This is a genomic window from Nocardioides sp. Soil777 (genome assembly GCF_001428425.1).
GTDB lineage: Bacteria > Actinomycetota > Actinomycetes > Propionibacteriales > Nocardioidaceae > Nocardioides > Nocardioides terrigena.
Genome location: NZ_LMSN01000001.1, coordinates 112,391 through 168,672 on the forward strand (window position 1 = coordinate 112,391; position 56,282 = coordinate 168,672).

Annotated in this window: 57 protein-coding genes and 1 riboswitch (2 of these 58 running past the window's edge); of the genes, 31 read left to right on the plus strand and 26 right to left on the minus strand. The window is 69.6% G+C overall.

Annotated features, from left to right (window positions below):
- The 3 genes in view from ASG88_RS00555 to ASG88_RS00565 are tightly spaced (at most 48 nt apart) and all read left to right on the plus strand, a layout consistent with a single transcriptional unit that may run on beyond the window.
- Positions 1-379 carry the end of a deoxyribonuclease IV gene (locus ASG88_RS00555; protein ID WP_200956303.1) on the plus strand. Its footprint begins 509 nt before the window's first position, so only the last 379 of its 888 coding nucleotides appear in the window; the start codon falls outside the window, past its left edge; its stop codon occupies positions 377-379.
- On the plus strand, positions 376-1,266 hold the full coding sequence (locus ASG88_RS00560; RefSeq protein ID WP_082599753.1) for a DMT family transporter: 891 nt from the start codon (positions 376-378) through the stop codon (positions 1,264-1,266). Before ASG88_RS00555 ends, ASG88_RS00560 begins: the two co-directional genes overlap by 4 nt.
- A 48-nt stretch (positions 1,267-1,314) precedes the next feature.
- Entirely contained in the window at positions 1,315-2,124 is an 810-nt protein-coding gene (locus ASG88_RS00565; protein WP_157559493.1) for an NADase-type glycan-binding domain-containing protein, read from the plus strand.
- Between the two features lie 65 nt (positions 2,125-2,189).
- Here ASG88_RS00565 and ASG88_RS00570 read toward each other — a convergent pair whose 3' ends face one another.
- On the minus strand, positions 2,190-3,008 hold the full coding sequence (locus tag ASG88_RS00570; RefSeq protein WP_056885468.1) for an ABC transporter permease subunit: 819 nt from the start codon (positions 3,006-3,008) through the stop codon (positions 2,190-2,192).
- Positions 3,005-3,901: an ABC transporter ATP-binding protein gene (locus ASG88_RS00575; protein ID WP_056885469.1), complete on the minus strand. Its 897-nt coding sequence runs from the start codon at positions 3,899-3,901 to the stop codon at positions 3,005-3,007. Before ASG88_RS00575 ends, ASG88_RS00570 begins: the two co-directional genes overlap by 4 nt.
- 118 nt (positions 3,902-4,019) lie before the next feature.
- On the opposite strand from ASG88_RS00575, the gene ASG88_RS00580 reads away from it, so the two are divergent.
- Entirely contained in the window at positions 4,020-4,502 is a 483-nt protein-coding gene (locus tag ASG88_RS00580; protein ID WP_056885470.1) for a GNAT family N-acetyltransferase, read from the plus strand.
- On the opposite strand, the gene ASG88_RS00585 is transcribed toward ASG88_RS00580, so the two are convergent.
- The 5 genes from ASG88_RS00585 to ASG88_RS00605 form a co-directional block, all read right to left on the minus strand.
- The gene (locus tag ASG88_RS00585) at positions 4,471-5,481 is read right to left on the minus strand and encodes a threonine aldolase family protein (RefSeq protein WP_082599754.1); all 1,011 of its coding nucleotides are present in this window, start codon (positions 5,479-5,481) and stop codon (positions 4,471-4,473) included. The genes ASG88_RS00580 and ASG88_RS00585 overlap by 32 nt on opposite strands.
- A gap of 102 nt (positions 5,482-5,583) precedes the next feature.
- The gene (locus tag ASG88_RS00590) at positions 5,584-6,927 is read right to left on the minus strand and encodes a class II 3-deoxy-7-phosphoheptulonate synthase (protein WP_056885471.1); all 1,344 of its coding nucleotides are present in this window, start codon (positions 6,925-6,927) and stop codon (positions 5,584-5,586) included.
- A 75-nt stretch (positions 6,928-7,002) separates the two neighbouring features.
- Entirely contained in the window at positions 7,003-8,463 is a 1,461-nt protein-coding gene (locus tag ASG88_RS00595; RefSeq protein ID WP_056885472.1) for an APC family permease, read from the minus strand.
- Positions 8,464-8,546: 83 nt separating this feature from the next.
- Positions 8,547-9,575, minus strand: a complete 1,029-nt coding sequence (locus ASG88_RS00600; protein ID WP_056885473.1) for a 6-phosphofructokinase — start codon at positions 9,573-9,575, stop codon at positions 8,547-8,549.
- Between the two features lie 94 nt (positions 9,576-9,669).
- Entirely contained in the window at positions 9,670-10,494 is an 825-nt protein-coding gene (locus ASG88_RS00605; protein ID WP_056885991.1) for an HAD-IIA family hydrolase, read from the minus strand.
- 42 nt (positions 10,495-10,536) lie between these two features.
- On the opposite strand from ASG88_RS00605, the gene ASG88_RS00610 reads away from it, so the two are divergent.
- Positions 10,537-11,352 (plus strand): DUF1028 domain-containing protein, encoded by an 816-nt coding sequence (locus ASG88_RS00610; RefSeq protein ID WP_056885474.1) that lies wholly within the window; start codon positions 10,537-10,539, stop codon positions 11,350-11,352.
- Positions 11,349-12,821, plus strand: coding sequence for a glycerol kinase GlpK (glpK, locus tag ASG88_RS00615; protein WP_056885475.1), 1,473 nt, complete (start codon positions 11,349-11,351; stop codon positions 12,819-12,821). Before ASG88_RS00610 ends, glpK begins: the two co-directional genes overlap by 4 nt.
- Here glpK and ASG88_RS00620 read toward each other — a convergent pair.
- Genes ASG88_RS00620 through ASG88_RS00630 form a run of 3 tightly spaced genes read right to left on the minus strand, consistent with a single transcriptional unit; the run spans position 12,811 to position 14,835 of the window.
- A complete protein-coding gene (locus ASG88_RS00620) occupies positions 12,811-13,701 on the minus strand; it encodes a hypothetical protein (protein WP_157559495.1) in 891 nt (296 codons plus the stop codon). The genes glpK and ASG88_RS00620 overlap by 11 nt on opposite strands.
- Positions 13,698-14,165 carry a GNAT family N-acetyltransferase gene (locus tag ASG88_RS00625; protein WP_056885476.1) on the minus strand — a complete coding sequence of 156 codons (468 nt, stop codon included), beginning with the start codon at positions 14,163-14,165 and terminating at the stop codon, positions 13,698-13,700. The genes ASG88_RS00620 and ASG88_RS00625 overlap by 4 nt, the downstream gene beginning before the upstream one ends.
- Positions 14,158-14,835, minus strand: a complete 678-nt coding sequence (locus ASG88_RS00630; RefSeq protein WP_056885477.1) for a response regulator — start codon at positions 14,833-14,835, stop codon at positions 14,158-14,160. Before ASG88_RS00630 ends, ASG88_RS00625 begins: the two co-directional genes overlap by 8 nt.
- A 154-nt stretch (positions 14,836-14,989) precedes the next feature.
- Here ASG88_RS00630 and ASG88_RS00635 point away from each other — a divergent pair, with 154 nt between their 5' ends.
- Genes ASG88_RS00635 through ASG88_RS00645 form a run of 3 tightly spaced genes read left to right on the plus strand, consistent with a single transcriptional unit; the run spans position 14,990 to position 17,111 of the window.
- Complete coding sequence (locus ASG88_RS00635) at positions 14,990-15,730, plus strand: DUF4397 domain-containing protein (RefSeq protein WP_056885478.1); 741 nt, start codon at positions 14,990-14,992, stop codon at positions 15,728-15,730.
- Entirely contained in the window at positions 15,727-16,419 is a 693-nt protein-coding gene (locus ASG88_RS00640; RefSeq protein ID WP_056885479.1) for a class F sortase, read from the plus strand. The genes ASG88_RS00635 and ASG88_RS00640 overlap by 4 nt, the downstream gene beginning before the upstream one ends.
- Positions 16,416-17,111: a hypothetical protein gene (locus ASG88_RS00645; protein WP_056885480.1), complete on the plus strand. Its 696-nt coding sequence runs from the start codon at positions 16,416-16,418 to the stop codon at positions 17,109-17,111. The genes ASG88_RS00640 and ASG88_RS00645 overlap by 4 nt, the downstream gene beginning before the upstream one ends.
- Positions 17,112-17,115: 4 nt before the next feature.
- On the opposite strand, the gene ASG88_RS00650 is transcribed toward ASG88_RS00645, so the two are convergent.
- From ASG88_RS00650 to ASG88_RS00660, 3 genes are read right to left on the minus strand one after another with little or no spacing between them, the layout of a single operon-like run.
- Entirely contained in the window at positions 17,116-17,637 is a 522-nt protein-coding gene (locus ASG88_RS00650; protein WP_056885481.1) for a flavin reductase family protein, read from the minus strand.
- Positions 17,634-18,797 (minus strand): MacS family sensor histidine kinase, encoded by a 1,164-nt coding sequence (macS, locus tag ASG88_RS00655; protein ID WP_056885993.1) that lies wholly within the window; start codon positions 18,795-18,797, stop codon positions 17,634-17,636. Before macS ends, ASG88_RS00650 begins: the two co-directional genes overlap by 4 nt.
- A complete protein-coding gene (locus tag ASG88_RS00660) occupies positions 18,794-19,534 on the minus strand; it encodes a lysophospholipid acyltransferase family protein (RefSeq protein WP_056885482.1) in 741 nt (246 codons plus the stop codon). The genes macS and ASG88_RS00660 overlap by 4 nt, the downstream gene beginning before the upstream one ends.
- Positions 19,535-19,595: 61 nt before the next feature.
- On the opposite strand from ASG88_RS00660, the gene ASG88_RS00665 reads away from it, so the two are divergent.
- From ASG88_RS00665 to ASG88_RS00675, 3 genes are read left to right on the plus strand one after another with little or no spacing between them, the layout of a single operon-like run.
- Entirely contained in the window at positions 19,596-20,423 is an 828-nt protein-coding gene (locus ASG88_RS00665) for an alpha/beta hydrolase (protein ID WP_235534664.1), read from the plus strand.
- 56 nt (positions 20,424-20,479) lie between these two features.
- Positions 20,480-20,899 (plus strand): hypothetical protein, encoded by a 420-nt coding sequence (locus tag ASG88_RS00670; protein ID WP_056885483.1) that lies wholly within the window; start codon positions 20,480-20,482, stop codon positions 20,897-20,899.
- 28 nt (positions 20,900-20,927) lie between these two features.
- On the plus strand, positions 20,928-22,154 hold the full coding sequence (locus ASG88_RS00675) for a TIGR00300 family protein (RefSeq protein WP_082599756.1): 1,227 nt from the start codon (positions 20,928-20,930) through the stop codon (positions 22,152-22,154).
- On the opposite strand, the gene ASG88_RS00680 is transcribed toward ASG88_RS00675, so the two are convergent.
- Positions 22,139-23,110, minus strand: a complete 972-nt coding sequence (locus ASG88_RS00680) for an ROK family protein (protein ID WP_268790142.1) — start codon at positions 23,108-23,110, stop codon at positions 22,139-22,141. The genes ASG88_RS00675 and ASG88_RS00680 overlap by 16 nt on opposite strands.
- A gap of 223 nt (positions 23,111-23,333) precedes the next feature.
- Between ASG88_RS00680 and ASG88_RS00685 the strand changes: the two genes are divergently transcribed.
- On the plus strand, positions 23,334-23,717 hold the full coding sequence (locus ASG88_RS00685) for a TadE/TadG family type IV pilus assembly protein (RefSeq protein WP_162259795.1): 384 nt from the start codon (positions 23,334-23,336) through the stop codon (positions 23,715-23,717).
- Positions 23,718-23,749: 32 nt separating this feature from the next.
- On the plus strand, positions 23,750-24,886 hold the full coding sequence (locus ASG88_RS00690; RefSeq protein ID WP_056885486.1) for a pilus assembly protein TadG-related protein: 1,137 nt from the start codon (positions 23,750-23,752) through the stop codon (positions 24,884-24,886).
- Positions 24,887-24,900: 14 nt separating this feature from the next.
- Here the strand turns inward: ASG88_RS00690 and ASG88_RS00695 are convergent, their stop codons facing one another.
- Genes ASG88_RS00695 through ASG88_RS00710 form a run of 4 tightly spaced genes read right to left on the minus strand, consistent with a single transcriptional unit; the run spans position 24,901 to position 27,951 of the window.
- The gene (locus tag ASG88_RS00695; RefSeq protein WP_235534665.1) at positions 24,901-25,851 is read right to left on the minus strand and encodes an ROK family glucokinase; all 951 of its coding nucleotides are present in this window, start codon (positions 25,849-25,851) and stop codon (positions 24,901-24,903) included.
- On the minus strand, positions 25,848-26,318 hold the full coding sequence (locus ASG88_RS00700) for a hypothetical protein (protein ID WP_056885488.1): 471 nt from the start codon (positions 26,316-26,318) through the stop codon (positions 25,848-25,850). The genes ASG88_RS00695 and ASG88_RS00700 overlap by 4 nt, the downstream gene beginning before the upstream one ends.
- Positions 26,315-27,484 carry an ArsA family ATPase gene (locus ASG88_RS00705; RefSeq protein WP_056885489.1) on the minus strand — a complete coding sequence of 390 codons (1,170 nt, stop codon included), beginning with the start codon at positions 27,482-27,484 and terminating at the stop codon, positions 26,315-26,317. The genes ASG88_RS00700 and ASG88_RS00705 overlap by 4 nt, the downstream gene beginning before the upstream one ends.
- A 23-nt stretch (positions 27,485-27,507) precedes the next feature.
- Positions 27,508-27,951 (minus strand): SRPBCC family protein, encoded by a 444-nt coding sequence (locus tag ASG88_RS00710; protein WP_056885490.1) that lies wholly within the window; start codon positions 27,949-27,951, stop codon positions 27,508-27,510.
- Positions 27,952-28,052: 101 nt separating this feature from the next.
- Here ASG88_RS00710 and ASG88_RS00715 point away from each other — a divergent pair, with 101 nt between their 5' ends.
- From ASG88_RS00715 to ASG88_RS24160, 11 genes are all read left to right on the plus strand, one after another.
- The gene (locus ASG88_RS00715) at positions 28,053-28,715 is read left to right on the plus strand and encodes a methyltransferase family protein (protein WP_056885491.1); all 663 of its coding nucleotides are present in this window, start codon (positions 28,053-28,055) and stop codon (positions 28,713-28,715) included.
- A 10-nt stretch (positions 28,716-28,725) separates the two neighbouring features.
- The gene (locus tag ASG88_RS00720) at positions 28,726-30,522 is read left to right on the plus strand and encodes an AMP-dependent synthetase/ligase (RefSeq protein ID WP_056885492.1); all 1,797 of its coding nucleotides are present in this window, start codon (positions 28,726-28,728) and stop codon (positions 30,520-30,522) included.
- A gap of 249 nt (positions 30,523-30,771) precedes the next feature.
- Complete coding sequence (gene cpaB, locus ASG88_RS00725; RefSeq protein ID WP_056885493.1) at positions 30,772-31,545, plus strand: Flp pilus assembly protein CpaB; 774 nt, start codon at positions 30,772-30,774, stop codon at positions 31,543-31,545.
- Positions 31,542-32,762, plus strand: coding sequence for an AAA family ATPase (locus ASG88_RS00730; RefSeq protein ID WP_056885494.1), 1,221 nt, complete (start codon positions 31,542-31,544; stop codon positions 32,760-32,762). The genes cpaB and ASG88_RS00730 overlap by 4 nt, the downstream gene beginning before the upstream one ends.
- 1 nt (position 32,763) lies before the next feature.
- On the plus strand, positions 32,764-34,224 hold the full coding sequence (locus ASG88_RS00735) for a CpaF family protein (protein WP_056885495.1): 1,461 nt from the start codon (positions 32,764-32,766) through the stop codon (positions 34,222-34,224).
- Between the two features lie 2 nt (positions 34,225-34,226).
- Entirely contained in the window at positions 34,227-36,122 is a 1,896-nt protein-coding gene (locus ASG88_RS00740; RefSeq protein ID WP_162259796.1) for a type II secretion system F family protein, read from the plus strand.
- Between the two features lie 3 nt (positions 36,123-36,125).
- Complete coding sequence (locus ASG88_RS00745) at positions 36,126-37,070, plus strand: type II secretion system F family protein (protein ID WP_056885497.1); 945 nt, start codon at positions 36,126-36,128, stop codon at positions 37,068-37,070.
- Complete coding sequence (locus tag ASG88_RS00750; protein ID WP_082599760.1) at positions 37,070-38,644, plus strand: sensor histidine kinase; 1,575 nt, start codon at positions 37,070-37,072, stop codon at positions 38,642-38,644. The genes ASG88_RS00745 and ASG88_RS00750 overlap by 1 nt, the downstream gene beginning before the upstream one ends.
- On the plus strand, positions 38,616-39,263 hold the full coding sequence (locus ASG88_RS00755; protein WP_056885499.1) for a response regulator transcription factor: 648 nt from the start codon (positions 38,616-38,618) through the stop codon (positions 39,261-39,263). Before ASG88_RS00750 ends, ASG88_RS00755 begins: the two co-directional genes overlap by 29 nt.
- A 276-nt stretch (positions 39,264-39,539) precedes the next feature.
- On the plus strand, positions 39,540-39,713 hold the full coding sequence (locus ASG88_RS00760) for a Flp family type IVb pilin (protein WP_056885500.1): 174 nt from the start codon (positions 39,540-39,542) through the stop codon (positions 39,711-39,713).
- Between the two features lie 73 nt (positions 39,714-39,786).
- Positions 39,787-39,945 carry a Flp family type IVb pilin gene (locus tag ASG88_RS24160; RefSeq protein WP_082599762.1) on the plus strand — a complete coding sequence of 53 codons (159 nt, stop codon included), beginning with the start codon at positions 39,787-39,789 and terminating at the stop codon, positions 39,943-39,945.
- A gap of 278 nt (positions 39,946-40,223) precedes the next feature.
- On the opposite strand, the gene ASG88_RS00765 is transcribed toward ASG88_RS24160, so the two are convergent.
- From ASG88_RS00765 to ASG88_RS00780, 4 genes are all read right to left on the minus strand, one after another.
- Positions 40,224-41,393: a hypothetical protein gene (locus tag ASG88_RS00765; protein ID WP_056885501.1), complete on the minus strand. Its 1,170-nt coding sequence runs from the start codon at positions 41,391-41,393 to the stop codon at positions 40,224-40,226.
- 94 nt (positions 41,394-41,487) lie between these two features.
- Complete coding sequence (locus ASG88_RS00770) at positions 41,488-42,498, minus strand: C40 family peptidase (RefSeq protein ID WP_056885502.1); 1,011 nt, start codon at positions 42,496-42,498, stop codon at positions 41,488-41,490.
- A gap of 11 nt (positions 42,499-42,509) precedes the next feature.
- A riboswitch (cyclic di-AMP (ydaO/yuaA leader) is annotated at positions 42,510-42,688 on the minus strand.
- Positions 42,689-42,810: 122 nt separating this feature from the next.
- The gene (locus tag ASG88_RS00775; RefSeq protein WP_056885503.1) at positions 42,811-43,014 is read right to left on the minus strand and encodes a hypothetical protein; all 204 of its coding nucleotides are present in this window, start codon (positions 43,012-43,014) and stop codon (positions 42,811-42,813) included.
- 71 nt (positions 43,015-43,085) lie between these two features.
- Entirely contained in the window at positions 43,086-43,343 is a 258-nt protein-coding gene (locus tag ASG88_RS00780) for a hypothetical protein (RefSeq protein WP_056885504.1), read from the minus strand.
- Positions 43,344-43,456: 113 nt separating this feature from the next.
- On the opposite strand from ASG88_RS00780, the gene ASG88_RS00785 reads away from it, so the two are divergent.
- Positions 43,457-45,235, plus strand: coding sequence for a DEDD exonuclease domain-containing protein (locus ASG88_RS00785; RefSeq protein WP_056885505.1), 1,779 nt, complete (start codon positions 43,457-43,459; stop codon positions 45,233-45,235).
- A 57-nt stretch (positions 45,236-45,292) separates the two neighbouring features.
- On the opposite strand, the gene ASG88_RS00790 is transcribed toward ASG88_RS00785, so the two are convergent.
- Entirely contained in the window at positions 45,293-45,571 is a 279-nt protein-coding gene (locus ASG88_RS00790; RefSeq protein WP_056885996.1) for an Lrp/AsnC family transcriptional regulator, read from the minus strand.
- A gap of 233 nt (positions 45,572-45,804) precedes the next feature.
- Here ASG88_RS00790 and ASG88_RS00795 point away from each other — a divergent pair, with 233 nt between their 5' ends.
- Complete coding sequence (locus tag ASG88_RS00795) at positions 45,805-50,430, plus strand: Ig-like domain repeat protein (RefSeq protein WP_162259797.1); 4,626 nt, start codon at positions 45,805-45,807, stop codon at positions 50,428-50,430.
- Between the two features lie 104 nt (positions 50,431-50,534).
- Positions 50,535-51,161 carry a YgjV family protein gene (locus ASG88_RS00800; protein WP_056885507.1) on the plus strand — a complete coding sequence of 209 codons (627 nt, stop codon included), beginning with the start codon at positions 50,535-50,537 and terminating at the stop codon, positions 51,159-51,161.
- A gap of 179 nt (positions 51,162-51,340) precedes the next feature.
- On the opposite strand, the gene trpD is transcribed toward ASG88_RS00800, so the two are convergent.
- From trpD to ASG88_RS00815, 3 genes are read right to left on the minus strand one after another with little or no spacing between them, the layout of a single operon-like run.
- Complete coding sequence (gene trpD / locus ASG88_RS00805) at positions 51,341-52,393, minus strand: anthranilate phosphoribosyltransferase (protein ID WP_200956304.1); 1,053 nt, start codon at positions 52,391-52,393, stop codon at positions 51,341-51,343.
- A gap of 19 nt (positions 52,394-52,412) precedes the next feature.
- A complete protein-coding gene (locus tag ASG88_RS00810) occupies positions 52,413-52,823 on the minus strand; it encodes a response regulator transcription factor (RefSeq protein ID WP_056885509.1) in 411 nt (136 codons plus the stop codon).
- Complete coding sequence (locus ASG88_RS00815; RefSeq protein ID WP_056885510.1) at positions 52,820-53,755, minus strand: cytochrome c oxidase assembly protein; 936 nt, start codon at positions 53,753-53,755, stop codon at positions 52,820-52,822. Before ASG88_RS00815 ends, ASG88_RS00810 begins: the two co-directional genes overlap by 4 nt.
- A 68-nt stretch (positions 53,756-53,823) precedes the next feature.
- Here ASG88_RS00815 and ASG88_RS00820 point away from each other — a divergent pair, with 68 nt between their 5' ends.
- The 3 genes in view from ASG88_RS00820 to ASG88_RS00830 are tightly spaced (at most 30 nt apart) and all read left to right on the plus strand, a layout consistent with a single transcriptional unit that may run on beyond the window.
- Entirely contained in the window at positions 53,824-54,471 is a 648-nt protein-coding gene (locus ASG88_RS00820) for a heme-copper oxidase subunit III (RefSeq protein ID WP_056885511.1), read from the plus strand.
- Positions 54,472-54,501: 30 nt separating this feature from the next.
- Positions 54,502-55,377, plus strand: a complete 876-nt coding sequence (locus ASG88_RS00825) for a c-type cytochrome (protein ID WP_082599763.1) — start codon at positions 54,502-54,504, stop codon at positions 55,375-55,377.
- Positions 55,374-56,282, plus strand: the 5' portion of a protein-coding gene (locus ASG88_RS00830) for a ubiquinol-cytochrome c reductase iron-sulfur subunit (RefSeq protein ID WP_056885513.1). Its footprint extends 165 nt past the window's final position; only the first 909 of its 1,074 coding nucleotides appear in the window; it begins with the start codon at positions 55,374-55,376; the stop codon falls past the right edge of the window. The genes ASG88_RS00825 and ASG88_RS00830 overlap by 4 nt, the downstream gene beginning before the upstream one ends.

The following is a 56,282-nucleotide window of genomic DNA, read 5'->3' on the forward strand; positions in this document are numbered from 1 at the left end:
CCTCGAGCCCTACCTCGACGCCCTCGACCACCACCCGCGCGCGGGGATCTGCCTCGACACCTGCCACGTCTTCGCGGCCGGGGCGCCCCTCGACGAGCCCGGCGGGGCGACCGCCACCGTGGACCGGATCGTGGAGATCGCAGGGCCCGACCGGCTCCGGCTGATCCACGCGAACGACTCGATGGACGTCCGCGGCGCCTTCAAGGACCGGCACCAGCGCATCGGCGAGGGCCACATCGGCACCGATGCCTTCCGCGAGCTCTTCGCCCACCCGGCGACGGCGGGTGTCCCCTTCGTCCTGGAGACGCCCGGCTCGCGCGAGGTGGGCAATCCCGACCTCGAGGTGCTGCGGCAGCTGCGGGCGGAGGCGACGGCGTGAGCGAGCGGCGTACGTCCCTGCTGGCCACCCTGGCCCTCCTCGCGATGACCGCGGCCTGGGGATCCACCTTCTTCCTCATCAAGGACCTGCTCGACCGGGTGCCCACGCTGGACTTCCTCGCGGTGCGGTTCGCGATCGCCAGCGTGGCGATGCTCCTCGTCGCCCCGCGCGCCGTGGCGCGCCTCTCACCGGTGGCGCGCCGGCACGCCATCGTCCTGGGCATGCTGTACGGCGTCGCCCAGATCCTCCAGACCGCCGGGCTCGCGCACACCGCGGCCAGCGTCAGCGGCTTCATCACCGGCATGTACGTCGTGCTGACGCCGGTCTTCGCGGCGCTGATCCTGCACACCCGGATCACCGCCGTCACGTGGGCCGCGGTCGCACTGGCGACCGTGGGACTTGGCGTGCTGACGCTGAGCGGCTTCAGCCTCGGGTACGGCGAGGCGATCACCCTGGTGTCGGCGGTGCTCTACGCGCTGCACATCGTCGGGCTCGGCGCGTGGTCGACCCCGCGCGACGCGGTCGGCATGTCGATCCTGCAGATCGTGGTGATCACCGTGGTGTGCTTCGTGGCCACCGTGCCCGACGGGATCGTGCTGCCGTCCACCGGCCGGGACTGGCTCTCGGTCGTCTACATGGCGCTCATCGCCGGCGCGCTCGCCATGCTCGGGCAGACCTGGGCGCAGGCGCACCTGCCGCCGACGCGGACCGCGATCATCATGAGCATGGAGCCGGTCTTCGCCGCATCCTTCGCCGTGTGGCTCGGCGGGGAGGGCGTCACCTCCCGGCTGGTCGTCGGCGGCCTGATGGTGCTGACCGCCATGCTCGTCGTGGAGCTCGTGCCGAGGCGCAAGGTCGAGGCCGAGGTCTCCCACATCGCCGTCTGACCGGCAAAGCCCGGGCGCCGTGACGGCCCACCCCCTAGGATTTCGTCCATGAGCACCTGTGCACGGTGCGGCCATGAGCTCGGGGTGGGCCGCTTCTGCACCAACTGCGGGCACCCGATCGGCCAGCCCGTCCCCGAGTCCGAGGTGCTCCCCCGCCTCGACGACGCGTCGTACGCCGCCTCCTCCGCCGACCCGGCGCGTGCCGGACTCCCCTCGTGGCTGATCGCGGTGGTCGGCGCGGTCCTGGCACTGGTCCTCGTCGTGGTGCTCGTCATCTGGCTCGGCGGCGACGACGACGAACCCTCCGGTGCCTCCTCCGGGCCCGCCACCAGCGCCCCCTCCGAGCCCGGCGGCACGGGTCCGGCCCCACGACCGGCCAACGTCGCCGCGACGACCCGCATCGAGGCCCCCGAGCCCGCGCCCGCCACCACCGACCTCGACGGCAGCCTGGTCGGCTACGCCGCCGAGCAGATGGTCGACGGGGTCCCGCAGACCACGTGGCGCACCGGCGGCGACGCCTCGGGCTCCACGATCCTGTTCACCCTGCGCCGCCCGACGTCTCTGACCCGTGTCGGCCTGGTCAACGGCTACGCCAAGCAGGTGCCCAACGGCGCCACCCTCGTCGACTGGTATCCCCTCAACCGACGGATCACCTCCGTCGAGTGGGTCTTCGACGACGGCACCACGGTGGGCCAGGACCTGCGCGAGGTGCGCCGCATGCAGGGGGTCCGGATCGACGCGGTGACCACCCGCACGGTCCAGCTGCGGATCCTCGGCGTCACCGACCCCGGGGCGGGTCCGCTGGGCCGCGACTACACGGCGATCAGCGAGGTCATGCTCTCGGGCACCCGCGCCTGAGGCCCGGTGACGGCGCGACGGCCGGACCCCGGTCGGGGCCCGGCCGTCGCGTCGTACGGCTGGGGTCACTTCACCTCGGACCGCATCACCAGGGCCAGGCCCACGGCGAGCGGGGCGACGAGCCAGATGAGGCCGCTGGTGCCGAGCTGCGCCCAGTACTCCCCCGTCATCGTCTGGTCGAAGAGCCGGGTGGATGCCATGTTGAAGTCGACCCAGGGCTGGATGTCGGCGAACCACGACTGGACGCCGGCGAGCAGCATCAGCAGGCCGGGCAGGACCAGCGAGTAGACGAAGTACGTCACGATCGCGGCGGCCGAGCTGCGCAGCAGCACGCCGAGCATGAAGCCGATGGTCATGCCGAGCACCTGCGCCAGCACGATCTGGGAGAACTCGGTCACCGAGATGTTCCAGTCCGTAGGGACGCCGACGATGGCGGAGCCGAGCAGGTTGCCGAGGGCACCGATCCCCAGCGCCACGAACATCGAGACCACGCCCACCAGGACCGCGGCGATCCCCTTGCCGGCGATGGTGCGACCGCGGCGCGGGATCATCGTGTACGTCGTGAGGCCGGTGCGCTGGGTGTACTCACCGGTCACGGACAGGATCGCGATCATCGGCAGGATCACCGACATCGGGACCCCGATGGCGCTGGCGAAGAGCTCGAAGTCGATGTCGGCGTCCGGGGCGAAGAGGATCGCCGCGCCCGTCGCGAGGACCGACAGGATGGCGATGCTCATCAGCATCCAGAAGCCGGCGCGGGTGTCGAACATCTTGCGCAGCTCGACCCCCACGATCCGGCCCATGCCGATCGGCGGGACGACCTTGCGCTCACGCGCGGTCGCCGTGGTGGGGAGGGTCGTGGGCTGGACGGTCGTGGCGGTCATGCCGCTGCTCCTTCTCGCTGGGTGTCGGAGGTGAGCTCGAGGAACATGTCCTCGAGGCCGGCGCCGTCGCCGGACCTCAGCTCGGTGAGGGGGACGCCCGCGCCGAGGGCGACGCGACCGACCAGGTCGGGGGTGGCGTCGGTGCGCAGGCCGCCGTCGACGGCACTGCACGAGACGCCCGCGGCGGTCAGGGCCCGGCCGAGCACCTCGGCGTCAGGGGTGCGGACGAGGGTGCCGGCCCCGGCGAGCAGCTCGGCCTTGGTGCCCTGGGCGACGATCCGCCCGTGGCCGATCACCACGATGTCGTCGGCGATCACCTCGATCTCGTGGAGGAGGTGCGACGACAGCAGCACGGTGCCGCCCCGCTGCGCGAAGTCGCGCAGCAGGTCGCGCATCCAGCGGATGCCCGCCGGGTCGAGGCCGTTGGCCGGCTCGTCCAGGATCAGCACCCGCGGGTCGCCGATGAGGGCGGCTGCGATGCCGAGCCGCTGCCGCATGCCGAGGGAGTAGTTGCGGACCCGGCGGCCCGCCTCCTGCGGCGTGAGGCTGACCAGGTCGAGCATCTCGTCGACGCGGCCCTTCGGCAGCCCCATGGTGCGCTGGGCGATGGTCAGGATCTCGCGGCCGGTGCGTCCGGCGTGCTGGGCGGAGGCGTCGAGGAGGACGCCCACCTCGTGGCCGGGGTTGGTCAGGTCGACGAAGCGGGCGCCGTCGATGAGGGCGGAGCCGGAGGTGGCCGGGGTGAGGCCGACCATGATCCGCATGGTGGTGGACTTGCCGGCGCCGTTGGGGCCGAGGAAGCCGGTGACCCGGCCGGGCCGGGCGGTGAAGGTGACGTCGTCGACGGCCGTGAAGCCGCCGTACTTCCGGGTGAGTGACTCGACTGTGATCATGGGCCCCACGCTCTCCCGGGGCGGGCACCGCGCACATCGGGGACAACGCTGGGAACGACCACGGCCGCACCCTGAGGTCGTCTCGGGGTCGCCCCCGACCCGCACCTAGGCTGGTGGCGTGCCGCGCACCGTCATCACCGCCATCACCGAGCCCGCCCAGGTCGCAGCGGCCGTGCAGGTCTGGGCCGCGGCCCGCGAGGCCGTGGGAGGCAGGCCGACCGCGGCCCGCCGTGAGCGGGTGGAGGCCAGGGTCCGCGACAGCGGCCTCGCCATGCTGGCGACGTACGGCGACAAGCCGGCCGGGATGGTCGTGGCCGAGCCGTACGCCGAGGGCGGGGTCGTCGACCCCACGTGCGGGCACGTGGCGATGGTGTTCGTGGAACCCGGCTACTGGGGCAGCGGGATCGGGGGCGCCCTGCTGCGTGCCCTCCAGTCACCGCCCGACGGCACCGCCTGGACGCGGCTGAGCGTCTGGACCCGGGCCACCAACCGGCGTGCGCTGCGCCTCTACGGCTCGAGCGGGTTCGTCGACACCGGCGACCGCTCCAGCCTGCACGAGGGCGAGGAGATCATCCGCCTGGAGTGGCGGCGACCCGGCTGAGCACGGCTGCGGCGCGACGCGCGTCGTCGGCGCTGATGTCGAGGTGCGTCACGAGGCGTACGGCGCGTGGTCCGACCGGCGCGACCCGCACGCCCTGCTCCGCCGCGTCGGCCACGAACCGGGCGGCGTCGTCCCGCTCGACGACCACGATGTTGGTGTCCACGGTGTCGGGGTCGACCCCGCACGCCTCGGCGAGCAGCCGGGCGTGCGCGTGGTCGTCGGCCAGCCGCTCGACGTGGTGGTCGAGGGCGTGCAGGCCGGCCGCGGCGAGTATGCCGACCTGGCGCATGCCGCCGCCGAGGCGCTTGCGCCACACCCGGGCCTCACCGATCGCGTCGCGGTCGCCGATCATCAGGGAGCCGATGGGCGCGCCCAGTCCCTTGGACAGGCAGACGGCCATCACGTCGGCGACCGCGCCGTAGTCGGCGAAGGGCGTGCCGCTCGCGACGTGCGCGTTCCAGATCCGCGCGCCGTCCATGTGGATGCGGGTGTCGACGCCGTCGGCCCAGGCGCGCAGGGCGCGGAGGTCCTCGATGGGCAGCACGGCACCGCCGGCGAAGTTGTGCGTGCACTCCACGGAGACCGCGGCGGTGGCCACGAAGAACGGGCCCATGTCCGGTGCGTGGAGGTGCTCGATCGCGGCCAGGTCGACCTGCCCGCGCGGGTGGGTCCAGGTGCGCATGGTCAACCCGGTGATCGCGCCGTGGGCCCCGAGCTCGGCGCGGGCGATGTGCGCGCTGGACTCGCACAGCACCTCCTGGCCGACGCCCACGACGCTGCGCACGGCCAGGACGTTGGCCAGTGAGCCGGTCGGGGTGAAGAGCGCCGCCTCGTGGCCGAACATCTCCGCCACCCGGTCCTCGAGCGCGTTGACCGTGGGGTCCTCGGCGTAGACGTCGTCACCGACCTCGGCGCTCGCCATCGCGGCGCGCATCGCCTCGGTCGGACGGGTCAGGGTGTCGGAGCGGAGGTCGATCACGGGCTCATCCCATCACGAGCCCCCCGGCTGCTCGCGGGAGCGGTGAGCAGGCGACATCTCGCGGCGTACGACGGTGGCTCACCCACCGCCGCCAGCGTCAGGTCACGCCGTCCTTGCTCGCAACATCTCGGCGACGAGGAAGGCGAGCTCGAGGGACTGGACGCGGTTGAGGCGCGGGTCGACGACGGACTCGTAGCGGTGCGCCAGCCCGTGCTCGTCGATCTCCTCGCCGCCGCCCACGATCTCGGTGACGTCGTCGCCGGTCATCTCGACCATCATCCCGCCGGGGACGGTGCCGAGGGCGCGGTGCACGTCGAAGAAGCCCTGGATCTCGTCGAGCACGTCGTCGAAGCGGCGGGTCTTGTAGCCCGTGGACGCCTCGAAGGTGTTGCCGTGCATCGGGTCGCTGACCCAGGCCACCTGGACGCCCTCCGCGGTGACCTTCTCGACCAGCGGCGGAAGACCGTCGCGGACCTTGCCGGCGCCGAAGCGGGTGATGAAGGTGAGCCGACCGGGCTCGTTGTCCGGGTTGAGGCGGGCGGCCAGCGCGAGGGCCTCGTCGGGGGTCGCGGTCGGGCCGAGCTTGCAGCCGATCGGGTTGCGGATGTGGCGGAAGTACTCCACGTGCGCGCCGTCGAGCTGGCGGGTGCGCTCGCCGATCCAGACCATGTGCCCCGACACGTTGTAGGGCAGCTGGGTGCGGGAGTCGATGCGCGTCATCGCGTGCTCGTACTCCAGCAGCAGCGCCTCGTGGCTGGAGTGGAAGTCGACGCGGTGGAACTCGTCCGGGTCGGCGCCGATGGCCTTCATGAAGGTCAGGGCACGCTCGATCTCGCCGGCCATCAGCTCGTAGCGCTGGGCGTAGGGCGACTCGCGGACGAAGTCGTTGTTCCAGGTGTGCACCTGGCGCAGGTCGGCGTAGCCGCCGGTCACGAAGGCACGGACCAGGTTGAGCGTGGCCGCGGACGAGTTGTAGACGTCCACGAGCCGCTGGGGGTCGGGGATGCGCGACTCGGGCGTGAAGTCGAAGCCGTTGACGGCGTCGCCGCGGTAGGCCGGGAGGGTGACCCCGTCGCGGGTCTCCATGTCGCTCGAGCGGGGCTTGGCGTACTGGCCGGCGAGGCGGCCGAGCTTCACGACCGGGACCGAGGCGGCGTACGTCAGGACGACGGCCATCTGGAGGAGGACCCGCAGCTTGTTGCGGACGTTGTCGGCGGTGACGCCGTCGAAGGTCTCCGCGCAGTCACCACCGGCGAGCAGGAACGCCTCGCCGCGACTGACGGCGGCAATCTTGTCCTTGAGCTCGTCGCACTCCCCCGCAAACACGAGCGGCGGCACGGTCCGCAGCCGCTCGACGGCCTTGGTCACGGCTGCCTGGTCGGGGTAGGTCGGCTGCTGGGCAGCGCCGATGGCGTGCAACTGCTCGAGGGTGGGGATGCTCACCACCCAAGGGTACGGCGGCGGGGCGCCGCCGCCCGACTCGTGACCGGTGGGCGGGCCCCCGCCCACCGGCCGCCGGAGTCAGTGGACCTCGTCCTCCATGTGCTCGATGTCGCGGAAGCCGGTCTTCTTCGCGCGGACACCGCGGTTGGTGATCCACGTGAGGGCCCACAGGACCACGCCGATGCCGACCAGGCCGAGCGCGATCTGGTACTCCAGGACGTCCCGGTCGGAGATCTGCGGGACGATCAGGAAGATGCACAGCGCGCCGGCGATCGCGGGCGTCGGTCCGGGCGAGCGGAAGAAGCCCTCGGCCGGGTCGCGCCGCAGGATCAGGCAGGCCACGTTGACCACGGCGAAGACCGCGAGCAGGAGCAGCGAGGTCGTGCCGGACAGGGCTCCGACGATCGAGGAGTCCGACTGCGTGGCGACGAACCAGATGAGGCCGAGCGCGAGCAGCGTCGAGAACACGATGCCGACGTACGGCGCGCGGCTGTTGGGCGACACCTTGCCCAGCGACCGCGGCAGGACGTCCTGTCGGGCCAGGCCGTAGAGCAGCCGGCTGGCCATCAGCATGTTGATGAGGGCGGTGTTGGCGACCGCGAAGACGGCGAGGAACGGGAAGATGCGGTCCATCGGAAGGTCCGGCGCCCCCTTCGCGACGACCTCGAGGAGCGCGCGGCCCTCGGACTCGTTGATCTCGGCCAGCTCGCTGGGCGTCAGGACGGTCACCACCGCGACGGCGACCAGCATGTAGATGATGACCGCGACGCCCAGGCCCGTGAGCATCGTGCGCGGGAAGATCTTCTGCGGCTCCTGGACCTCCTCGACCATGTTGACCGAGTCCTCGAAGCCGACCATCGCGAAGAACGCGACCGAGGTCGCCGCCGTGACGGCCAGGAAGAGGCCCTTGTCGTCGGCGCCCTCGAAGGTCGTGATCCGGCTGATGTCGCCCTCGCCCTGCGTCATCGCGTAGAAGCCGATGAGGATGACGATCGACAGCGCCGTCATCTCCACGAGGGTGAGGACCACGTTGAACTTCACCGACTCACCCACGCCGCGCAGGTTGATCAGGGCCAGCAGCACCATGAACGCCATCGCGATCGCGGTGACGACGCCCGTGCTCGGCAGCTCGTCCATCCAGCCGTTGGCGACCAGGCCGCCGGTGAGGTTCTGGGCGAGCACGTTGGCGGACGTGGAGGCGCTCGTGATGCCCGAGCAGATCACCGCGAACGCCACGAGGAACGTCACGAAGTGGATGCCGAACGCCTTGTGCGTGTAGAGCGCGGCGCCCGCGGCCTGCGGATACTTGGTGACCAGCTCGAGGTAGGACAGCGCGGTCAGCGTCGCCACGATGAACGCGACGAGGAACGGGAGCCAGACGATGCCGCCGACGATGCCGGCCATCTGTCCGGTGACGGCGTAGACGCCGGCGCCGAGGATGTCACCGATGATGAACAGCAGGAGGAGCTTGGGGCCCATCACCCGCTTGAGATCGGGCTCTGGCCCGTTGACGTCGGGCTCGGCAGTGCGGCTGCTCATGGCAACTCCCCCTCGGAGTCGTGAGAATTTCCCTCACTCTGGACTCGCGAGGGGGTGAAGGCAAGCACCCCCGCGGGCGTCGGTCAGCCGAAGAAGACCTGCGCCTCGGCGTACTCCTCGTCGCTGACGAGCTTGAGCTCGCCGGTGCCCTCGATGAGCGGCAGGCGCTCGATCTTCGTCCCGCGCAGCGCCATCATGGTGCCGAAGTCGCCGTCGGCGACCGCGTCGATGGCCTGCAGGCCGAAGCGGGTCGCGAGCCACCGGTCGAACGCCGTGGGCGTGCCACCGCGCTGGATGTGGCCGAGCACGACGGCCCGGGCCTCCTTGCCGGTGCGCTGCTCGATCTCGCCGGCGAGCCGGTCGCCGATGCCGCCGAGGCGGACGTGGCCGAAGGCGTCCTTCTCGCCGCTGACCAGCGTCATGTCGCCGCCGTCGCGCGGGATCGCGCCCTCGGAGACCACGATGATCGGGGCGTACTTGCTCTCGAAGCGGGTCTCGACCCGGGCGCACACGTCCTCGATGTCGAAGGGCTGCTCGGGGATGAGCACCATGCTGGCCCCGCCGGCGAGGCCGGAGTGCAGGGCGATCCAACCGGCGTGGCGGCCCATCACCTCGACGACGAGCACGCGGTGGTGCGACTCGGCGGTGGTGTGCAGCCGGTCGATGGCCTCGGTGGCAATGTTGACCGCGGTGTCGAAGCCGAACGTGAAGTCGGTGCCGGACAGGTCGTTGTCGATGGTCTTGGGCACGCCCACGACGTTGACGCCGAGGTCGGCGAGCTTGGTGGCCACCCCGAGGGTGTCCTCGCCACCGATGGCGACCAGCGCGTCGACGCCGTCGCGGTCGAGGTTGGCCTTGATCCGCTCGACGCCGCCCTCGACCTTGAAGGGGTTGGTGCGGCTGGAGCCCAGGATGGTGCCGCCGCGCGGCAGGATGCCGCGGCACTGCTGCACGCCGAGCTCCATCGTGAGTCCCTCGAGGGGGCCCTTCCAGCCGTCGCGGTAGCCCACGAACTCGAACCCGTGGCCCTTCACGCCCTTGCGGACGACCGCCCGGATGACGGCGTTGAGGCCGGGGCAGTCCCCACCTCCGGTGAGCACTCCGACGCGCATCTCTACTCCCTCATCGTTGAATTTTGATCGATCAAACCCTAGCGACGCCGCTCCCCCGTGTGAAGGGGTCACGACCCGACCGGGGCACCCGGCATCAGACGTACTCGGTCGGCACGTCGACCCCGGCCGGAGCGAGGTCGGCGACCATCTCCACGAGGTCGGCCACCGAGTCGACCACCCGGCTGGGCCGGTAGGGGAACGTCTCCACGTCCTCGAGGCGGGTGGACCCCGTCGTCACCAGGATGGTGCGCAGCCCGGCCTCGAGGCCGGACACGATGTCGGTGTCCATCCGGTCGCCGACCATCACCGTCGTCTCGGAGTGGGCGTCGATCCGGTTGAGCGCGCTGCGCATCATCAGCGGGTTGGGCTTGCCGACGTAGTACGGCGCCCGTCCGGTCGCCGCGGTGATCAGCGCCGCCACCGAGCCGGTGGCCGGCAGCGTGCCCTGCTGGCTGGGACCGCTGACGTCGGGGTTGGTGGCGATGAAGCGGGCCCCTGCCTCGATCAGCCGGATGGCCCGGGTGATCGCCTCGAAGGAGTAGGTGCGGGTCTCCCCCAGCACGACGTACTCGGGATCGCGGTCGGTCATGACGTAGCCGATGTCGTGCAGCGCGGTGGTCAGGCCCGCCTCCCCGACGACGTACGCCGTGCCGTCGGGACGCTGGTCGGCGAGGAACTGCGCCGTGGCCAGGGCCGAGGTCCAGATGGCGTCCTCCGGCACGTCGATGCCGCTCGCGAACAGGCGCGCCCGCAGGTCGCGCGGCGTGAAGATCGAGTTGTTGGTGAGCACCAGGAAGTGGCGCCCCGAGGCCTTGAGCGCCTCGACGAACTCCGCCGCTCCGGGGATGGCGTGCTCCTCGTGCACGAGCACGCCGTCCATGTCGGTCAGCCATGTCTCGATCGGCGCGTGAGTGGTCATGAGCGCCATTGTGTCGCGTTCCGGACCACTAGGGTCGGTGACATGACCTTCTCCATCGTGGCCCGCTCCGACGACGGCGAGTCGTGGGGCGTGGCCGTCGCCTCCAAGTTCCTCGCGGTCGGGTCGGCCGTCCCCGCAGCGGTGGCCCGCGTGGGCGCCGTCGCGACGCAGGCCGAGGCCAACGTCGCGTGGAAGTTCCTGGCCCTGGCCCACCTCGACGACGGCGCCACCGCCGAGGTCGCGCTGACCCGCCTCGTCGAGGAGGACGACAAGCGCGACCACCGCCAGGCCGGCATCGTCGACTCGGAGGGCAACGCCGCGACCCACACCGGCTCGGAGTGCTTCGACTGGGCGGGCGGGGTGACCGGACCCGGCTACGCCATCCAGGGCAACATCCTCGTCGGCCCCGAGGTCGTCGAGGCGATGGAGCTGTCGTGGCAGGGCTCGGCGGGCCGGCCGATCGAGCGCCGGCTCCTCGAGGCGCTGCGCGCCGGGGACGAGGCCGGTGGAGACAAGCGAGGACGCCAGTCCGCCGCGCTGCTCGTGGTGCGCGAGGACGCGGGGTACGGCGCGGGCGACGACGTCGCGGTCGACCTGCGGGTCGACGACCACGCGGCGCCGGTCGGCGAGCTCGCGCGGCTGCTCGACCTCAACGACCTCTACCTGACCGCCTCCACCGAGGACGAGAAGGTGGCGGTCACCCCCGAGCTGGACTCGGAGATCTCCCGGCTCGTGCAGGCCCAGGGCCATCCCGACCTGCGCTCGTGGGTCGGCAGCGAGAACTACGAGATGCGGGTGGCCGAGGACGGGTCCTGGATCGACGAGCGGGTGCTCACCATCCTGCGAGGTGCGAAGTGAGCATCCTCGCCATCGATGCTGGTACGACGGGAGTCACCGCCGTCGTCGTCAGTCCGGCCGGCCGGATCGTCGCCACCGCCAGCCAGGAGTTCGCCCAGCACTTCCCCAAGCCGGGGTGGGTGGAGCACGCGCCGGAGGAGATCTGGCAGGCCACCCTCGAGGCCACCCGGGAGGTCCTGCGCACGGTCGACGCGTCCGAGCTGACCGCCATCGGCATCACCAACCAGCGCGAGACCGTGGTGCTGTGGGACCGCGAGACCCTCGGGTCGCCACGCCGGGCGATCGTGTGGCAGGACCGGCGGACGGCCGAGATCTGCGAGCGGCTGCGCGCCGACGGCCACGAGGACCGGGTCGCCGAGCTGACCGGGCTCCGGCTCGACCCCTACTTCTCCGGCACCAAGCTGATGTGGCTGGCCGAGCACGAGCCGCACACCTGGGCCCTCGTCCAGTCGGGCCGCTATGCCGTCGGGACCGTCGACTCCTACCTGATCGCGCGGATGACCCGGGGCACCTGGCACGTCACCGACGTGTCCAACGCGAGCCGCACCCTGCTCTTCGACCTCGGCTCCGGCGACTGGTCCGACGAGCTGTGCAGCCTCTTCGGGGTGCCCCGCGACGCGCTGCCCGACCTGGTGCCCAACTGGGGCGAGGTCGCACCGTCGGACCCGACGTCCTTCCTCGGCCTCGAGCTGCCGATCGCGGGCATCGCCGGCGACCAGCAGTCGGCCCTCTTCGGGCAGACGTGCTTCGAGGTCGGGGACTCCAAGTGCACCTACGGCACCGGGTCCTTCATCCTGGCCAACACCGGGACCACCCTGGAGCGCTCGGACGCCGGCCTGCTGTCGACGGCGGCATGGCGCTCCCCCGACGGTGAGCTGACCTACGCGCTGGAGGGGTCGATCTTCGTGACCGGCGCGGCCGTCCAGTGGCTGCGCGACGGACTGCAGATCGTCGGGTCCGCGGCGGAGACGGAGGCCGTGGCGGCGACCGTGGACGACACCGACGGCGTCGTCTTCGTGCCGGCGCTCACCGGTCTCGGCGCCCCGCACTGGGATCCGCACGCCCGCGGCCTCGTCATCGGCATCACCCGCGGCACCACCCGCGCGCACATCGTGCGCGCGACGCTCGAGGCGATCGCCTTCGAGGTGCGCGACGTCCTGGAGACCATGCCGGACATCGCCTGCCTGCGGGTGGACGGTGGCGCCGCCGCCAACGACATGCTGTGCCAGCTGCAGGCCGACCAGCTGGGCCTGCCCGTCGAGCGTCCGGAGATCGTGGAGACCACGGCGCTGGGAGCGGCGTTCCTCGCCGGGCTCGGCACCGGCGTGTGGGAGTCCACCGACGACCTGCACGAGACGTGGGCGCTGGAGCGCCGCTTCGAGCCGGCCGCCGACCGCGCCAAGGCCGACGCGGCGCACGCCCGCTGGCGCGACGCCGTCGAGCGGTCCAAGGGCTGGGCTACCGACTGAGCCGGGCCAGCTCAGCCTCCGCGGCGGCGACCGCCTGCGCGGTCTCGGCTGCGCTCTCGTCCGCCTCGGCCCGCACGTCCTCGGCGTCGGAGAGCTCGTCGTCGTTCTCCTCGAGGTCGGCCTCGAGCTGGGCGATCCGGCCCCGCAGCTCGTCCACCTCGGCCTGGAGCTGGAGCGATCGCGCCTGCAGCTGCTCGACGTCCGTCGCCGCCGCCGCGGCGGCCTCGCTCGCCGCCTCGTGCTCGGAGGTGGCGGCCTCGAGGCGCTCCTGCGCCGCGCGCCGCGCCTTGGCGTCGGCCTCCGGGTCGGGTACGACGTGCAGCTCGGGCCGGCCCACCGGCTCCGGCTCGCGCGCGGCCGCCGTGAAGCCGAGCGCCTCCGGGGCGGCCAGCGCCGGGGCCACGTCGACCTCGCCCACCCCGGTCGCCGCGAGCGCCGCGACGAGCAGTCCGCTGCGCACCGCCCGGGCGGCCCCCTCGTCGACCATCGCGGCCGTCAGCGTGGCCTCGACCTGATCGGCGACGGCCGGGGTGACCTTGACGCCCTCCTCGCGGGCCAGCCCGCGGGCACGCGTGGTGACTGCCGCGGTGAGCTGGCGGCGCTGCCGGGTCAGGGCCCGCAGCTCGTCACCGTCGAGGTTGGTCTGGGCCTCGCGCAGCGCGGCACCCACCTCCAGCACCTGCTCCACCTGCCCCGCGTCGCGGCGCACGAGCAGGTTGACGACCCAGGCGGCGAGCGACGGCTTCTTCAGCGCCTTGAGCCGCGCGGCCAGCTCCTTGTCTGCCTTGTGCTCCTTGACCAGGGCGTCGCGCGCCGGGGTGAAGTCGCCCAGCGGCAGCGCGTAGAGCCCGTCGGCGAGATCGAGGAGCGGGTCGGTCACGCCCGCGATCCTACGAACGCGTACTCGAGCTCGGTCGGGTGCGGCACCCACGGGCACTCCTGCTCCACGCCGGTCGCGCTCCAGCCGAGCCGCTCGTAGAGGCGGCGCGCGCGGTGGTTGGCGTCGAGCACCCAGAGCCGTCGCGCCCCGTGGGCCACGGCCCGGGCGACGCCCGCGCGGGCGAGGCCGGTCCCCCACGCGTGCGGGTGGACGGCGAGGTGGCGCAGGTTGTCGTCGTCGTACGCCGCGAACGCCAGGAGGCCGTCGTCCCCGTCGACGACCTCGACCACGACCTCGGGGTCATCGAGGACGAGCGCCCAGCGCGCGAGCACGTCGTCGTCGGGGAAGGGGAACCGGTCGGCCGGGAACACGTGTGCGAGGCCGACGAGGTTGGCGGCCCGCTCGAGGTCGCGCAGCGCGGCCACGTCGCCGGGGCCGGCCGTGCGCCAGGACGCCTCAGTCATCGTCCAGGCCGTGCTCGATCGCCCAGCGGGTGAGCTGCACCCGGTTGTTCATCTGGAGCTTGCGCAGCGTGTTCTGCACGTGGTTCTGCACGGTGCGGTGGGAGATCACGAGGCGCTCGGCGATCTGCTTGTAGGACATGCCCTTGGCGACCATCTTGAGGATCTCGGTCTCGCGGTCGGTGAGCTCGTCGCGCGGGTCGTCGGCCGGTCCCTCGGCCATCCGGCGGAACTCGCCCAGCACCAGGCCCGCGAGGCCGGGCGTGAAGACGGTGTCGCCGGCGGCGACGCGGCGTACGGCGTCGAGCAGCTCCTCGCGCGACGCGCTCTTGACGAGGTAGCCGGTGGCGCCCGCCTTGACCGCCTCGAGCACGTCGGACTGCTCGCCGGACGCGGAGAGGATGAGGACCCGCGCGGACGGGTCGTGCTGGAGCACCTGGGCGGTGACCTCGACCCCGTTGGGGCCGGGGATCTGGAGGTCGAGCACCACCACGTCGGGCCGGGAGGCGGGGAAGCGCGCCAGCGCCTGGTGCCCGTCCGCGGCGACCGCGACCACCTCGAAACCGGCGGCCGCCAGGTCACGCTCCACCGCGTCGCGCCACATCGGGTGGTCGTCGACGACCATCACCCTGGTCGCTCCGCCGGTCGTCCCCTGCTCCTGGCCGCTGGTCATGCCCGCGAACCTACAGCGGGTCGACTGCAGGCTTTACCCCAATCGTGGGGTTGTCCGCCCCCGGGCCCGATGGTGTCGTGGGGGCCGTGGCTCGGGATGTGGGCCGTCATCTGCCCGGGGGAAGTGTCGGATGCATCGAGCACTGTCAATCGTCATGGCCGCGTCGTCGGCCCTCCTGCTGCCGCTCCTGGCCACCGGGACGCCCGGCCAGGCCGCCGGCCCCGTCAAGGCGCTGGCCAACGTCACCGTCATCCAGGCCGTGCCCGGGGCCACCGTCGACGTCTCCGTCGACGGCCGGTCGGTCGCGACCGGGGCCGAGGTCGGCGACGTGCTGGGACCCTTCGACCTGTCCCCCGGTGGCCACGAGGTGACGTTCACCGGCCCGGGGGTCGACGTCGCCTCCTCGCTCGACGTCGCCACCGGGGCGAGCACCGACGTGGTGCTGCACCTCCCCGCCGAGGTCGGTGGGGACCCCGTGGTCCACTCGTACGACGCCCCGACGGGCGCGATCGGTCCCGACAAGGCCCGGGTCGTGCTGGCCCACACCGCGACCGTGGCTCCGGCGGACGTGCGGGTCAACGGCGAGACCGTCTTCACCAACATCGCCAACGGCGAGTTCGCGGAGGCGGAGGTGCCGGCGGGCACCCACGTCGTGGCGCTGCTCCCGTCGGGCAGCACGGCCGACCCGATCCTGGGCCCGCTCGACGTGGCGCTCGAGGCGCGCACCCTGTCGATGATCTACGCCTACGGCAACCCGCGGGACGGCTCGATGAACGTCATCGCCCACACCTCCACCCTGACCGCGGACGGGGCGGTGCGTCCCACCACCATCGACACCGGTTCGGCGGGCCTGGCGCGCGGCATCCCCGTCACTCCCTTCCTGCTGGGCGGATGAGCACGTCGGGCGGCGGTGTCACCCCGCTCCGCGGGGTCGTCCCGGCGCTCGCCCTGCTCGTCCCGCTCCTCCTGGCCGCCTGCAGCGGCCCGACCGCCACCGACGCACGCGACGCCCGGGACGCGACGCGCGGCCCGGCGTCGTCCCCGGTGTCGCCTTCCGCGTCGTCGTCGGCGGTGCCCGTCACCCCCGCGCAACGTGCCTCGTCGGTGGTCCGACCCCAGCGACCGGTCGCCGTGGTGCTGCCCGGTGGCGTCGTCGTACCCGTCCGTACGGCGTCCACGACGGCCGACGGCCTGCTCGACGTCCCGGCGGACACCGGCGTGGCCGGGTGGTGGGACGGCGGGGCACGGATCGGGGACCCGTTCGGGTCGACGCTGGTCGCCGCCCACGTCGACTCCCGCACCCAGGGCCTCGGTCCGTTCGCTGCTCTGCTGCGCCTCGAGGGGGGCGAGCGCGTGCGCCTCCGGTCCGCGGGGCTGGTCCAGGACTTCGAGGTGCGCTCCCTGCGCCTGGTGCCGCAGGGTCCGCTGACCGAGCGCACGGGTCTCTTCGCCCCGAGCGGTCCGCGCCGGCTGACGATGGTGACGTGCGCCCCGCCGTACGTCGCGAGCCGTGGTGGTTACCAGAACCTCGCCGTCGTCACCGCCGTGCCGGTCGGTCCTCCGTCCCGGGGGTCGCGGCCGTGAAGCGCCCCGATGTCAGCCGCGCCTCCCGCCTGCTCCTACTGGGCCTCGTCTTCGTCGTCCTGCCGGCGTTGACCATCGCCCTGGTCGCCAGTCGCATGGACGGCGAGGGATCCTCGGCGGCGACGCTCAGCAGCGAGGGACGCGGAGCCTCGCCTCCCCAGCCGTTGGAGGCCGACGAGTCGTACGTCCGCACGGTGGTGCTCCCCTCCGGAGACCTGCGGGTGACGCACTGGATCGAGAGCAGCGCCACACTCGTCGACATCGGCCTCTCGCTGCCCGCCGTCACCGGGGCCGAGGGTGTCGAGGCCCGCAACGTGCGGGTCCTGGCCGACGGCCGCCGGGTGTCGGGCTCCGCGCGGATCACCACGGTGCCCGCGAGCTATCCCCTCCTGGGCGCCCGCTCGGTGCAGGTCCGCTACCGGTTGAAGGGCGCCGTCGAGCGGAGCGGCGCGTCGGCGCCCGGGCGGGCCCTCGCCCTCGTGACGGCCCTCGACGTGACGCACGAGCCGCCACCGCAGCGGGTGATCCATGCCCTCCTCGCCCCCGAGGTGCTGTCCCTGGCCTGCGCGCCGGCCGTCGGTGACGGTGCTCCCGAGCCGTGCGGCGCCCTCGGTCCCGACGGCGGCTGGATCGTCGAGCGGGCCGGCCCCCGGGTGGACGACCGCGTGCTCGCGCAGGTGTCCCTGCGATGAGCGCTCAGGCGCGTGCGTCGGGCCGGACGTAGCGACCGCGGCGGTGCAGCAGGGGCTCCTCGTCCGGGCCGAGCTCCGCCTCGTCGAGCGAGCAGACCACCTCGAGCGACCAGCCGAGGAGCCGGGTGTCGGTGACGGTGCAGGTCGCCCAGGTCGACGCCGAGGCGAGCCGCGGCCCCGCCGGCGTCTGCTCCCAGGCGGTGCCGGCGAACGGCCCGCCCGGTGCCGGCATCAGGCCGGCGAACTGCTCCGCCAGGTCGCGGTGCTCCCACTCCAGCAGGTGTACGACGACCCGGTCGCCGACGTCGAGGCTCTCGCCGAGCGACGAGTCGGGGTCGAGCAGCCCGACCACGAGGGGCGGCTCGCCGCCGACGACGAGCATCGACGAGACCGTCAGCCCGACGCGCTCCCGGTCTGCGCCGGTCGTCCAGAGGCCCACGCGGGCCGAGAGCCTGCCGCGCAGCCGACGGGCGGCGTCGCGCGCGCCCTCGGGGTCGGCGAAGGGGTGCTCGGAGTGGATGGTCACGGTTGCTCCTCGATCGGCACGGTCAGCTCCCACTCGGTCCCCCAGGTGCCGGTGTCCAGCCGGGCGGTGCCACCGAGGTCGGCGAGCCGACCCCGGATCGACTCTCCGACCCCGAGACGGCCGGACGCGGCCGCGGCCTCGAGGCGGCCGTCGGGGATGCCCGGCCCGTCGTCGCGGACGGAGACGGTGACCTCGCCGGGGACCGCGTCGAGCAGGACCCAGGCCGGGGCGGTGTCGCCGACGTGGGCGCGGACGTTGTCGAGGCAGGCGGACACCGCGGCCACCAGCTCCTGCGCCACGTGGGTGGGCACGGGCACGGGGGTGCCCGGGGTGGCGACGTCCACGCGACCCGCGTGTGCGGAGCCGAGACGCTCGAGGGCCCCGGCCAGGTCGACGGTCGAGCCGGTCGGGGCGGTGACCGTGTCCTGCTGGCGGATGAGCGACCGCAGGCTGCGCTCCTGCTCGCCAGCGAGCTGCCCGAGCTCGGCCAGGTCACCCCCCGCCTCACCCGCCCGGCGCTGCACGAGGGACAGCACCTGGAGCACACCGTCGTGGACCGCACGGGCGAGCCGGGTGCGCTCCTCGGCGGCCGCCGCGGCCCGCTGGGCGGCGTCGCGCTCGACCGCCATCCGCTGGAGCGAGGCGCACATGTAGCCGACGATCGGGCCGCCGATCATGAGCAGGAAGACGTTGCCGTAGTTGGCCTGGTCGATGGGCTGGTCGACGGACACGCGGATCACGATGTCGGCCGCGGAGAGGGCCACCGCAGCGGCCAGGCCGCCCTTCCAGTGCCAGTGCACCGCCCAGGCGAGAAGAGCGCCCATGACCCAGAAGCCGGGGATGGTGGCGTTGAAGTCGGGCCCCTTGGCGAGCGGGGTGAGGAGGATCGCGCCGACGGCGATCGCCAGGTCGGCGCCCAGCAGCAACGGCGTACGACGACGTGCGGACGAGTAGGCCCACAGCGCGACGCCCGTCCAGACGACGGCCACGGTGACGACGGCGGCGCCCAGGGCCGGGTTGTCGTAGTTGTCGCGGCGCCACAGGTTGAGGGCGACCATGTTGACGGTCACCACGACCCGGACGAGCGCGAGCGCCCGGTGGAGGCGGTCCTCGACCGCGACCGCGGCCCGCTCGTCGACGGGTGGGGCGGCGCCGGTCAGGACGCCTGCTTCTGGGGTGCCTCGTCGTGCGGGGCCTGGTCCTTCGACGCCCTGGCCTGCTCCTTGGAGAGCTCCTTGGCCTTGGCGGCGTACATGTCGACGTACTCCTGCTCGGAGAGCCGCATGATCTCGTACATGATCTCGTCGGTGATGGACCGCAGGATGTAGCGGTCGTTCTCCATGCCGTCGTAGCGGGAGAAGTCGAGCGGCGGGCCGAAGCGCACGATCGGGCGCGTCCACGAGCCGAAGATCTTGCCGGTCGGCGCGACCACGTCGGTGCCGACCACCGCGCACGGGACGACCGGGGCGCCGGTCTCCAGCGCGAGCCGGGCGACGCCGGTCTTGCCGCGGTAGAGCTTGCCGTCGTGCGAGCGGGTGCCCTCGGGGTAGATGCCGAACAGGTCGCCCTGGTCGAGGATCTTCTTGGCGGACTTCATCGCGCCCTCGGCCGCGTTGGCACCCGAGCGGTCGATGGGCACCTGACCGGCCCCGGAGAAGAACTTCTTCTGGAACCAGCCCTTGATGCCGGGCGAGGTGAAGTACTCCGCCTTGGCCACGAAGGTGACACGGCGGTTGAGGGTGAGCGGCATGAACAGCCAGTCGGCGTACGAGAGGTGGTTGCTCGCCAGGATCGCGGCACCCTCCTCGGGGACGTTGTCGACGCCGAACGCCTTCGGGCGGAAGATCACGCGGAGCAGCGGGCCGAGCGCCACCGACTTGAGGAACCAATACAGCACGGGGTGAGCCTAGCCCCGAAAGCCCCTCCCCGGTGTCCCCCTCGTGGTGCACACTTCCCCCGTGATCAATCCCCTGAAGCGAGGCGGCCCGGCCGCGCCCGTCGAGCCCACCGACCCCGAGGTCCCGCGGCCGTTCACCGCGGTCGCCAAGCCCGAGCTCACCGGCGGTCGACGCATCGGCGTGCTGCTCCAGCACGGCTTCACCGGCTCGCCCTACTCGATGAAGCCGTGGGGTCGCGCGCTCGCCGAGAAGGGGTACGCCGTGGAGGTGCCGCTGCTGCCGGGTCACGGCACGCAGTGGCAGGACCTCAACTCGCTCGGGTGGAAGGACTGGTACGCCGAGACGTCGCGGGCCTTCGAGAAGCTCCGCGACGAGAACGACGCGGTCGTCGTGGGGGGCCTGTCGATGGGCGGCTCCCTGGTGCTGCGCCTCGCGGCCGACCACCCCGACGCCGTGGCCGGGATCGTGCTGGTCAACCCGGCCGTCAACACCGCGCGGCTCGACGTCCGGGCCCTGCCCGTCCTCAAGTGGCTGGTGCCGTCGTTCCCCGGCATCGCCAACGACATCAAGAAGCCGGGCGTCGAGGAGCTGGGCTACTCGCGCACGCCCCTCAAGGCGGCCGACTCGATGATGCGCGAGGGCTGGAGGCCGCTGCGCGCGGACCTGGCCCGCATCACCGCTCCGCTGCTGTTCTTCAAGTCGACCGTCGACCACGTCGTCGACCCGACGTCGCTGGAGATCATCCGGAGCAACGTCTCCTCGCGGGACTTCACCGAGCGGATGCTCTCCGAGAGCTACCACGTGGCCACGCTCGACAACGACGCGCAGGCGATCTTCGACGAGTCCGCCGACTTCGTCCGCAGGGTCGCCTCCGCCGACGCCGGCTGAGGAAGCACGGACCAACGACCCTCTCCAAACCACCGCAGGCGGGCTACGGTGGGTGTGTGAGCCCACGCGGAGACGACGAGCGGCGGACCCGCGAGGACGCGGTCTGGCGCGAGATCGTGGACAACTACGGTGAGCGTGTCGAGGTCGACGACGCTCCCTTGTCCGAGCCCCAGCCCGTCGCGGCCGTGGTGCCGGAGCCCGAGCCCGAGGTCGCCGTCGTACGACCCGTGGACGAGGAGCGCTTCGTACCTCCGCCGCCGCCCCCGCTCCCCCGGCCTGCGCCCCCGCGGGCCATCGCCTGGGCGGGTGTCTTCGGCGTACCGGTGGTGCTGCTCGTGTGCCTCATCGCGACGCTCGACCTGCCGACGGTGCTCGACTACGCGCTGCTGACCTGGTTCGTCGGCGGGTTCGGCTACCTCGTCGCCACGATGTCGCGCGAGCCCCGCGAGCCCTGGGACGACGGCTCGCGTATCTGACCGGCGCCACGGGCGCTATCGTCGGCCCGTGAGTGTGAGCGAGAACGTCGAAGTCACCGGCCACCTGATGGACAGCGGCATCCTGTCGCGCGTCCTCGACGACATCCGTCAGTACGGCGGTGACTGGGTCATCAAGGACATCGACCTCGGTCACGAGCAGACCGACACCAGCCACGCGACCATCACCGTGATGGCCGACGACGACGACTCCCTGCAGCGGCTCCTGATGCGACTGCAGACCCACGCCGTCAACCAGACCGACCCCGGCGAGGCCAGCGTCGCCGTGGCCGACATGGACGGGGTGTTCCCCGACGGCTTCTACTCCACCACCAACCTCCCCACCCGGGTCCGCCTCGAGGGCCGTTGGTACGACGTCGACAACCCCGAGATGGACTGCGGCCTCGTCGTCGAGGGCGAGCGGATCTTCACCCTGCCGATGTCCGACGTGAAGATCGGGATGCAGGTCGTCACGGGCGCCTCGGGCATCCGGGTCAGCGCGCCCGTGGTCGACAAGTCGAGCGACGCCTTCGGCTTCATGGAGTCGGACGTCTCGTCGGAGAAGCCGCAAGCAGTGCTCGTGCGCCAGGTCGCCGACGGCATGCGCGAGGCCAAGGCCGAGGGCAAGAAGGTGCTGTGGGTCGGTGGCCCGGGCGTCGTGCACACGGGCGCCGCGCCCGCCATGGTGGCGATGGTGGACGCCGGCTTCGTGGACGTGCTCTTCGCAGGCAACGCACTGGCCACCCACGACATCGAGTCCTCGCTTTACGGCACGAGCCTGGGTGTCGACCTGGCCAAGGGCCAGGGCGTCGAGCACGGGCACGAGCACCACATCCGCGCGCTCAACACGATCCGCAAGGCCGGCTCGATCAAGGCCGCCGTCGACTCCGGCGTCCTCACCGGCGGGATCATGCACGCGATGGTCACGCACGAGAAGAAGTTCGTGCTGGTCGGCTCGGTCCGCGACGACGGTCCCCTGCCCGACGTCCATACCGACGTGATCGTCGGTCAGCGGGCGATGCGCGCCGAGCTCACCGACGTCGGCTTCTGCCTGATGGTGGCGACCATGCTGCACTCGGTGGCGACGGGCAACATCCTCCCGGCGTCGATCCCGCTGGTGTGCGTCGACATCAACCCCGCCACGGTGACCAAGCTCGCCGACCGCGGGTCGAGCCACGCCAAGGGCATCGTGACCGACGTGGGGCTCTTCCTCGAGCAGCTCGCCGTCGAGCTGGTCCCGGACTACCGCCGCGCCTGAGAAGCCCGGCGGGCCAGCTCGGCCGCACCCACCAGGCCGGCCTGCGGACCCAGCTGTGCCGCGACCAGCGGCGGCACCTGTCGGTGTGCCGCGCCCACGAGCGAGCGCACCAGCGCGGTGCGGGCGGGCTCGAGCAGCCGGTCGCCGGCGGCCGACACCCCACCGCCGATGACGACCACCTCGGGGTCGAAGGCAGCCACCAGGTTGGCCACCCCGACGCCGAGCCAGTCCCCGACGCTGGCGAAGGCCTGCCGGGCCACCAGGTCACCGTCCTCGGCCGCCTCGGTGACCATCGGGCCGGTCACCAGGTCGGGGTTGCCGCCGGTCGCCTCCTCCAGCACGGAGGGCTGCTCGCCCATCCGGGCCCGGGCGAAGCGGACGAGGGCGTTGCCCGAGGAGTACTGCTCCCAGCACCCCCGGCCCCCGCACTCGCACGGCTGTCCGCCGGGCACCACCTGCATGTGGCCGAACTCGCCGGCCATGCCGTTGGCCCCCCGCACCAGGTGGTCGTCGATGATGATGCCGCCGCCGATGCCGGTGCCCATGGTGACGACGATGGCCGACCGCGCGCCCCGCGCCGCGCCGTACGTCCACTCGGCGACGGCCGCACCGTTGGCGTCGTTGTCGAGGGTCACCGGAACGCCCCAGCGGTCGGCCAGCCGGTCCCGGACGTCCTCGCCCTGCCACGGCAGGTGCGGGGCGAACATCACCCGGCTGCCGCTCGCGTCCACGAACCCGGCGGCGGCCACGCCGACTCCCGCGATCGGTGAGCCGCCGGCCACCTCCAGCACGGCCTGGACGAGGGCGTCCTCGACGCGCACGGCGTCGACCCGCCGACCGGGCGTGGCCCGACGAGCGGTGCGTACGACGCGCCCGTGCTCGTCGACCACCCCGGCCAGCACCTTGGTGCCGCCGACGTCGACGCCGACCCAGACGGGTTCCATCGCGGAAGTCACGGACCGATCCTGTCGTATGCGCGCTGTCCAGACCGTTGGGGCCCGCCGCGTAGCCCGAAAGGACTAGACGCGGTGGCCACCCGGGTCATTTCGGGTCACAAGGCTGCCGGGTGCTCCCGGCGCTCCCTAGTCTCAGGCTGATATCCGCCGGGACCATTGTGATCGAGGGGTTGGGATGCACAAACTCGCACATCGCCGCGCGGGGCGTGAGGAACGCGGAGCCGTGGCAGTTGAGTTTGCCCTAGTGCTCTTCCCCCTGCTGATGATCCTTGGCGGGCTTGTCAACTTCGGCTTCGCATTCGCGCAGCAATTGTCGCTCGACAACGCGGTGCGTCAGGCCGCTCGGGCCGGGGTCGTGGACCGGAGTGCCGACATGACGGCCATCGCCACGACGGAATTCGCCAACTCTGCTCTTGGGGCAAGCGACGTTCCCGCCATCGCGTTCCCCCAGGGCGCCACCTGCACCGGTTCTACTTTCGGCCGGAGCATGGAGGTGCACGGTGACGTCACCGTTACGTTCCTGTTCCCGTGGGTCCTACCTGAGTCGGTCCTCCCGGACACGATCGATCTGCACAGCGAGGCGGAGTTCCGATGCGAGTACTCATGAGCCGTCGAGGTGCCGACGAGCGGGGAGCGGCCATGATCATGGTGACCGTGCTGGTCGCCTTCGTGTTGCTTGGCATCTCGGCCTTCACGATCGATCTTGGCCAGGCCTACGTGAGCAAGCGCAACCTCCAGAAGGCCGCGGATGCGGGTGCCTTGGCCGCCGCGCAGGAGCTCGCCCAGTACCCGGGGACCTGCGAGACCGTGCTCCAGAATGCCGAGGCGCTGGAGAATGCGGAGAAGGCCGCCACGGATTACCGCGAGTGGAACCGGGAGGAGCAGTACACCGATTCCCGCCAACTGCAGTACGAACCCGTCTGTGCCGACGGCACCATCGTCGTGACGCTGGAGGTCGAGGGCGACACCACATCGTTCCTGGGGCCCCACATGGACGCTGATTCAGAGATCACCACCACACGGATCGCAGAGGCCGTGGTCGAGGTCGGACCCAGCTCCAGCACGCGTATGCGGCCGCTCGCCATGTGCTCCACTCAGCTGACCGCCGGACCGTTCGTCCGTCTCGACTACCCCAAGGAGGCGCCGCCGGCGTGCGGGAACGCCTCCGGGGCGTGGTGGACGGTCGACTGTCCAGGGGCCGCGTCCAACTCCACCAGCCAGATGGTCCAGCAGGTGCGCGACGGTTGCCCCAACGGGGTCTCAGTGGTTGACGGTCAGACGAGCGACCAGACCACCGGAGAATTGACCAACACCCTCGAGGCAGCATGCCTCGGCGGCGCTACTCCTGAGGGAGGTTGTCTGGAGTCCAACCCCGGAAACCTTGACTCCGGTCAGGTGGCGGCGTCGTGGAAGTACCTCGTGGACAACAGCGTCAAGGCCGTGTTCCCGGTCTTTTGCGCGCCGCCACAGTGCGACTCGACTACCATCGACGGCAGTGGGAACAACGCCACCTTCCCCGTGTACAAGCTGCTGGGCGCCGTGATCTGCGGGTATCACTTCAGCAAGACGGAGAACTACCACTCTGCCAAGGATGAGTGCGAAGGCCTTCCCACAGACATGTACGCCGGCGACGACGACGACAACAACCTTGAGAACTACTTGATCATCAAGTACGTCCAGATCAGCGCGTCCGGATCCAACCAGGCGTCGGACTGCGATCTTGGCGACACAACCGGCTGCGACGGGGGAATCAGGCGGACTCGGCTGGTCGAGTGACCGCGGGGCGCGCCCTATCGTCGAGCGAGGTCCGCCGCGCCTATGAGCCCAGCCTTGTTGCCGAGCTCGGCGAGCACGATGTCCGCCACCGGCCGGTGCCCCCGGCCGGTGAGCTGACGGGTGAAGGCGGTCCGGATCGGGCCGAGCAGCAGGTCGCCGGCCTCACTGACCCCGCCGCCGATGGCGACGGTCGCCGGGTCGAGCACGGCAGCGAGTGACGCGATGCCCTCCCCCAGCCACGTGCCGAGGTCCGAGAACTGGTCGACGGCGAACGGGTCGCCGTCCTGCGCGGCCGCGGTGATCAGCGGCCCGTCGATTGCCGCCGGGTCTCCCCCGGCGCGGTCGATCAGGTCACGCGCCAGCAACGAGCGCCCGTCGGCGGCCTCACGGGTCGCGCGCACGAGCGCCGTACCGGAGCCGTAGGACTCGAGGCAGCCGCGGTTGCCGCACCCGCACATGACCCCACCGGGGACGACTCGCATGTGGCCGATCTCCGCTGCCACACCGAACGCGCCCCGGTGCAGCTTGCCGTCGAGGACGATGCCACCCCCGACGCCGGTGCCGACGGTGACCAGCAGGAAGTCGTCGACATGCTTGCCTGCTCCGAAGGTGAACTCGCCCCACGCTGCGGCGTTGGCGTCGTTCTCGATCACCACCGGGAGGTCGATGTGCTGCTCGAGCTCCGCCTTGAGGTCGATGTCGCGCCACGCGAGGTTGGGGGCGAAATAGACGTGCGACCGGGTGCTGGAGACGTACCCCGCGGCACCCACGCCCACGCACGTCACGTCATGGCGGGAGCTCAGCTCGGTGACGAGACCGGCGATGGCCTTCTCGATGGCGTCGACGTCCTCCGCCGGCGACTCGACCTTGAGCTCCTCGACGATCCGGCCCTCGGCGTCGACGACGCCTCCGGCGATCTTGGTGCCACCCACGTCGACGCCGCAGGCCAGTCCGCTGGTGCTCACGAGTCCTCCTCGGGCCAGTCCTCGTCGAGGACGATCTTCTCCACTGGTTGGGTACGACGTCCGCGGCCGCGCGGCTCCGGACCGTCCGGGTCGCCCTCAGCCCCGTCCTCTGGGTCGGGCACCACCGTGGCCAGCACGCCGGCCGCGGCCTGCACCAGCGATGAGGCTGCCACGGCGAGGTGCGCCTTGACCTCGGGGCTCAGCTGGCGGACGACGTGCACCGTTCGGCAGATCGGGCAGACGGTGCACTCGGGCGCACCCGTCGCAAGGTGCTCGTCGACCTGGTGGGCAGCGGTGGTGACCTGGTCCACGAGGTGGTCCGCAAGACCGCCGGCCCCGTGGCCGACGTCCGATCCGTGCTCGCGCGCCCAACCGGACAGCGCACCAAGGAGCTTGGCCGTCTCCTCCGCGAGGCTCCCCACCTCGGGAGCGTCGTCGCCTGCGGGCTCGCCGTCCTGCCCCGTCACGCCGGCTCCTCCTCGAACCTCACCTGCAGCACCCCGTCCTGCACGCGAGCCCCGGCGACCCGGTGACGGGCCAGCCCCGGCGGGAGGGTCAGGAGGCGACGATACGACCCCACCGTCACAACGAGCTCGTCGCCGTGGCGTAAGAGGTCCACGTCGGAGCTGGTCACGAGCGGCAAGGACAGCCCGAGCGTGGGCCCGGCCGACGTACGGCTCACCGTGAACGGCCCCTTGCCGGCGGGTACGGCGAGCGGGTCGGAGCCGTCGTACATCTCGTCTGCCAGCGCCCGCAGGGCGTCGACGCCCACCGGTTCGCCGGTGCGGTAGACCGAACGCCACAGGGGCATCCCGGCGAAGGACTCCGCCACCTCGGCCAGCACGGCCTCCTGGGAGCGGACCCACCCGGCACGCCACTCGTCCGTCCCGGTGCTCGGGAAGATGCGGTTGACCACGACCCCGTCCACCCGGTAGCCGAAGAGGGACAGCGAGGTCAGCGACCGCCGGGCCTCCGCCAGCACCACGGACTCCGGGGTGAGGACCACCCGGACGCTCGCCTCGGGCCCGGTAAGCAGGGCGTGCACCTCGTCGAGCTCGTCGTGCAGACGCTGCAGCGCGTCGAAGACCGTGTCCTGCGGCATCGGCACCCCGGCGGCGCGGCTCAGGACGGGGCGGAGGGCCTTGACGATGCGGCGCTCGACGGGGAAGACCCGCTCCATGTACCAACCGAGGGCCTCGGGCAACGCGAGCAGCCGCAGCGTCTCCGCGGTAGGTGCGCAGTCGACGACGATGACGTCCCACTCCCCCGACAGTGCGTGCACACGGAGCTCCAGGAGGGCGAGCACCTCCTCGGCGCCGGGCAGGACGGCCAGCTCCTCGGCGGCGACCCGGTCGACTCCGGCGACGTCGAGCACGCTGAGGAGATAGCCCTGGATCTCGGCCCACGACTGCTCGAAGCGCAGCTGGGCGTCGACCTGCTGGACGAACAGGCCGTCGGCGACCGGTGTCGGCTCGGCACCCACCTCCACGCCGAACGCATCCGCCAGCGAGTGCGCGGCGTCGGTGGACAGCACCAGAGTCCGCAGACCGGATGCGGCGGCAAGAGCCGCCGTACCGGCCGCGACGGTCGACTTGCCGACGCCGCCCTTGCCGGTGAAGAGGAGGATGCGCACCTTGGGAGATGGGTCGGGCGCGCTCAGCGCGTCTCGACGCGCTTCTTCAGCCCCTTGAGGGCGGTGTCGATGAGGATCTTCTCGCCCTTGCGCTTGAGCATGCCGATCAGGGGGATCGACACGTCGAGGGCGAGGCGGTAGGTGACCTCGGTCGAGCCGTTGCCGAGGTCCCTCAGCTCGTAGGCGCCGTCGAGCGCCTTGAGCATCTTGCCCTCCACGAGGGTCCAGGTGACCTCACGGTCGCCGTCCCAGTCGTAGGCGAGCGTGTACTCGTCCTTGATGGGCGAGACATCAAGCTCGAAGTACACCTGCTCGGCCCGGTCGCCGCCGAGCGGGTCTGGCTCCACCACGCGCGCGGTCTTCACACCCTTGGCCCACGAAGGGTAGGAGTCGAAGTCGGCGATGACGGCCATGATGGCCGCCGGTGCGGCATCGATGACGATCGACGATGTGGTCTGCTCGGCCATGCGATGAACCTACCGGACATCGCACTGGGCAGAAACGCCTCCTCCGGGCGATCCGCGCCAGTACTCTTCGGCTGCCAAGCGACTGCACCGAGGAGACCGACATGGACCATGCTCTTGAGAAGACGACGGTCAGGCGCATCGACAGTGGTCGGGTGGTGGCGGTGACCCTCTTCGCAATGCTCCTGACCCTCAACGTCATGCGGCTCGCCAGCGGCGAGCCCTTCGGCAACCCGCTCGTTGTTCTGAACAGTCTCCTTACGATGGCGTTCTACGCGCTGCTCATCTGGGCCTATCTCCGCCGCTCCCCCAGCAACCGCACCGACCTGCGCTGGTCATCGTGGCTCATCGCACTCCTTGGGACCGCTGCTCCGTTCGCCGTCCCACTTGTGTCCGAAGGCCCCCGTGCTGGCGGATTCCTCGCACTATGTGGCGCCGGAGTGCTGGCATTGGGCCTCGGTGCGATGCTCTGGGCCCTGGGCGCCCTGGGCACCAACATCAGCGTCGTCCCGCAGGCTCGCGAGGTGGTCACCCACGGCCCCTACGCCCGCGTCCGTCACCCGCTGTACGCGGCCGAGCTCATCAACGTGGTCGGGCTGTGCCTGGCCGCCACCGGTCTCGGGCCCTGGGCCGTCATGGTGGCGCTCGTCACCTTCCAGGTGATGCGGGCGCGCCGGGAGGAGGAGCTGTTGTCGCGCGAGCTGCCCGGGTACGCCGACTACAAGAGCCGCACCCCTATGCTCGTGCCGGCACTCGGCCGCAGCTAGGAGGTTCCCCGTGCGTGAGTTCTCCACGCCCCTGACCATCGAGATCCCCGCCACGGGCAACCTCACCGACGACGTCGTCACTAACGCCCGCGAGGCCACCGACGCCGTGGTGTTCAGCCGCAAGATCGACGGCGAGTGGACCGACGTCACGGCGGCCGGGTTCCTCACCGAGGTCAGCGCCGTCGCCAAGGGCCTCATGGCCGCCGGCATCGAGCCCGGTGACCGGGTCGCGCTGATCTCCAAGACCCGCTACGAGTGGACGCTTCTCGACTACGCCATCTGGTTCGCCGGCGCGGCCACGGTCCCCGTCTACGAAACCTCCTCGACCGAGCAGATCGGCTGGATCCTGGCCGACTCGGGCGCCAAGGCCGTCGTCGCGGAGGGCAAGGAGCACCTTGCCCGCGTGAACGAAGCGCGGCAGTCGGGCGCCGGAGACGATCTCAACCACGTGTGGTCGATCAACGACAACGCCGTCGGAGTGCTGACTCGCCTGGGACAGGACATCTCCGATGAGGCCCTCGAGGAGCGTCGTACGGCCGCCACTCCCCTCGACCTCGCCACGCTGATCTACACCAGCGGGACCACCGGTCGCCCCAAGGGCTGCATGCTCACCCACGGCAACTTCATGTTCGAGCTCGGCGTCGCAACCGACGAGCTGCACCACCTCTTTGACGGCGAGGGCGCTTCGACCCTGCTGTTCCTGCCGCTGGCCCACGTGTTCGCCCGCATCATCCAGGTCGGCGCGGTCAAGAAGCGGGTCCGCCTCGGCCACAGTGCCGACATCAAAAACCTGCTCGGCGACCTCGAGGTCTTCAAGCCGACCTTCATCCTCGCGGTCCCGCGCGTCTTCGAGAAGGTATTCAACAGCGCCTCTCAGCGCGCCACCGCTGACGGGCGGGGCAAGATCTTCGACCGGGCGGCCGAGACCGCCATCGCTTGGTCCCGTGCCCAGGACGGCGGCCGCGTCCCCCTGAGGGTCAGGGCGCAGCACGCGATCTTCGACCGGCTCGTCTATGGCAAGCTCCGCACGGCCTTGGGCGGCAACTGCCGGTACGCGGTGTCCGGCGGCGCGCCACTCGGGGACCGGCTCGGGCACTTCTACCGCGGCATCGGCGTGACGGTGCTCGAGGGCTACGGCCTGACCGAGACCACCGCTGCGGTGACCGTCAACCTGCCCAAGGCCCAGAAGATCGGCACGGTTGGCCGGCCCATCCCCGGCACGTCGGTGCGCGTGGCCGACGACGGCGAGCTGCTCTTCCGCGGGGGTCAGGTCTTCGCCGGCTACTGGCGCAACGAGGACGCGACCCACGATGCGCTCACGCGCGAGGGCTGGTTCCACACCGGTGACGTCGGCGAGGTGGACGACGAGGGATTCGTCCGCATCACGGGCCGCAAGAAGGAGATCCTGGTGACCGCGGGTGGCAAGAACGTCGCCCCCGCCGTGCTGGAGGACCGCCTGCGAGCCCACGCGCTCGTCGACCAGTGCATGGTCGTGGGCGACGGGCAGCCCTTCATCGCAGCGCTCGTCACCATCGACCGCGAGTCGTTCCCCGCCTGGGCCGAGACCCACGGCAAGTCCGGAGATGTCGAGCAATTCCTCGACGACCCCGACCTCAACGCCGCCATCGAGGCGGCCGTCGAAGACGCCAACAAGGCGGTCTCCCGGGCCGAGGCGATCCGCAAGTTCACCATCCTCCAGGAGGAGTGGACCGAGGAGGGCGGGCACCTGACGCCCAGCCTCAAGCTCAAGCGCAACGTCGTGATGCGCGAGTTCCGCGAGGACGTCGAGGCGCTCTACCTCAGCTGAGGCGAGTCAGCGCGCTCCAGCACTCCCGATTCTTCCGGATCGCCCACTTGGACTACGAGCCGTGGGTGCTGAGTAGTCATTTCGGGTGGCGTCCGGGCCACCTCTGGGCGGTTTGTTCGGTTTAGCCCACACACCGCAGCGGCTTTACCTAGATTCGCCCATCGGGAAGGGATCTGGGACCTCTCCCGCAGGGCACCACACCTGAGCATCCCCAGAACCCCCGGTCACTGCTCTGCGAAGGATCGCCTCATGGCCCGTCGTTCAGTTCTCCTCATCGTCGCCGTCTTGATCGCCCTAGTCGGCACTTCCCTGATCGTCCTCTACGTCCAGGGCATCGACGCCCGGGCCACAGCTGGTCAAGAGCTGGTGGAAGTCCTCACCGCCACGGACGTCATCGACGCCGGTGAGGACGTTGCTGCCGCCCAGGAAGCCGGCAAGTTCGAGAAGAGCGAGGTCCGGCGCGAGGACCTCGTCGAGGGCGCGCTCACCAGCACGAGCTCGATCACCGACCTCGTCGCCGTGGGGACGATCTATCCGGGGGAACAGATCCTGGCCAAGAAGTTCGGCAACCTCGGCGACGCCGGCACCCTGGTCATCCCGGACGACAAGCTGGCCGTCTCCGTCGAGCTGACGGACCCGGAGCGGGTCGCCGGCTTCGTCAATCCCGGCTCCGAGGTGGCGATCTTCGTGTCGGCGGACCCCGTGCTCTACAAGCCGGACGGCAAGGAGCAGAAGCTCGCCCAGTACACGGGTCTGCTCCTGCCGAAGGTCGAGGTCGTCGGCGTCGGCACCACCAGCATTGCCGCCAAGACCACAAAGAGCGAGGAGGGCGAGGAGACCGAGCAGGTCGCCCGCACCATCCTCACCGTCGCGGTCAACCAGGAGGATGCCGAGAAGCTCATCTATGCCGACCGCAACGGTGACATCTCGTTCGCGCTGCTGACGGGTGACTCCGAGGTTTCCGCCAACGCCGGCGTCCGCGCTGCCGACATCATGCCCGGTGCCTTCAGGAACATCCCGTGACCACCATCCTCGAGCCCGACGTGGCGCAGCTCGGGATCATGAACGCCATGCTGCACGGGTCGACCGCGACGACCAGCATGGCCGAGCTGAAGGCCCACCTCGAGGCCAGCCCCCACGAGTTCGCCGTCGTGCTCGGCCCGTCGGTGGCCGTCGACGACGCGATGGACTTCGCGCGCAATGCGCGTATCACCCGCCCCGACCTGGGGGTGATCCTGCTCCGTCACGGCGTGGACAGCGAGACGCTCACCGTCGCTCTGCGCAGCGGCATGCGTGAGGTCGTGGAAGCCCGCGACCTCGCCGGCCTCACCACAGCCGTGCACCGGGCCCGGAGCGTGGCCAAGGAGATCTCGCAGACCCTGGAGGACGAGGCCAAGGCAGCCGCGAACGCCGCTATGGCGCAGGCTGCTGCCGCGCAGGCCGCCGCCCAGGCTGCCGCCGATGCTCCGCAGGGCAAGGTCATCACCGTCTTCTCCACGAAGGGCGGCGTCGGCAAGAGCCTCGTCGCGACCAACCTCGGAGTCGCCCTGAGCGATGCCGGCCACCGGGTCTGCCTGGTGGATCTCGACGTCAACAGTGGTGACGTCGCGATCATGTTGCAGCTCAACCCCACGCGCACGATCAACGACCTGGTCGCGTTCAACGGTCAGATCGATGAGGACTCCCTCGCGACGATCCTAACGACTGCCTCCGACCGCCTCTCCCTGATGGCGGCACCGGTCCGTCTCGACTCGCCCGACCACGCCGCCGCAACTGACGTCGGTCTCATGATCGAGACCCTCAAGGGCATGTTCGACTTCATCGTCGTGGACACCTCGGGTGTCTTCGACGACCACGCACTCACTGCACTCGACCGAACCGACTCGATCGTGCTGGTCGGGACGCTCGACATCCCGGCACTCAAGGCCTTAAAGCTCGCGACGGGCACCCTGGACCTCCTCAACTTCGGCCGGGAGAAGTGGAAGTTCGTCCTCAACCGAGCGGACGGCAAGGTTGGTCTCACGGTGGCTGAGTTCGAGTCCACGCTGGGCCTCAAGGCCGACGCCACACTCGTGTCCAGCCGCGAGGTGCTGGCCGCGGTCAATCGTGGTGAGGCGCTCGTCAAGGCCTACCCGAACCACCCCAACAGCAAGGCGATCGTCGACTTCGCCAAAACGTTCGTAAGTTCCGACAACGTGTCGGGCAAGAAGGGCGCCCGTCGTCGCCTGAGGAGGGCATGACATGAGTCTGACCGACCGGCTTGCAGCAGCTCAGCGTTCTCGTTCACAGAGCGCTGCATCGGACGCCCCATCCGCAACACCGAGCAAGTCTGCGGAGTCAACGGCTACCGCTGGCGTACCTGCATCGACGGGGACCTCGCTTGCTGCCCGCACGTCCGCTGAGACGGGCAAGCGAGCATCCGGGCGCGACCCGTTCGGCGACGTAAAGCGGATCGTCCACGCACGACTGGTCGAGACCCTTGGCCCCAAGCTCTACGACGCGCACATGACCCAGTCCGAGCTCGAGCAGCAGGTGCACTTCGCGCTGCAGACAGCGCTGGCAGAGACAGACCAGCCGATGTCGAGCGCCGACCGAGCACGAGTCTCGCAAGAGATCGCCGACGACATCCTGGGCTACGGCCCACTGGAACCGCTCCTGCGGGACCCGGACCTGTCCGAGGTCATGGTCAACGCCTTCAACAGCATCTACATCGAGCGCAGCGGCAAGCTGGTCAAGACCGAGGCGGCATTCAACGACGAGGCGCACCTGCGGCGCACGATCGACAAGATCGTTAGCAAGATCGGTCGACGCGTCGACGAGACGAGCCCCATGTGCGACGCCCGTCTTCCGGACGGCAGCCGGGTCAATGCCATCATCCCGCCGTTGGCTCTGGACGGCTCCAAGCTCACCATCCGCAAGTTCTCCGAGGACCCCTACACGGTCGAGGACCTCATCAACTTCGGGTCCCTCACCCGTCCCTCGGCCAACCTGCTCGAGGGCTGCGTGCGCGGTCGTCTCAACATCCTGGTGTCCGGCGGTACGGGTGCAGGGAAGACCACCACCCTCAACGTGCTGTCGTCGTTCATCCCGGAGGACGAGCGGATCGTCACCATCGAGGACGCGGCTGAGCTCCGCCTACACCAGGATCACGTGCTACGGCTGGAGTCTCGTCCCGCCAATATCGAGGGCAAGGGAGCGGTCACCATCCGTGACCTGGTCAAGAACTCGCTGCGCATGCGCCCCGACCGCGTGGTCGTGGGCGAGATCCGTGACGCAGCGGCGCTCGACATGCTCCAGGCCATGAACACCGGTCACGACGGATCCATCTCGACGCTCCACGCAAACACCCCTCGCGACGCACTGTCTCGTCTCGAAACCATGGTGCTCATGGCGGGCATGGACCTGCCGGTCCGCGCGATCCGTGAGCAGGTGGCCAGTGCGGTCGACCTCATCATCCAGCAGACCCGTCTCAAGGACGGCACCCGCCGCATCACGGCCATCACCGAGATCGTGGGCATGGAGGGCGACATCATCACCACCCAGGACGTCTTCCTCTTTGACTATGCCGCCGGCGTGGACGAGAACGGTAAGTTCAAGGGCGGCCTCAAATCCATGGGCCTGCGGCCGCGCTTCCTCGAGCGCCTCACGGACCACGGCGTGCACGTAGACCCTGCGGTCTTCGCCAGCGGTGGCGGACTGTGATGATGCCGCGATCTCGGACGCGTCGCGTCGTCGCCCCCTTCCTACTGACCGCGTTCTGCACGCTGGCGTACGCCGCGCCGGCCCATGCCGAGGACGAGATCACCATCGACCACGTCGAGACCACGGACGGCACGGTCTCGATGGTGCTGTCGGTCGACGGCATCCCGGACGGCACGGTCGATCCGTCGACCGTGGTCGTCGAGGTGGACGGCCGAGAGGTCTCCTCGCGAGCCAAGACCGTCGCCGCAGGAGACATCCAGCGGTCCGCTGTCCTCGTCCTCGACGCCAGCAACAGCATGGCCAACAACGGCAAGTTCGAGGCGGCCGTCACCGCGGTGGGTGCTTACCTGGACGCAGCCCCGGAGGACGTCGCCATCGGCCTGGTCACCTTCGCCGGCGACGTGGTCGAGTCGATTAGCCCCACCACGGACCACGCGTCCGTCGCGGCCGCTCTGGACACGGTGACCCTGGAGAAGGGCACCAGCGTCTACGACGCTATGCGCGAAGGCGTCGAGGTCGTGGGCGACGATGGATCTCGCTCGTTGCTCGTCCTCTCCGACGGCGCCGACACCTCCAGCGACTCCACCCTCGATGTCGCCATCAACGACGCCATCGACTCCGGTGTCGTCGTCGATGTCGTGTCGATTGGCAGCACAGGCAGGGCCGAGGGACTGTCCAGCATTGCGGACGACACCGGCGGCGCGGTCATCCCGGCAGATCCGGCGGCGCTGGGCTCCGTGTTCACCGCCCAGGCGGACGCCCTCGCCCAACAGCTCCTCGTGTCTTTCGACTCGCCCGCTGATGTCTCTGGCGAAGCGACAATCACGACCAGCGTCCTAGCCGGCGAGAATTCCTACGTTGACTCTGCCTTCGTGGCCCTCGAATCGGCTGACGCGGGCGTACAGGTGGTGGAGCACGGAAAGGCTCTTGTTAGTCGGCCACTTATGCTGCTCGGCGTCGGCGCGGTTTTCCTCGGGCTGGTGGGATTGCTTGGCACCGTGCTGTCGTCACCTGGCAAGTCATCCGCTGAACGACGACTCGACGCCTACCTTGAGGGCCCTGATAGTCGGGGTGGCCGACGCCGATCCGCCGCGTCGGGATCGACGGATCTCAAGGACTCTGCGGTCGCTATCACCTCGAAGGTCGTTAATGCCGACCTCGAGACCCGCATATCGCAACGTTTGGCGGGAGCAGGGTCCGCACTCACTGCCGCCGAGTGGGTACTGCTACACGCTGGCCTCGCAGTTGGTGCCGGGCTCTTCGGGTTTCTAATGAGCGGGGTCCCACTGGCATCGGCCGGTCTGCTGGCTGGTTTGATCCTTCCCTGGCTTTACCTCAAGTGGCGTCACCGTCGCCGTCTGGGTGCCTTTAACGGACAACTGGCGCAGACTCTTGGCCTCATGGCCGGTGGACTCCAAGCGGGGCTCTCGCTGCCCCAAGCAGTGGACAGCGTGGTCCGCGAAGGTCACGAGCCCATGGCTGGGGAGCTCAAGCGTGCATTGATCGAACAGCGCCTCGGCGTGGACCTAACCGAGGCCCTTGACGGCGTCGGGCAACGGATGGAAAGCGAAGACTTCGAGTGGGTTGTCATGGCCATCCGAATCCAACGTGAGGTCGGTGGCAATCTTGCCGAGATTCTGCACACGGTTGCTGACACCTTGCGCGAGCGCGAGTATCTGCGGCGTCAGGTGAGGGCCCTCAGCGCCGAGGGTCGACTGTCCGGCTACATCCTCACGGGTCTTCCGCCGGTCATCGGCTTGTACATGTACTTCGTCAACCCCGAGTACCTTGCTGTTTTGTACACAACGGGTATCGGTGTTGTGATGTTGATCGCCGCCGCATGCTTGCTCATGATCGGGACTTTTGCCATGTACAAGTTGGCCCAAGTGGAGGTTTGAGAGATGACCAGCACTATGTTCCTCCTCCTGGGCGGCGGCTTGATCTTTGTAGCCTTGGCCTTGTCCCTCTCCCTTATCGGGGTCGTCACCAGTGAGCGGCGCGGCGTTGCTCGGTCGGTTGCAGCGATTCAGGCTCTCGACTCCGCGCCCAGCATCCTTAAGGACGAGTTGGAGCGCCCTTTCTCAGAACGTGTCCTCGGTCCGTTGGGCGATCGATTCGTCAACACTGGCCGCAAGATGGCGCGCGCCGATACGGCCCAGAAACTGCAGCACCGCCTCGATATAGCAGGCAACCCACCTGCATGGGACGTCAATCGCATCATGGGCCTCAAGGTTCTGGGGATGGGCGTTGTTGCCGCTTTGGCCTTCATGTATCTCATCGGCGGCACTTGGCCCACCTATCGAGTCCTGTTGGCCACGGTCGCGGCAGGGGGAGCCGGGTACGTCCTCCCTAACGTCCTTTTGTACAACGCCGGGGTCAAGCGCGAGAAGCTGATGCGCAATTCGCTACCGGACGCGATCGATTTGCTAACGGTCTCCGTCGAGGCCGGTCTCGGTTTCGACTCGGCGGTGGGCAGGGTCGCAAAGAACACCGAAGGCCCGCTCTCCCAGGAGTTCGCACGACTCCTCCAGGAGATGCAGATCGGTGTCGGGCGCACGGAGGCCATGCGTGCCATGGCTGAGCGCTCGTCGCTGGCTGACCTCAAGTCCTTTTGCCTTGCAATGGTCCAGGCAGACAGCCTCGGCATCCCGATCGGTCGGGTGCTTCGCATCCAGAGTTCGGAGATGCGGACCAAACGTCGCCAGCGGGCGGAGGAACAAGCTCAGCAGGTGCCTGTTCGGATCATGATCCCACTCGTCCTCTTCATTCTTCCTTGTCTCTTTATTGTCATCCTTGGGCCTGCTGGAATCCAGATCGCCGACACCTTCGCCAGCACCAACAACTGATGCGTCCCAAGGCGCCGCCAGACGGTGCGGCAACGTCCCCTTCGTTGACGCCTTGGCGGGTGACCACTGCAGCACGAGCATTCGCGCTCGCGCTCATTGCGGGCACCGTTTTGGGCGAAGAATCGGCCACGGAGGCCGCGCCGCTGCTGGTCACTCTGGTCGTGATTGGTGCAGTGTCGACGGCCCTGGAGTGGAACGTCACAAGCCACAGCCGCCCTTGGATCCCGATCGGTGAAGCCTTCCTTGTGGCTGTACTTCTCGCCAGTGCTCCCATGCAGCCGAGCCTCCTGGTCTATCTGGCCGTGCCCCCGATCGCCGCAGGAGTACGCCACGGTTGGGTCACCACGGTGAACGCCGCCTTTGTTACCGGCGTGACCACCCTCGCAACGCTCGCTCTCACCGCAGACACTGGCGTGAGGAGCGAGCGGGTGCTCGAGTCCACGCCGTGGATGGTCATTGGCATGGGGGTCGGACTTCTTGCTAGCTGGCAATCCCGGTCGATGAGAGACATCGAGGCGCGCAGGGCGCCGTACGTCACCGCCAACCAGCTCGTGTCTCAGTTGCACGCCCTCGCCAGTCACGGGTCCGTCGGTCTCGACAGTGTGCAGCTCGCCGGAGAGCTCGAGACCGCCCTGCGCGCCGCCACCGGCGCCGACAGGTCTGCCGTCTTCGTCCACGGTCGGCGGTCCGACCCCGACTTGCTCTCGTCGTACGGCGACCAGGTCCTGACGCAAGCCGCACACGGACCTGACGGCGACCCGCACATCGAGACTGTGTGGCTACACGGCGGTGAGCAGCGCTTGGGTTCCGTCGTCCTGGTGCGCGAGGCCGGTTGGACGGACGAGCTGAGAGCCCGCGCGCAGTCCGTGGCGGACGAGTTCGTTCTCCGCCTCGACACCGCGGTGCTGTTCGACGACGTGCGCCTCATGGCGACCGCGGAGGAGCGCAACCGGATCGCGCGCGAGATGCACGACGGGGTGGCCCAGGAGATCGTCGCGCTCGGCTACATCGTGGACGAGATCGAAGCCGCCTCCGACCAGCCCGAAACGCAGCAGCTGGCCGCCTCGCTGCGCGAGGAGATCAGCCGGGTCGTGACCGAGCTGCGCTTCTCCATCTTCGACCTGCGTCACCAGATCGCCGAGCATCGCCTCTCCGGCGCACTGGCGGAGTACGTCCGGGAGGTGAGCCATGGCACGGAGCTCCGGGTCCACCTGCTCCTCGACGAGTCCGGGCCGGCGCTGCCCTCCCGCACCGAGATGGAGCTCCTTCGCATCGCCCAGGAGGCCATCGGCAACGTCCGCCGCCACGCCCGCGCGTCGAACCTCTGGGTCACCCTGGTATCCGACGGGTCGTGCGTGCGACTCGAGGTGGAGGACGACGGGGTGGGCAACGCCGCGCCCAAGGACCGCCACTGGGGCCTCCAGACCATGCGCGAGCGAGCGGCCACCATCGGTGCCGACCTGCGCATCTCGTCCCGGCATGACGGTGGCACCGTCGTCTGCCTCCAGACCCGACAGCCCGCCTCCCCCGAAGGGAACCGCTCACATGAGCACCACAGTCCTGCTCGTCGATGACCACGAGCTGATCCGCCAGGGCCTGGCCCGCGCCTTCGAGCGCGACCAGGACATGACCGTGATCGGCCAGGCCGGCAACGTGGCCGAGGCACGACAGGCGTACGCGGATCTCCTTCCCGACGTCGTCGTGACCGATCTGCAGCTGCCCGACGGGCACGGCCTCGAGATAGTCCGATCCGTGCGCGAGTTGAGCGATACGACCGGTGTCGTGGTCCTCACCATGCACGCCGGCGACGACCAGATATTCGCGGCCATGGAGGCGGGTGCGTCGGGCTTCGTGGGCAAGGACAGCCGGGCGGCCGAGGTCATCAGCGCGGCGAAGCACGCCGCGGTGGCACCGCGTACCTTCCTCTGCTCGGGACTGAGCGCGGCCATGATGCGCCGCGCCTCGGCGCCCGTCACCCCCAAGCTCTCCGGCCGGGAGGAGGAGGTGCTGGCGCTCCTCGCCGACGGCCTCGGGACCGGGGAGATCGCCGGTCGCCTCTACCTGAGCGAGTCCACGGCCAAGACGCACATCACCCACATCTACCAGAAGCTGGGTGCGGCCAACCGGGCCCAGGCCCTCGTGACGGCGATGCGCATGGGACTCCTCGACCACCTGTCCCCGCAACGGTTCTGACGGCCTTAGCCGGCTCGCCCAAGGCGCCCCGATCCCTCCCGGGAGACGGGCGCCATTACCATTCCCGGGCCCCTTCCGGGCGGGTTCCGGAAGAGCCGCCCCAGCGGGTCATCCGCGCGTTCCGGAGGGTGGTGGGGCACTAGTCACATGGAACTAGCGACCTACGGCCGATCACCCGATCCGCGGGGACTGGCAACGGACCATGATTCTTCTTGACGGGTCCACATGGGGCTCGGACACCTTCGGACCCATCCTTCACGAACCAGGGGTATCACCATGATCCAGTTCCTCACCATCATGCTCAACGCTCACCGCGACGAGGAGAAGGGCGCCACCGCGGTCGAGTACGGCCTGATGGTCGCTCTCATCGCCGTCGCCATCATCGTCACCGTCCGGGCCCTCGGCACCGGTCTCGACGGACTCTTCCAGCAGGTCACGGGCGCTCTCTGAGTCCAAGTATCTCTCATCAGGCCGGCGTCGCAGTCCTGCGGCGCCGGCCAGATGTCTTTAAACGAGGAGCAGCATGAAACGCCTTCAGCGACGCGTACGCGTCGAGCATGGAGCTACAGCCGTCGAGTACGCCCTCATGGTTACCATGATTGCTGTGGTCGTTGCAGGCAGCGTTCGGCTGTTCGGAGCACAGGTGGCTACCCTCTTTGGTCCCGTTATGGCTGGCTTTTGACCATGTTCCCCTGACGAGTTGATGCGACTTGAGAGCCATCCGCTCACGCACCGTCGGGCGGCTCCTCACTACCGCTGCGACCGCCCCGGTGACCGGGGCCGAAGATTGCCTCCAGCGCCAACCAGCGCTGCATCTCCATGAGTATCCCCGCCTATCCCGTCGCCGCGAGTGCGGCAACGTCATGCCCGGGTCTCGATTTGCCGGCTGATCCCGGCCCGGACCGAGCTCGTGAGCAAGGTCCCAGCGCAAAGCTCCGCCGCGACGTCAGTCGCGCCCGGTCACGACGACAGCGATGCCAGTCGGTCCCGCCACTGCTCGATGAGCGCCTCGACGGTGGTGCCGTGTCGACGCAGCGCATCTTCCATCGGCGTGCCATTGGAGGCGCGACGGTAGACATCCAGCAGCGCCCGCTCACCCACCTCGTCGGCCAGCGTGGCGCAGGCGAGCCAGGCCAGCTCGTAGGCCGCCTCGAGGTCCGTGGCCCGGGTGTCGAACTCCGCCGGTCCGGGCAGCTGACGAGGTGCACCATCACGACGCACCTGCTCGATCGCCCGCGCGGCGGTCGTGGATAGCGGGAGCGTTACGTCGCGCAGCGCGACGTAGTCGGCGAAGCCCTCCAGCAGCCACAGGTCCACTGCGCTGGTCGCAGCATCGGTGGCCACGTGCACGAGCTCGTGGCTCATCACGACCTGGGCGCCGGCACCGCGGAGCCCGCGCGTCACGTCCGGGTTGACGAAGACATGGACGGGAGCGTCGGGGCTCCCCGACCCGTCCACGGTGGTGGTCACTGCAGCGATGCCGGCGTACGTGCCCTCGGCGGCGTCCAGGGTGGTGTCCAAGGCCGCCGCCGACGCCGGCACCTCGATGACGGCCGACGGCTGCCAGTCCGGCAGCACGCGCCGCACCACGACGGTGCCGCGGGCAACCCGCCGGGCGTACGTCGCCGCCTCGCGCGCCGCACCCGGTCGTGACGACGCAACCATCACCAGCGCCTCGTCGGAGCGGCGTACGTCCAGAGGACCCTGGAGCCAGAGCGGCTCGATGCCGTCACCGACGCCGCCGAAGCGGCGGATCGCCACCGTCTCCCCGTCCGGCACGAAGGTCACCGCGACCTCCGCGGACGCGGGCTCGCGGTCGAACCCCTCGAAGCCCCAGGTCAGGACCACCTGCGCCGTCCACGAACTGTCATCGGCACCGGCGCCGGCGCCGGTCTCGTCAACGTAGCGCGCCGAGAAGTCGACGACGTCGAGCGCGCCGGCGTTGTCGGCAACCGAGCCCATCAACGTGGCGGCCGCGGCATCGCCCGCGGGAGCCAGCGCTCGCGCGGCCTTGGGGTCGTGCGACTCGACCGCCTCCTCGAGGAGATGGAGGGTCGAGGCCGCAGCGCCCGGACGTGGACCTGCCGCGACGACGCTGCCTGGAGTGACGCGGTGCGTGTCGTCGCGCATCCAGACCAGGAGAACGGCAAGGACCAACAGCCCCGTGAACAACGAAAGACCGGCCACCCACCAGCGTGGGCGACCGGTCCTCGGGGTCGGGCGATCAGCCAGGGCGGACCGCACCGACGTACGGCATCGAGTAGAGACCCGTGACCTGGACGCCGGTGCTCGGGTTGGCGGCGTGCACGATCATGCCGTTGCCGATGTACATGCCGACGTGGCTGATCGGGCTGTAGTAGAAGACGAGGTCGCCGGGCTGCAGGGCGCTGGCGGCGATGTGCGCGCCCGAGCCGTACTGCGCGCTCGACGAGTGCGGGAGGCCGACACCGGCGGCGCCCCAGGCGCGCATGGTGAGGCCGGAGCAGTCGAAGGCGCTGTCGCCGGTCGCGCCGTAGACGTAGGCGTCGCCGACCTGGGCCATGGCGTAGCTGACGGCGGCGGCGGCACGACCCGAGGCGGGGACGGAGGCCGGCATCCGGGTGGCGCTGGTCGAGCGCGACGTGGTCTCGTTCGAGGTGGCCAGGAGGCGCTCGCGCTCCTCCTCCTCGAGGGTGGCGAGGAGCTCCTTGGCCTCGTCGAGCTTGGACTCGACGGCGTCCTTTTCCTCGGCGAGTTGCGCGGTGGTGGCGGCGATGTCGGAGGCGCGGTCGGCCGTGGCCTCCTCACGCAGCGTGAGGGCCTCGACCTCGGTCGAGTAGTCGGTGAAGAGGGAGTCCTGGAGCTGGCTGAACGACGACATGGTCGACAGCTGGCCGAGGAAGGCAGCGGGGTCGTTGGAGACGACGACCTGGCCAACAGTGGAGATGCTCTCGCCCTCGTACTGGCGGCGGACGGAGTCGGTGACCTGCGCGCGGACGGCCTCGAGGCGGGCGTCCTGGCGGCGCTCGTCGGCGCGGAGGGAGCCGAGCTCGCGGCGCAGCTCGGTCAGGTCGAGCTTCGCGTCGTTGTAACGCTCCTGCGCCTGCTCGGCCTCGTGGTAGAGGCGTTCGACGCGCTCCTTGACGTCCGCAATTTCCGGCTCGGCCTGAGCGGGAGATGCGGGGACGAAGCCGATGGCGGCGATGGCCGTGATTCCCAGCAGGGCGCTGCCGAGTCGCTTGCGGTCGTACGTCACGAGGCGGGGGGTCCTTCGCTGTCGTCACGTCTACCGGGTGAGCTGACGGGTTCGGGCAACGACATGCCCTACGACCCCTCCACAGCGGTGGCTGTTCTCGAGGCCGATTCACCCCAGGTGGGACGTGGTTCCCCGGCTCCTGGCACCCCCGGCTCGCACCGGTGGCGTGTGGATTAGACGCGGTCTGCGCATGGACCCGTGTGGCCCATTGCCACGCACACCAGCGGACACTGTAGACCGGGCGGTGGGCACCGGCCAATCCCTGGTCCACAGAGTTGAAACGTGTCGTGCGTGTGAGGTCGAACACAGCGGTCAGGCGGACTCGACCACCGGCCCCGCCACCGGCTCGACGAGACGGAGCGGCGGGACGAGCCCGCCCTGAGCGAGTATGGCGAGCGCCGCGCGCTCGTCGTCGTCGAGCGTGAGCTCAGGGGGAGGTCCGAGCAGCACGGTCACCACACAGTCGTGGCAGGCCAGGCCGCGGACCACACAGGTGTCACAGTCGATGCGTGTCATGCAGCGCACCGTGGCAGGCCCCACCGACAACGGTCTGCCCGTGAGTGTCGACCGCGTGTCGGCGTACGGCGTCAGGCCTGCTCGTGCGGGTCGACTCCGGCCTCGTTGCGGGCGACCATCTCGATCGCGTCGTCGCGTCCGCACCAGCGGCACGACACGGTCTCCACGCTCTCGTCTCGCAGGGTCTCCTCCTCGACGACATGGTCGCCGGCGAGGTCGAAGTGCCAGAACTCCGTCGTACGCCGGGTGCGGGTGACGTCGAAGCGCGTGAGGTTGCCGCAGCCTCCGCAGCGCCAGCGGTGCGTAGCGTCGGGGATCTGTGCGGGCACGGTGCCTCCAGGGGTCGGGCGTGGATCTTCGGGCGGACCGGAGCAGCCTAGTGACCGACGCGCGGGGCACGACCTCCCGTCCGTTGTCGGTGCCGCGATCTAGCGTCCCCACCATGAGCAGTGCCGCCCCGACCGTCTCCCGCTGGGAGGCCCAACGCAGCTTCGACGAGCTGGGGCGACCACTGCGCGACGTCACGTTCTGCGTCGTCGACCTCGAGACCACGGGCGGGTCCGCGGCCGGCGGGTCGATGATCACCGAGATCGGCGCCGTCAAGGTCCGGGGCGGCGAGGTCCTGGGCGAGTTCCAGACGTTGGTCAACCCGCGCTCGGAGATCCCTCCGTTCATCGCCGTGCTCACCGGCATCACCAACTCGATGGTCAGCGACGCCCCACCGATCGAGTCTGCGCTGCCCGCATTCCTGGAGTTCGCAAAGGGCTGCGTGCTCGTCGCCCACAACGCGCCGTTCGACGTGGGTTTCCTCAAGCACTTCGCTGCCGAGCACGACCACCCGTGGCCGCGATTCGAGGTCCTCGACACGGCCAAGCTGGCCCGACGCGTCGTCACCCGTGACGACGCGCCCAACTGCAAGCTCTCCTCGCTCGCGCAGCTCTTCGGCTCCACGACGACGCCCAACCACCGTGCGTTGTCGGACGCCCGCGCCACCGTCGACGTGCTGCACGGCCTGATGGAACGGCTCGGCGGGCAGGGGGTGCACACTCTCGAGGAGCTCGCGACCTTCACATCGCGGGTTTCGCAGGCCCAGCGCCGCAAGCGCCATCTCGCCGAGGGCCTCCCCCGCCTGCCCGGCGTCTACCTCTTCCGCGACGAGCGCCAGCGGGTGCTCTACGTCGGCACCTCCAAGGACCTGCGCAGCCGGGTGCGCTCCTACTTCACGGCGTCCGAGACCCGCACGCGCATGGGCGAGATGGTCGGGCTGGCCGAGTCGGTCACCGGCATCCCTTGTGCCACTCCCCTCGAGGCCGAGGTGCGCGAGCTCCGACTGATCGCGGAGCACAAGCCGAAGTACAACCGCCGCTCCCGGTTCCCCGAGAAGGTGCACTTCGTCAAGCTCACGCGTGAGGCCTGGCCCCGCCTGTCCCTCGTGCGCCGGGTCCTCGACGACGACGCCGACTACCTCGGCCCGTTCTCGTCGAAGAAGACCGCGGAGAAGTCCCTGGCCGCCCTGCACGAGACCTTTCCGATCCGCCAGTGCTCCGACAAGCTCGCCCGCGAGCCCTCCCGCTCACCGTGCGTGCTGGCCGAGATGGGCAAGTGCCTGTCGCCGTGCGACGGCAGCGTCGACACCGCGACGTACGCCGCCGTGGTCCGGCAGCTGCGCGACACCCTGCTGCACCGACCCGACGAGGTGGTCGAGGCCATCAACCGCCGGATGACGCTGCTTGCCGGGCTCGAGCGCTTCGAGGAGGCCGGCGTCCACCGTGACCGGCTGGCCACGTTCGTGCGGGCCGCCGCGCGCACGCAGCGCCTGTCCGCCCTGACCCGATGTCCCGAGGTGGTCGCGGCACGGCGGGAGGACGACGGGCGCTGGAGCGTCCACGTCGTCCGCCACGGCCGGCTCGCGGCCGCCGGGGTGATCCCACCGGGCACCGACGCCCACAGCTACGTCCGCGAGCTGTGCGCGAGCGCCGAGACGGTGCGCACGGCTCCCGGACCCGTGCCCGCCGCCACTGCGGAGGAGACCGAGAAGATCCTTCGCTGGCTGGAGTCTCCCGGCATCCGTCTCGTCGACGTCGACGGTGAGTGGATCTGTCCGGTTGGGGGTGCCACGCGGCACCTGCCGCTCTACGACGCGGTCAACCAGTCACGGCTGTCGCTGGTGCCCTTCGACGAGCAGCGGCTGCCGGCCACGGTGCACCGCCCGGCCCGTTGACCGGGTCATTGCGCCACCTGGTCGAGCGGTCGCCCGTCGGTCGAGCGGAGTCGAGACCTAGTCGAGACCGAGCGAGAACGCCGACTCCAGGTCGTGCCGCGAGAACGTCCGGAAGGCGATGTGCGTCTCGGTCGCCGTCACGCCGTCCACCTTGTTGAGCGAGTCCGCGACGACGGCCGCGATGTCCTCGTGCTTGCTGACCCGCACCAGGGCGATGAGGTCGATCTGACCGGTCACCGAGTACACCTCACTGACCCCGTCCAGAGCGGCAATGGCCTCGCCGACCTCGGGGATGCGCGCGACGTCGGCCTTCACAAAGACGATGGCGGTGATCATGGACCAACGGTAGCCCCACGTCGTGTTCATCGGCTCCTAACAAGCTCTCTCTGACCACAGTGACGCCGATCGGTCCAACGTGGTAGTCCGTTGTGACTAGAGGGTGGCCATTTACCCTCCATCGCCGTCGTGTGAGACCTAGCGTGTTCCGGTCTGAGTCACCGACGAAGGGGAGTCCCGGGATGTCGCACATCACTGCTGGTCGCAGAACGGTTGGGGCTAGCCTCACCGGCGTGGCGGCTCTGGTCGTCACGCTGCTCGGCCAAGGCAGCGCCTTCCCCGCTCCGCCCCAAACGCCCACCAACCTGCAGGTTTCCCAAGACCCAGCGAGCTCGTCAACGAGCATCCTCACCTGGGATCACGTGGCCGGCGCCACCCGCTATCAGATTCTGGTCGACGACAACTCCGACTTCTCTTCCCCGTACGAGTCCGCGTCCACCGCAAGCAACACCTTCGTACCCACCAAGAACTTGACTCCGGGTACGACGTATTGGCGAGTGATCGCGTCAAACGCCCTCAACGAGAGCTCGTCCGCGACGTCCAGCTTCGCAGCTCCGACCGGCGCGGTCCCGGTGCCGCTTTTGCCAACCGCCGGCGACGACCTCCAGCAGCCCGGTGAGCCACCGCTCCTGCGGTGGACCGCCGTGCCAGGAGCAGTGGAGTACACGGTGCTGGTCGACGGTGACGACGACCTGAATGGCGCACTCACATACAAGACCAAGACCACGTCTGTTGTCGTCGATGTGCCTCTCGACAAGGGCGACTGGTACTGGCAGGTCACCGCGTCAATGGCAGGGGGCGTGAACTCGCCGCCCAGCAGCCTGTCCTCCTTCGACATCCTCGCTCTTCCCGCACCAGATCTGCGATCGCCCGTCGACGCCGCGGTTAGCGATGGCCCAGTCCCCGACCCGGTCCAGGACATCCGCCTCGACTGGGACCCAGTGCCGGGAGCCAAGAGCTATAAACTGGAGGTAGCGCTCAACGCCGACTTCACCACGATGGTCTCCCCACCACCGCCGACCATCATCTACGGTACGAGTTTCTCTCCACCGGTCACCTGGGACAACACCTCCTACTACTGGCACGTCCGCGCCGTCGACGCCGACGGCAACGAGTCCGCGTGGAGTGAGTCGTGGTTGTTCCGCCGAAACTGGCCCCACAAGCCTGTCGCGGAGTACCCGGCGAGCGGCACCGGACCCCTGGTTGAGGTGGGCGATCCCGTGTACTTCCAGTGGAGCCCGGTAAGGCACGCCTCGGAGTACGAGCTGCAGATCAGCACCGACGAGGGTTTCTCGGACGGCATCGTCACCAAGACCTGCGTCATTGCAGGTACCACATATACGCCGGGCATATTTGCCGTGAACACAACCGACCGCGGCCTCCCGATGCCGTTCCGCCCCGACGAGGACTGCGAGCCGGTTCCCGGGGCGACGAACTACTGGCGGGTGCGTCCCTTGGACCGCCCGTTCCTCAAGGGTGCTCGTGTCCCCGCGGGGATCTGGGGCTTCTACAGCGATGCGGAGAAGTTCAAGTACCTGCCGCCTACGATCACCGGGATGAGCCCGACGGCCGGCGCCACCGTCGACGTGCCAACACTCCAGTGGACGGCAACCAAGAGCGCTGAGACCTACACGATTGAGGTCTTCAAAGCGAATGGCACGTCTGCCGTGCCGAAGGTGACCACGTCGGCTACGTCGTACACCATCAGTGGGCGGGAACAGCTCAAGCCGAGCGACGGGCCCTTCACATGGACGATCTATTCCACGTCCACCGATGGCATCTCGTCCGTGAAGTACACGAACGTCTTCTACGTCTCCGGCAATCCTCCGGGAGCGCCCAACAGCCCCACGGACTACTTGAGGCCTATCGCACCAGGCATCGGCGATCCCGGGACGAAGGACGCACCGAATCTCCGGTGGCAGCCGCACCCTGACGCGAAGTACTACCGCGTACGCATTGGCATCGCCGCTGACATGAACCAAGTGTGGTTCGGCGACGATCCCGAAGCGCTGTGGAACAAGGACGTGCCGTACGCCGCCATGACCGAGACCTCACGCGCCCTTCTGGCGCCGGGCGACTACGACTGGCAGGTGAGCGCGTATCGCGCCGACAACACTCTCATCAGCCGTGGGGTTGAGGGTCGCTTCACCATTGCGCCCTATGACGCCATGTCGGGCTTCAGGCTTGCCCTCAACGGTGGCGCCACAAACACGGCGGGATCTTCGTGCGTGCCAACCGAGGGAGTGTGCGTCGTCCCGTCCACCCCCGTACTGCGCTGGGATCCGACCCCTCGCGCCTCCTTCTACATGGTCTACGTCAGCTACGACCGCGACTTTACGAACCTTCTCGAAGAGCCCCGTGCCATCCCGGCGACCACGAACACCATGTTCGCGCCCACTCTTTCCAACCAGATCTGGGCCTACCCGGACTCCCAGGCCGGCGACGCGGACTCGGCGCTGTACTGGTACGTCAGGCCGTGCCGGGGCGAGAACAATTGCGCCCTTCCGCCGACCGGTGGCGCCCGGCCGCACCACCACACCTTTAAGAAGCTCTCCCCAAAGGTGGAGCCCCAGGAACCGGCGGACGGCAGCGTCGAGACAGGCACCGAAGTTACTTTCAAGTGGCGGGATTATTTCGACACGAACCAAGAGATGGTCTGGTCGCAGACCGTCGAGAAGGGCTCGCAGACCGCGATGCTCTACCGGCTCCAAATCAGCGACAGCCAGACGTTCGGCACGCTCCTCGAGGACGTACAGGTTGACCAGCCGACCTACACCTCACCTGCATTGCTCTACCCGGAGGGCACGTCGTGGTGGCGAGTCCAGGCGATCGACTCCAAGGGCAATCACCTCGCATGGTCCACGCCGCGGTCGTTCAAGAAGGAGAGCCCCCGGGTCAACCTCCTCGGACCCGTGGGAAACGCTGTCTCATCCGAGACCCGACCGTTCACGTGGGACTCTCAAGCATTCTTGGGCGCCTACGAGATTGAGGTTTACAAGGACGAGGACACAAACTGGTCGTCCCCCAATCGGGTATTCGCCAAGACGGTGCGCACCTCCGCCCACGCGCACACAGCGCCCCTTGCACCGAGCAGCAAGGCTTACGTGTGGCGAGTGCGTCGGGTCGACCCTAAGAATCAGCTCTACAAGGGCCCTTGGTCTCAGCCCGGCTTCTTCCAGGTGGCCTCCGACCCGTTCGAACTCCTGGCTCCCGCCGAGGCATCCGTCCAGGCTCCGACCGGTCCCTTGTTGCGCTGGAAGCGTCTCACTTCCGCGAGCACCTACAGCGTGGAAGTCCGCAACTCGATGAACTCGATCGTTGCCTCCACCGAGACCGTAGCCACGGCCTACGCTCCGACGGCGGCTTTGTCGACAGGTGCATACACATGGAAGGTCACCGCACGCGATGCCGTAAACAACGTGCTCGGAAGTCTGTCGCGGACCTTCACCGTTGACGCCGCCCTCTCGGCGACGACGGCTCCGCAGGTCCAGTCGCCAGCCGGCACCGCGATCGGGTCCACGCTGACGGCTACCGAGCCTGTCTGGAACCGTGCGTTCGTGACAAACACTTACCAGTGGCTGCGTTCGGGGTCGATCATCAACGGCGCCACAGGCGCGAGCTACACCTTGGTGAATCTCGACTACGGGAAGCAGATTTCCGTGCAGGTCACCGGGAGGCGCGCAGGGTACGCGGACGGGACGACGACGAGCCCTGCTATCTCTCCAGTGGCCGGGGACGGGCTGATCCCGGAGATCCCTCCGACGATCTCGTGGCCGACGATGCCAGCGGCACCCGCAGTGGGTGCCTACCTCACGGGTCGAAACGGCACGTGGGCAAATGCACCAAGCACGTTCACGTATCAGTGGCTCCGATCCGGGGAACCAATTGTTGGTGCTGTCGGCACGACCTACCAACTGACAACTGCGGATGCGGACAAGCCGGTTAGCTTCCGTGTCACTGCGACGCGCACCGGCTACAACAGCGGCGTCGCTGAGTCCGAGCCAGTCATCGTTGCCACGTTGGCCGCCACCACACCCGTACAGGTCGGCACCCCAGGAGGAAGCGGTGTTGGCGCAACGCTCACGAGTTCTCCCCCTGTATGGAACCAGCCCGATGTCACGACGACGTACCAGTGGTTGCGCGACGGGTCGCCCATCCCCGGCGCCACCACCCAGACGTACGTGCTCACCGTGACGGACTTCAACCGAACGGTCTCCCTGCGCGCGACGGGGCGCAAGCCTGGATACACCGACGCAGCCTCTACCAGTCCGGGCATCGTCGGTACGGCTGGGGACGGCCTCAGCCCGACTGTCCTGCCATCGATCTCCGGTACTCCAAGTATTGGAGCATCCGTATCGGCAAGTCCCGGGACTTGGGTTGGGGCACCGTCGTCATACCGGTACCAATGGCTGCGCAATGGTCAACCCATCCCTGGAGCGACCTCGTCGACGTACCGCGTGGTTGCGACCGACGCTCTGGCACAACTGAGCGCGCAGGTAACGGCGGTCCGATCCGCATACAAGGACGCGACGGCCACGACTGCAGCGGTCACGGTCCCCAAGATGGTGTCCACCACGACTGCAAGCGTCTCGCCCTTCACTGTATCGAAGAGCAAGCGGGCCAAGCTGACGATCTACGTCCGGGCGAACGGGGTCACTGGTCCGACCGGCAAGGTCACCATCAAGGACGGCAAGAAGAAGCTCAAGGTGCTCAGCCTGTCGGCGAGCAAGGCCGGCAAGGTCGTCTTCAAGCTCCCCAAGCTCAAGCCCGGCAAGCACAAGATCAAGGTCACCTACGCGGGCACCGCACAGATCGCCGGTTCCAAGGCCAAGGTGGTCAAGCTCATCGTCACCAAGTGACACAGCTGATCATCGAGCACTACAGTCGGCCCGCCGGATCCCCCGGCGGGCCGACTGCGTTCGCAGATGAGCACGACCAACCTGCCGGGCAGTAGCCTCCCCCGGTGAACTGGCTCGAAGACCACTGGCTCGACATCCTCGGCTGGGGCGGGAGCGCCCTCCTCGTCTACTCCCTGCTGCAGTCGCGCGTGCTGCGCTTCCGGGTGCTCAACCTCGCCGCGTGCGTCATCCTGCTCGCCTTCAACGCCTTCATCGGTGTGTGGCCGATGGTCGGCATGAACGCCGTGCTCTGCGCCATCAACATCTGGTTCATCGTCCAGCTGGTGCGCGACCGCCACGACGAGGAGGCCTTCGAGGTGCTCGAGGTCCGCGGTGACGACGAGTACTTCCGCCACGTCCTGCGCGTGCACGGCGCGGACATCCTGCGCTTCAACCCCGACTTCGTGCACGACCCGTCGGACACCGACCAGGACGCGTTCCTCGTCCAGCGGGGCGACGAGACGGTCGGCGTCGTGCTGCTACGCGCCGAGGGCGACACCGCCCACGTGCTCCTTGACTACGTCACGCCGCGCTACCGCGACTTCTCCCCCGGCGAGTTCGTCTGGCGCCGCAGCGGCATGCTTACCGAGCACGGCTACCGCCGCGTGGTCACCTCGCCCACGATGGTCGGCCCCTACTACGACCGACTCGGCTTTCAGCGCGACGGCGCCTCGTGGGTCTTGTCCCTGTAGATACCCAGGTTTGGGCTTCAACTTCTCTGGGCATGCGACCACTCTGGACTTTCACAGGAGGTGGCTGATGTTCGCCATGAAATGGCTCAACGACAACCGGATCATTGGATCCATGTTCTCCGTGCTGATCGTGGTCAACGCCTACGCGATCGCCGGCGGCCTCTACCGCTGAGCACCCGCTAGCGCGAGGAAGCCTCGACCCACCGGTCGAGCACGGCCTGCGCGTCGCCCGAGTCGATCGCAGCGGCAGCGCGCTCGACCCCAGCGGCCAGCGCCTCGTCCACCGGCGCACCCGGGGCGTCGTACACGGCCAGCGCCGCACCCGCGTTGAGGACCACCGCGTCCCGCACGGGACCCCGGTCCCCCGCGAGCATCTGGCGTACGACCTCGGCGTTGTGGGCAGCGTCGCCGCCGCGCAGGTCCTCGGTGGTCGCCGGCGCCAGTCCGTACGACGCGGGGTCGACGCTGTGGGTCGTGACCTGGCCGTCGTGGACCGCCCACAGCGTGGACGTCGTCGTCGTGGTGAGCTCGTCGAGCCCGTCGTCCCCGCGGAAGACCCACGCGTCGACGCCGCGCGCGGCGTACACGCCAGCGAGCACCGGCGCCATCCGGGCGTCGGCGCAGCCGATGGCCTGGGCGGCCGGACGCGCCGGGTTGGTCAGCGGGCCGAGCAGGTTGAAGGTCGTGGCGATGCCGAGCTCGCGGCGCGGGACGGCCGCGTGGCGCATGGCCGGGTGGAACGCGGCGGAGAACAGGAACGTGATGCCCGCCTCGGCAGCGATCGCCGCGACCCGCGGGATCGGCAGGTCGAGCCGGATGCCCAACGCCTCGAGCACGTCGGCCGAGCCCGACTTGGACGATGCCGACCGGTTGCCGTGCTTGACGACGGTCGCGCCGGCCCCGGCCGCGACGATCGCGGACATCGTCGAGATGTTGACCGACATCGACCGGTCTCCCCCGGTGCCGACGACGTCGAGCAGACGACCGGGCACGGAGATGGGGTTGGCGGCGGCGAGCATCGCGTCGGCGATGCCCGAGACCTCCTCGACGGTCTCGCCCTTGCAGCGCAGCGCGACGACGAAGCCGGCCACCTGGACCGGCGTCGCCTCGCCGGCGAACACCTGGTCCATGGCCCAGCGCGCCTGCTCACCGGTCAGGTCGTGCCCGCCCACCAGCGTGGTGAGGACGTCGGGCCAGGTGTGCGACGCGGCGGAAGACCCCGGAGAAGACATGGCCACCATGATGGTGGGGTCAGGACGTGGCGGGCACGGCGGGGCGCAGCAGTGAGACGACCGCCTCCGCGAGCTGCACCGGGTCGAGCGGGTGCGACACGACGGCCTCGGCGCGCGACCACGTGGCCAGCCACGCGTCCTGCGGGCGGCCGATCAGCACCAGCACGGGCGGGCACTGGAAGATCTCGTCCTTGAGCTGCTTGGCGATGCCCATCCCGCCGGCGGGCACGGCCTCACCGTCGAGGATCGCCAGGGCGATGCCGCCGGCGTCCATGTTCTGGATGACGACGGGCTCGGTGGCCACCTCGACGTACTCCAGCTCGGGCAGGTCGGGGTGGGGGCGACGCCCCAGCGCGAGGATGACCTGCTGGCGGGTGTCGACGTCGTCGCTGTAGACGAGGACCTTGAGCGGTCGCGTGGTGTCGGTCACGTCCGCATCGTATCGGTCGCCGCGCTGCGGGCCTCGCGCGCCTCGAGCATGTCGAGGCGCCGGTCCTCCCGCGCGGCCTCCTTGTGCGACGAGCGCACCCACTGGACGAAGAGCACGGCGAAGAACACCAGCCCGATCAGGTCACCCGTGGCCCACAGGATCCCGCCGGCCACGTGCTGGTCCTCCAGCATCGGCGGCAGCCAGGCGCCCATCGGCCCCTCCCGCAGCGCCGTGTAGTGCGACTCCCCGATGAGGGTGGTCTGGCCCATGATCGTGACACCGAGGAACGCGTGGAACGGCAGCGTCATGACGGTCAGCAGCACCCGGAACGGGTAGCCCACGCGCCCCGGCAGCGGGTCGATGCCCATCAACGGCCAGAAGAAGAGCGCGCCGACGGCGACGAGGTGGATGTGCATCATCTCGTGCACGAAGGGCGACGCGAGCGAGGCGTCGTACCAGGACGTGTAGTAGAGCGCCCACGGCGAGACGACGTACAGCAGGAACGCGAGCGGCGGGAAGGACAGCACCCGGGCGACCCGCGAGTGCAGCACCACGAGCAGCCAGGCCCGCGGTCGGGCGTGGAGCGTCCGGAGGGCGAGCGTGATCGGGGCACCCAGGGCGAGCGACAGCGGCACGACCATCGTGAGGATCATGTGCTGCACCATGTGCACGCTCAGGAGCGTGGTGTCGTAGCGCGCCAGGCCGGAGGCGGTGGCGAACACGAACGAGCCCATCCCGAGCACGACGAACGACACGGTCCGACCGACCGGCCAGCGGTCCCCACGGCGGTGCAGCATCGCCACGCCGACCAGGTAGACGCCGGCCACCCAGACGGCCAGCACGAACGGCACGGGGTCGATCCCCCAGTCGGTGAAGACTCTCCCGACGGTGAATCTCGGAAGGACCGGATCGGTCGTCCACGCGGCGGTCATCACGATGTGAACAATATGACGTGGATAGTGAGGGGGTCGGGGTGCCCTCCGAGGCGGCTACAGACATAATGGCGTCCGTGGCGACAGCAACAGCGATTCCGGCATCCCGACTGCACGGGCACCACGACCGACCCAGCATGGTCAGCGTGGGGACGATCATCTGGCTCTCCAGCGAGCTGATGTTCTTCGCAGCCCTCTTCGCGGCGTACTTCACGATCCGCGCCGTCAGCCCTGAGCTGTGGGCGCAGGAGACCGAGGTGCTCAACGTGCCGTTCGCGACGGCCAACACCGCGATCCTGGTGCTGTCCTCGCTCACCTGCCAGCTCGGCGTCTTCGCCGCCGAGCGCGGCCAGGTCGGCCGCACCGGCTCGGTCTTCAAGGTCAGCGGCTGGGGCCTGCGTGAGTGGTTCATCCTCACGTACGTCATGGGCGCGATCTTCATCGGCGGCCAGGCGCTGGAGTACGCCGAGCTCATCCACGAGGGCGTCACGATCCCGGACTCCGCCTACGGCACGATGTTCTACCTGACCACCGGCTTCCACGGGATCCACGTGACCGGCGGCCTGATCGCCTTCCTCCTCGTCCTCGGCCGCACCTACATCGCTCGGCGCTTCACCCATGAGCAAGCCGTGAGCGCCATCGTCGTGTCCTACTACTGGCACTTCGTCGATGTCGTCTGGATCGGGCTCTTCGCCACGATCTACCTCATCAAGTAAGCCCCCCGACCCGGACAGCTAGGACTCACTGTGCGCTTGTTGAACCGCTCCGCAGGTCGGATCTCCCGACACCGCCGCGGCCCCCTCGCCGGACTCGTCGTCCTCCTCCTCGGCCTGCTGATGACCGGTGGTCTCTACACCGCGTTCTCGCCGGCCCAGGCCGAGAGCACCAGCGACGAGGAGCTCATCGCCGAGGGCCGCGAGCTCTTCCTCGTGGGCTGCTCGTTCTGCCACGGCCAGAACGGCGAGGGCATCTCCACGGCCCGCGACGGCTACCAGATCGGCCCCTCGCTCGTGGGCGTCGGCGCTGCCGCCGTCGACTTCCAGGTCGGCACCGGCCGCATGCCGATGGCCAACCCCGGCCAGCAGGCCCCGCGCAAGAAGCCCGTCTACAACGAGGACGAGATCGCTGCGCTCGCGGCGTACGTCGCGTCGCTGGCGCCCGGCCCGGCCATCCCTAGCGAGTCCGACTACTCCATCGACGGCCTGTCGGAGGAGGAGCGCGAGGAGGCCATCAGCCGCGGTGGCCAGATCTTCCTCACCAACTGCACCGCGTGCCACAACTTCAACGGCGCCGGCGGAGCCATGCCGCGCGGCGGCTACGCCCCGACCCTGCACGGCGTCGAGCCCAAGTACATCTACCAGGCCATGCTGACCGGCCCGCAGACGATGCCCACCTTCAGCAACGGCAACCTCTCCCCCGAGGAGAAGCGCGACGTCATTGCCTACCTGGGTAGTCTCGAGGAGACCCCTGAGTACGGCGGCTTCGGCCTCGGCGGCCTCGGCCCCGTGTCCGAGGGACTGTTCGGCTGGGTGCTCGGCATCGGTGGCCTGGTCGGCTTCGCAGTCTGGATCGCCGCCCACACCACGCGCAGCTCGAAGATCAAGGAAGGGGCCGAGGCATGACCGACTCGCACGACAACACTCCGGCCGTGCCGTCGCACGGCAACCACACCCCGGCCGTGCTGGAGGAGCCGATCCCCAACCCCGGCCTCCCCGCCCACCAGTGGCGTCCCACCGACGTCGACGAGCGCGCCGAGAAGCGCGCCGAGCGCCAGGTCGCCGCGATGTTCGGGCTCTCCATGGTGTGCGCCCTGCTCTTCGTCGTCGCCTACTTCACGCTCGAGATCGGCGACAACTTCGACACCTTCATGGGTCTCGGAGCCTCCACCGTCGCGCTCGGCACCACCCTGGGTCTGGCCCTGCTGCTCATCGGCATCGGCATCATCCAGTGGGCCCGCAAGCTCATGGGTGACCACGAGATCGTGGAGATGCGCCACGCCGCCGCCTCGTCGCAGGAGGACCGGGACGCCACGCTCGAGGCCCTCGCCCTCGGCGGCGAGGAGTCCGGCATCGGGCGCCGCCCGCTGGTGCGCAACACGCTGATCGGCTCGGTCGCCCTGCTCGGCCTGCCGGCCGTCGTGCTGCTCCGCGACCTCGGCCCTGCGCCGGGCGACAAGCTCGCCAGCACCATCTGGGAGAAGGGCATGCGCGTCGTACGCGACGTGGTCGGCACGCCCATCAAGGCCTCCGAGCTCGAGATCGGCGACCTCGTCAACGCCGCTCCCGAGGCGCTGTTCCCCACCGAGGAGAACGGCTACCCCGAGATCGAGGGTGTCCCGCTCCAGGTCGAGAAGGCCAAGGGCGCGATCATCGTCGTCAAGATGGAGCCGGGCGACATCACTCCCGGTGAGGGTCGCGAGAACTGGACCGTCAACGGGATCATCTGCTACTCCAAGATCTGCACCCACGTGGGTTGCCCGATCTCCCTGTACGAGCGGACCACGCACCACGTGCTCTGCCCGTGCCAC

What these genes read in the sequence shown, in the direction of transcription:
- ASG88_RS00565 (WP_157559493.1), top strand. Translation starts at nt 1,315, where the DNA reads ATGAGCACCTGTGCACGGTGCGGCCATGAGCTCGGGGTGGGCCGCTTC.
- ASG88_RS00570 (WP_056885468.1), bottom strand. Translation starts at nt 3,008, where the DNA reads ATGACCGCCACGACCGTCCAGCCCACGACCCTCCCCACCACGGCGACC.
- ASG88_RS00575 (WP_056885469.1), bottom strand. Translation starts at nt 3,901, where the DNA reads ATGATCACAGTCGAGTCACTCACCCGGAAGTACGGCGGCTTCACGGCC.
- ASG88_RS00595 (WP_056885472.1), bottom strand. Translation starts at nt 8,463, where the DNA reads ATGAGCAGCCGCACTGCCGAGCCCGACGTCAACGGGCCAGAGCCCGAT.
- ASG88_RS00600 (WP_056885473.1), bottom strand. Translation starts at nt 9,575, where the DNA reads ATGCGCGTCGGAGTGCTCACCGGAGGTGGGGACTGCCCCGGCCTCAAC.
- ASG88_RS00605 (WP_056885991.1), bottom strand. Translation starts at nt 10,494, where the DNA reads ATGACCACTCACGCGCCGATCGAGACATGGCTGACCGACATGGACGGC.
- ASG88_RS00610 (WP_056885474.1), top strand. Translation starts at nt 10,537, where the DNA reads ATGACCTTCTCCATCGTGGCCCGCTCCGACGACGGCGAGTCGTGGGGC.
- ASG88_RS00625 (WP_056885476.1), bottom strand. Translation starts at nt 14,165, where the DNA reads ATGACTGAGGCGTCCTGGCGCACGGCCGGCCCCGGCGACGTGGCCGCG.
- ASG88_RS00630 (WP_056885477.1), bottom strand. Translation starts at nt 14,835, where the DNA reads ATGACCAGCGGCCAGGAGCAGGGGACGACCGGCGGAGCGACCAGGGTG.
- ASG88_RS00635 (WP_056885478.1), top strand. Translation starts at nt 14,990, where the DNA reads ATGGCCGCGTCGTCGGCCCTCCTGCTGCCGCTCCTGGCCACCGGGACG.
- ASG88_RS00640 (WP_056885479.1), top strand. Translation starts at nt 15,727, where the DNA reads ATGAGCACGTCGGGCGGCGGTGTCACCCCGCTCCGCGGGGTCGTCCCG.
- ASG88_RS00690 (WP_056885486.1), top strand. Translation starts at nt 23,750, where the DNA reads ATGATCATGGTGACCGTGCTGGTCGCCTTCGTGTTGCTTGGCATCTCG.
- ASG88_RS00710 (WP_056885490.1), bottom strand. Translation starts at nt 27,951, where the DNA reads ATGGCCGAGCAGACCACATCGTCGATCGTCATCGATGCCGCACCGGCG.
- ASG88_RS00715 (WP_056885491.1), top strand. Translation starts at nt 28,053, where the DNA reads ATGGACCATGCTCTTGAGAAGACGACGGTCAGGCGCATCGACAGTGGT.
- cpaB (WP_056885493.1), top strand. Translation starts at nt 30,772, where the DNA reads ATGGCCCGTCGTTCAGTTCTCCTCATCGTCGCCGTCTTGATCGCCCTA.
- ASG88_RS00735 (WP_056885495.1), top strand. Translation starts at nt 32,764, where the DNA reads ATGAGTCTGACCGACCGGCTTGCAGCAGCTCAGCGTTCTCGTTCACAG.
- ASG88_RS00740 (WP_162259796.1), top strand. Translation starts at nt 34,227, where the DNA reads ATGCCGCGATCTCGGACGCGTCGCGTCGTCGCCCCCTTCCTACTGACC.
- ASG88_RS00745 (WP_056885497.1), top strand. Translation starts at nt 36,126, where the DNA reads ATGACCAGCACTATGTTCCTCCTCCTGGGCGGCGGCTTGATCTTTGTA.
- ASG88_RS00750 (WP_082599760.1), top strand. Translation starts at nt 37,070, where the DNA reads ATGCGTCCCAAGGCGCCGCCAGACGGTGCGGCAACGTCCCCTTCGTTG.
- ASG88_RS00755 (WP_056885499.1), top strand. Translation starts at nt 38,616, where the DNA reads ATGAGCACCACAGTCCTGCTCGTCGATGACCACGAGCTGATCCGCCAG.
- ASG88_RS00760 (WP_056885500.1), top strand. Translation starts at nt 39,540, where the DNA reads ATGATCCAGTTCCTCACCATCATGCTCAACGCTCACCGCGACGAGGAG.
- ASG88_RS24160 (WP_082599762.1), top strand. Translation starts at nt 39,787, where the DNA reads ATGAAACGCCTTCAGCGACGCGTACGCGTCGAGCATGGAGCTACAGCC.
- ASG88_RS00765 (WP_056885501.1), bottom strand. Translation starts at nt 41,393, where the DNA reads ATGCGCGACGACACGCACCGCGTCACTCCAGGCAGCGTCGTCGCGGCA.
- ASG88_RS00775 (WP_056885503.1), bottom strand. Translation starts at nt 43,014, where the DNA reads ATGACACGCATCGACTGTGACACCTGTGTGGTCCGCGGCCTGGCCTGC.
- ASG88_RS00785 (WP_056885505.1), top strand. Translation starts at nt 43,457, where the DNA reads ATGAGCAGTGCCGCCCCGACCGTCTCCCGCTGGGAGGCCCAACGCAGC.
- ASG88_RS00790 (WP_056885996.1), bottom strand. Translation starts at nt 45,571, where the DNA reads ATGATCACCGCCATCGTCTTTGTGAAGGCCGACGTCGCGCGCATCCCC.
- trpD (WP_200956304.1), bottom strand. Translation starts at nt 52,393, where the DNA reads ATGTCTTCTCCGGGGTCTTCCGCCGCGTCGCACACCTGGCCCGACGTC.
- ASG88_RS00815 (WP_056885510.1), bottom strand. Translation starts at nt 53,755, where the DNA reads ATGACCGCCGCGTGGACGACCGATCCGGTCCTTCCGAGATTCACCGTC.
- ASG88_RS00820 (WP_056885511.1), top strand. Translation starts at nt 53,824, where the DNA reads ATGGCGTCCGTGGCGACAGCAACAGCGATTCCGGCATCCCGACTGCAC.